The organism is Siphonobacter sp. SORGH_AS_1065 (assembly GCF_030818595.1).
Taxonomy (GTDB): Bacteria; Bacteroidota; Bacteroidia; order Cytophagales; family Spirosomataceae; genus Siphonobacter.
The window spans coordinates 1,540,172-1,597,842 of the sequence record NZ_JAUTAM010000004.1; the positions used below are offsets into that span (position 1 = coordinate 1,540,172).

Annotated in this window: 50 protein-coding genes (2 of these 50 running past the window's edge); 28 read left to right on the forward strand and 22 right to left on the reverse strand. The window is 44.1% G+C overall.

What is annotated here, in order from left to right:
• Positions 1-1,318 carry the 5' portion of an L-glutamate gamma-semialdehyde dehydrogenase gene (pruA, locus tag QE390_RS07005; RefSeq protein ID WP_307141605.1) on the reverse strand. It extends 314 nt beyond the left edge of the window, so only the first 1,318 of its 1,632 coding nucleotides appear in the window; the start codon lies at positions 1,316-1,318; its stop codon lies beyond the left edge, outside the window.
• Positions 1,319-1,665: 347 nt separating this feature from the next.
• Here pruA and QE390_RS07010 point away from each other — a divergent pair, with 347 nt between their 5' ends.
• The 4 genes from QE390_RS07010 to QE390_RS07025 all read left to right on the forward strand — a co-directional run bounded on the left by QE390_RS07010 (position 1,666) and on the right by QE390_RS07025 (position 4,134).
• Positions 1,666-2,289, forward strand: coding sequence for a sigma-70 family RNA polymerase sigma factor (locus QE390_RS07010; protein WP_106637467.1), 624 nt, complete (start codon positions 1,666-1,668; stop codon positions 2,287-2,289).
• Between the two features lie 262 nt (positions 2,290-2,551).
• The gene (locus tag QE390_RS07015) at positions 2,552-2,842 is read left to right on the forward strand and encodes a phosphohydrolase (protein WP_157830386.1); all 291 of its coding nucleotides are present in this window, start codon (positions 2,552-2,554) and stop codon (positions 2,840-2,842) included.
• Positions 2,843-2,991: 149 nt separating this feature from the next.
• Positions 2,992-3,564: a guanylate kinase gene (gene gmk / locus QE390_RS07020; RefSeq protein WP_106637465.1), complete on the forward strand. Its 573-nt coding sequence runs from the start codon at positions 2,992-2,994 to the stop codon at positions 3,562-3,564.
• 75 nt (positions 3,565-3,639) lie between these two features.
• Positions 3,640-4,134 (forward strand): hypothetical protein, encoded by a 495-nt coding sequence (locus QE390_RS07025; protein ID WP_307141606.1) that lies wholly within the window; start codon positions 3,640-3,642, stop codon positions 4,132-4,134.
• A 305-nt stretch (positions 4,135-4,439) separates the two neighbouring features.
• Here the strand turns inward: QE390_RS07025 and QE390_RS07030 are convergent, their stop codons facing one another.
• Both QE390_RS07030 and QE390_RS07035 read right to left on the reverse strand, forming a co-directional pair.
• On the reverse strand, positions 4,440-5,495 hold the full coding sequence (locus tag QE390_RS07030) for a UDP-glucose--hexose-1-phosphate uridylyltransferase (RefSeq protein ID WP_307141607.1): 1,056 nt from the start codon (positions 5,493-5,495) through the stop codon (positions 4,440-4,442).
• 29 nt (positions 5,496-5,524) lie between these two features.
• A complete protein-coding gene (locus tag QE390_RS07035; protein WP_307141608.1) occupies positions 5,525-6,703 on the reverse strand; it encodes a galactokinase in 1,179 nt (392 codons plus the stop codon).
• Positions 6,704-6,878: 175 nt separating this feature from the next.
• On the opposite strand from QE390_RS07035, the gene QE390_RS07040 reads away from it, so the two are divergent.
• Together QE390_RS07040 and QE390_RS07045 are read left to right on the forward strand one after the other, a co-directional pair.
• Positions 6,879-7,889 (forward strand): LacI family DNA-binding transcriptional regulator, encoded by a 1,011-nt coding sequence (locus QE390_RS07040; RefSeq protein WP_307141609.1) that lies wholly within the window; start codon positions 6,879-6,881, stop codon positions 7,887-7,889.
• Between the two features lie 106 nt (positions 7,890-7,995).
• Positions 7,996-8,493 carry a GAF domain-containing protein gene (locus QE390_RS07045; protein ID WP_307141610.1) on the forward strand — a complete coding sequence of 166 codons (498 nt, stop codon included), beginning with the start codon at positions 7,996-7,998 and terminating at the stop codon, positions 8,491-8,493.
• Positions 8,494-9,044: 551 nt separating this feature from the next.
• On the opposite strand, the gene QE390_RS07050 is transcribed toward QE390_RS07045, so the two are convergent.
• A complete protein-coding gene (locus tag QE390_RS07050; protein WP_106637459.1) occupies positions 9,045-9,494 on the reverse strand; it encodes a hypothetical protein in 450 nt (149 codons plus the stop codon).
• Positions 9,495-9,498: 4 nt separating this feature from the next.
• Complete coding sequence (upp, locus tag QE390_RS07055; protein ID WP_106637458.1) at positions 9,499-10,143, reverse strand: uracil phosphoribosyltransferase; 645 nt, start codon at positions 10,141-10,143, stop codon at positions 9,499-9,501.
• Positions 10,144-10,246: 103 nt separating this feature from the next.
• On the opposite strand from upp, the gene QE390_RS07060 reads away from it, so the two are divergent.
• From QE390_RS07060 to QE390_RS07090, 7 genes are all read left to right on the forward strand, one after another.
• On the forward strand, positions 10,247-11,959 hold the full coding sequence (locus QE390_RS07060) for a capsule assembly Wzi family protein (protein WP_307141611.1): 1,713 nt from the start codon (positions 10,247-10,249) through the stop codon (positions 11,957-11,959).
• A gap of 362 nt (positions 11,960-12,321) precedes the next feature.
• Positions 12,322-13,758, forward strand: a complete 1,437-nt coding sequence (locus QE390_RS07065; protein ID WP_106637456.1) for an MOP flippase family protein — start codon at positions 12,322-12,324, stop codon at positions 13,756-13,758.
• A gap of 37 nt (positions 13,759-13,795) precedes the next feature.
• Entirely contained in the window at positions 13,796-14,905 is a 1,110-nt protein-coding gene (locus QE390_RS07070; protein WP_307141612.1) for an acyltransferase, read from the forward strand.
• 23 nt (positions 14,906-14,928) lie between these two features.
• Positions 14,929-15,726 (forward strand): glycosyltransferase, encoded by a 798-nt coding sequence (locus QE390_RS07075; protein ID WP_307141613.1) that lies wholly within the window; start codon positions 14,929-14,931, stop codon positions 15,724-15,726.
• Between the two features lie 24 nt (positions 15,727-15,750).
• Positions 15,751-16,515, forward strand: coding sequence for a glycosyltransferase (locus tag QE390_RS07080; protein ID WP_307141615.1), 765 nt, complete (start codon positions 15,751-15,753; stop codon positions 16,513-16,515).
• A 60-nt stretch (positions 16,516-16,575) separates the two neighbouring features.
• A complete protein-coding gene (locus QE390_RS07085) occupies positions 16,576-17,769 on the forward strand; it encodes a glycosyltransferase (protein ID WP_307141616.1) in 1,194 nt (397 codons plus the stop codon).
• A gap of 7 nt (positions 17,770-17,776) precedes the next feature.
• Positions 17,777-18,424 carry a DapH/DapD/GlmU-related protein gene (locus tag QE390_RS07090; protein ID WP_307141617.1) on the forward strand — a complete coding sequence of 216 codons (648 nt, stop codon included), beginning with the start codon at positions 17,777-17,779 and terminating at the stop codon, positions 18,422-18,424.
• On the opposite strand, the gene QE390_RS07095 is transcribed toward QE390_RS07090, so the two are convergent.
• Complete coding sequence (locus tag QE390_RS07095) at positions 18,387-19,583, reverse strand: glycosyltransferase (protein ID WP_307141618.1); 1,197 nt, start codon at positions 19,581-19,583, stop codon at positions 18,387-18,389. The genes QE390_RS07090 and QE390_RS07095 overlap by 38 nt on opposite strands.
• Before the next feature lie 756 nt (positions 19,584-20,339).
• Here QE390_RS07095 and QE390_RS07100 point away from each other — a divergent pair.
• From QE390_RS07100 to QE390_RS07130, 7 genes are all read left to right on the forward strand, one after another.
• Positions 20,340-20,729: a response regulator transcription factor gene (locus QE390_RS07100; protein ID WP_106637449.1), complete on the forward strand. Its 390-nt coding sequence runs from the start codon at positions 20,340-20,342 to the stop codon at positions 20,727-20,729.
• Between the two features lie 66 nt (positions 20,730-20,795).
• Positions 20,796-21,977, forward strand: coding sequence for a sugar transferase (locus tag QE390_RS07105; RefSeq protein WP_307141619.1), 1,182 nt, complete (start codon positions 20,796-20,798; stop codon positions 21,975-21,977).
• Between the two features lie 81 nt (positions 21,978-22,058).
• Positions 22,059-22,775 (forward strand): TolC family protein, encoded by a 717-nt coding sequence (locus QE390_RS07110; RefSeq protein ID WP_106637447.1) that lies wholly within the window; start codon positions 22,059-22,061, stop codon positions 22,773-22,775.
• 73 nt (positions 22,776-22,848) lie between these two features.
• Positions 22,849-24,999, forward strand: a complete 2,151-nt coding sequence (locus QE390_RS07115) for an exopolysaccharide transport family protein (RefSeq protein WP_307141620.1) — start codon at positions 22,849-22,851, stop codon at positions 24,997-24,999.
• Between the two features lie 12 nt (positions 25,000-25,011).
• The gene (locus QE390_RS07120; protein WP_307141621.1) at positions 25,012-26,178 is read left to right on the forward strand and encodes a glycosyltransferase; all 1,167 of its coding nucleotides are present in this window, start codon (positions 25,012-25,014) and stop codon (positions 26,176-26,178) included.
• A gap of 9 nt (positions 26,179-26,187) precedes the next feature.
• Positions 26,188-26,337: a hypothetical protein gene (locus QE390_RS07125; protein WP_198555269.1), complete on the forward strand. Its 150-nt coding sequence runs from the start codon at positions 26,188-26,190 to the stop codon at positions 26,335-26,337.
• Positions 26,338-27,843 carry an O-antigen ligase gene (locus tag QE390_RS07130; RefSeq protein ID WP_307141622.1) on the forward strand — a complete coding sequence of 502 codons (1,506 nt, stop codon included), beginning with the start codon at positions 26,338-26,340 and terminating at the stop codon, positions 27,841-27,843.
• 2 nt (positions 27,844-27,845) lie between these two features.
• Here the strand turns inward: QE390_RS07130 and QE390_RS07135 are convergent, their stop codons facing one another.
• Entirely contained in the window at positions 27,846-28,757 is a 912-nt protein-coding gene (locus tag QE390_RS07135; RefSeq protein WP_307141623.1) for a glycosyltransferase family 2 protein, read from the reverse strand.
• A 61-nt stretch (positions 28,758-28,818) separates the two neighbouring features.
• On the reverse strand, positions 28,819-29,655 hold the full coding sequence (locus QE390_RS07140; protein ID WP_106637444.1) for a glycosyltransferase family 2 protein: 837 nt from the start codon (positions 29,653-29,655) through the stop codon (positions 28,819-28,821).
• A gap of 227 nt (positions 29,656-29,882) precedes the next feature.
• On the opposite strand from QE390_RS07140, the gene QE390_RS07145 reads away from it, so the two are divergent.
• The gene (locus QE390_RS07145; RefSeq protein ID WP_307141624.1) at positions 29,883-33,317 is read left to right on the forward strand and encodes a carbohydrate-binding protein; all 3,435 of its coding nucleotides are present in this window, start codon (positions 29,883-29,885) and stop codon (positions 33,315-33,317) included.
• A 55-nt stretch (positions 33,318-33,372) separates the two neighbouring features.
• Here QE390_RS07145 and QE390_RS07150 read toward each other — a convergent pair whose 3' ends face one another.
• Complete coding sequence (locus QE390_RS07150; protein WP_307141625.1) at positions 33,373-34,560, reverse strand: glycosyltransferase family 2 protein; 1,188 nt, start codon at positions 34,558-34,560, stop codon at positions 33,373-33,375.
• Positions 34,561-34,755: 195 nt separating this feature from the next.
• Here QE390_RS07150 and QE390_RS07155 point away from each other — a divergent pair, with 195 nt between their 5' ends.
• The 3 genes from QE390_RS07155 (at position 34,756) to QE390_RS07165 (ending at position 37,150) form a co-directional block, all read left to right on the forward strand.
• On the forward strand, positions 34,756-35,004 hold the full coding sequence (locus QE390_RS07155; protein ID WP_157830385.1) for a hypothetical protein: 249 nt from the start codon (positions 34,756-34,758) through the stop codon (positions 35,002-35,004).
• A gap of 145 nt (positions 35,005-35,149) precedes the next feature.
• Positions 35,150-36,220, forward strand: a complete 1,071-nt coding sequence (locus QE390_RS07160; protein ID WP_106637440.1) for an NAD-dependent epimerase/dehydratase family protein — start codon at positions 35,150-35,152, stop codon at positions 36,218-36,220.
• A 165-nt stretch (positions 36,221-36,385) separates the two neighbouring features.
• A complete protein-coding gene (locus QE390_RS07165; RefSeq protein WP_106637439.1) occupies positions 36,386-37,150 on the forward strand; it encodes a glycosyltransferase family 2 protein in 765 nt (254 codons plus the stop codon).
• A gap of 111 nt (positions 37,151-37,261) precedes the next feature.
• Here QE390_RS07165 and QE390_RS07170 read toward each other — a convergent pair whose 3' ends face one another.
• The 5 genes from QE390_RS07170 to QE390_RS07190 all read right to left on the reverse strand — a co-directional run bounded on the left by QE390_RS07170 (position 37,262) and on the right by QE390_RS07190 (position 42,866).
• Positions 37,262-38,917 carry a glycosyltransferase family 39 protein gene (locus QE390_RS07170; RefSeq protein WP_307141626.1) on the reverse strand — a complete coding sequence of 552 codons (1,656 nt, stop codon included), beginning with the start codon at positions 38,915-38,917 and terminating at the stop codon, positions 37,262-37,264.
• A 136-nt stretch (positions 38,918-39,053) separates the two neighbouring features.
• Entirely contained in the window at positions 39,054-40,196 is a 1,143-nt protein-coding gene (locus QE390_RS07175) for a nitrilase-related carbon-nitrogen hydrolase (protein ID WP_307141627.1), read from the reverse strand.
• Positions 40,197-40,367: 171 nt separating this feature from the next.
• Positions 40,368-41,300: a type II CAAX prenyl endopeptidase Rce1 family protein gene (locus tag QE390_RS07180; protein ID WP_307141628.1), complete on the reverse strand. Its 933-nt coding sequence runs from the start codon at positions 41,298-41,300 to the stop codon at positions 40,368-40,370.
• A gap of 74 nt (positions 41,301-41,374) precedes the next feature.
• Entirely contained in the window at positions 41,375-41,602 is a 228-nt protein-coding gene (gene rpmB, locus QE390_RS07185) for a 50S ribosomal protein L28 (protein ID WP_106637435.1), read from the reverse strand.
• A gap of 175 nt (positions 41,603-41,777) precedes the next feature.
• Positions 41,778-42,866, reverse strand: coding sequence for a mechanosensitive ion channel family protein (locus QE390_RS07190; protein ID WP_232793756.1), 1,089 nt, complete (start codon positions 42,864-42,866; stop codon positions 41,778-41,780).
• 253 nt (positions 42,867-43,119) lie between these two features.
• Here QE390_RS07190 and QE390_RS07195 point away from each other — a divergent pair, with 253 nt between their 5' ends.
• Positions 43,120-44,787 (forward strand): glycosyltransferase family 39 protein, encoded by a 1,668-nt coding sequence (locus QE390_RS07195; protein ID WP_307141629.1) that lies wholly within the window; start codon positions 43,120-43,122, stop codon positions 44,785-44,787.
• Positions 44,788-44,845: 58 nt separating this feature from the next.
• On the opposite strand, the gene QE390_RS07200 is transcribed toward QE390_RS07195, so the two are convergent.
• The 3 genes from QE390_RS07200 to ileS all read right to left on the reverse strand — a co-directional run bounded on the left by QE390_RS07200 (position 44,846) and on the right by ileS (position 49,141).
• Positions 44,846-45,046 (reverse strand): helix-turn-helix transcriptional regulator, encoded by a 201-nt coding sequence (locus QE390_RS07200; protein WP_106637433.1) that lies wholly within the window; start codon positions 45,044-45,046, stop codon positions 44,846-44,848.
• A gap of 19 nt (positions 45,047-45,065) precedes the next feature.
• A complete protein-coding gene (locus tag QE390_RS07205; protein WP_307141630.1) occupies positions 45,066-45,578 on the reverse strand; it encodes a hypothetical protein in 513 nt (170 codons plus the stop codon).
• Positions 45,579-45,739: 161 nt separating this feature from the next.
• A complete protein-coding gene (gene ileS, locus QE390_RS07210; RefSeq protein WP_307141631.1) occupies positions 45,740-49,141 on the reverse strand; it encodes an isoleucine--tRNA ligase in 3,402 nt (1,133 codons plus the stop codon).
• 462 nt (positions 49,142-49,603) lie between these two features.
• Here ileS and QE390_RS07215 point away from each other — a divergent pair, with 462 nt between their 5' ends.
• The gene (locus QE390_RS07215) at positions 49,604-50,371 is read left to right on the forward strand and encodes an acyltransferase (protein WP_307141632.1); all 768 of its coding nucleotides are present in this window, start codon (positions 49,604-49,606) and stop codon (positions 50,369-50,371) included.
• Between the two features lie 439 nt (positions 50,372-50,810).
• Here QE390_RS07215 and QE390_RS07220 read toward each other — a convergent pair whose 3' ends face one another.
• From QE390_RS07220 to recG, 3 genes are all read right to left on the reverse strand, one after another.
• The gene (locus QE390_RS07220) at positions 50,811-51,140 is read right to left on the reverse strand and encodes a type II toxin-antitoxin system RelE/ParE family toxin (RefSeq protein WP_307141633.1); all 330 of its coding nucleotides are present in this window, start codon (positions 51,138-51,140) and stop codon (positions 50,811-50,813) included.
• Positions 51,130-51,330: a hypothetical protein gene (locus tag QE390_RS07225; protein WP_307141634.1), complete on the reverse strand. Its 201-nt coding sequence runs from the start codon at positions 51,328-51,330 to the stop codon at positions 51,130-51,132. Before QE390_RS07225 ends, QE390_RS07220 begins: the two co-directional genes overlap by 11 nt.
• Before the next feature lie 73 nt (positions 51,331-51,403).
• On the reverse strand, positions 51,404-53,506 hold the full coding sequence (gene recG, locus QE390_RS07230) for an ATP-dependent DNA helicase RecG (protein WP_307141635.1): 2,103 nt from the start codon (positions 53,504-53,506) through the stop codon (positions 51,404-51,406).
• 275 nt (positions 53,507-53,781) lie between these two features.
• On the opposite strand from recG, the gene QE390_RS07235 reads away from it, so the two are divergent.
• The gene (locus tag QE390_RS07235; RefSeq protein WP_307141636.1) at positions 53,782-56,163 is read left to right on the forward strand and encodes a gliding motility-associated C-terminal domain-containing protein; all 2,382 of its coding nucleotides are present in this window, start codon (positions 53,782-53,784) and stop codon (positions 56,161-56,163) included.
• Between the two features lie 10 nt (positions 56,164-56,173).
• Positions 56,174-56,953, forward strand: a complete 780-nt coding sequence (locus tag QE390_RS07240) for an amidohydrolase (protein ID WP_307141637.1) — start codon at positions 56,174-56,176, stop codon at positions 56,951-56,953.
• A 189-nt stretch (positions 56,954-57,142) separates the two neighbouring features.
• On the opposite strand, the gene gatC is transcribed toward QE390_RS07240, so the two are convergent.
• Both gatC and QE390_RS07250 read right to left on the reverse strand, forming a co-directional pair.
• On the reverse strand, positions 57,143-57,430 hold the full coding sequence (gatC, locus tag QE390_RS07245) for an Asp-tRNA(Asn)/Glu-tRNA(Gln) amidotransferase subunit GatC (RefSeq protein ID WP_307141638.1): 288 nt from the start codon (positions 57,428-57,430) through the stop codon (positions 57,143-57,145).
• Positions 57,431-57,500: 70 nt separating this feature from the next.
• Positions 57,501-57,671, reverse strand: partial view of a 1-acyl-sn-glycerol-3-phosphate acyltransferase gene (locus tag QE390_RS07250; protein WP_307141639.1) — the end only. 615 nt of this gene lie beyond the right edge of the window; 171 of the gene's 786 nt are visible here — the last part of the coding sequence; its start codon lies beyond the right edge, outside the window; it ends in the stop codon at positions 57,501-57,503.

Below are 57,671 nucleotides of genomic sequence, written 5' to 3' on the forward strand. Positions count from 1 at the left end.
CAGCTTCGTATAAATAAATCGTCAGAACAGGTCCGAAAATTTCCTGCTCCATTGTTTCTGAATGCGGATCGTTCGTCAGGATGATGGTAGGATCTACAAACCAGCCTTTTGAGTCATCATACGTTCCACCCCAGATAATTTCGTTCGCAGGATTTTCTTTAGCCCGATCAATAAAACCCGTGATTTTCTGGAAAGCACGCTGGTCAATCACTGCGTTTACAAAGTTGGAGAAGTCTTCTGTTCCACCCACCTTGAACGTTTCGAGCATAGCTTTCATTTCCGCCCAAACGGAGTCCCAGAGGCTTACCGGAATATACGCCCGTGAAGCAGCTGAGCATTTCTGGCCCTGAAATTCGAAAGCAGCCCGTAATAAATTAGCGGCATACGCTTTAACATCGGCTGATTCGTGAGCGATCATGAAATCCTTACCGCCCGTTTCACCCACAATGCGGGGATAGTAACGGTAGTTATCCATGTTCGAGCCAATGTTTTTCCAGATGCTTTTGAACACCGCCGTGCTACCCGTAAAGTGGATACCGGCAAATTCTGGATGACTAAATACTAAATCACCAATCATCGGACCATCCCCCTGAATCAGGTTAATTACGCCGGCGGGAACACCCGCTTCTTTCAGCACCTGCATCAGTACGTAGGCTGAATACATTTGCGTGGGAGCAGGTTTCCAAACAACTACGTTACCCATCATCGCTGCCGATACGGGCAGGTTGCCTGAGATAGCCGTGAAGTTAAAGGGAGTTAAGGCGTATACGAAACCTTCCAGTGGACGATATTCTACCTTGTTCCAGATCGTCGCGTCGGGCGAAATGGGTTGATTGCGGTAAATTTCTGTTGCGAAGGCAACGTTGAAACGCAGGAAGTCTACCCATTCACAAGCCGCGTCGATTTCCGCCTGAAACGCGTTTTTCGACTGACCCAGCATGGTAGATGCGTTTAATAAATAGCGGTACTTAGTAGCAGAAAGCTCAGCCGCTTTCAGGAAAATAGACAAGCGATGTTCCCAGGATAATACCGACCAAGCATGACGGGCTTCGAGAGCCACCTCAATTGCCTCCGTTACGTGCTGAGGATCGCATTCGTAGAAATGACCCAACACGTACTGATGATCGTGTGGAGACGTCATGGCTACTTTTTTATCCGTACGAATTTCCTGATTCCCAATGTAAAGAGGCATATCAATCTGCTTCGACCGTAGTTCAGCCAGCGTATCTTTCAGTTTCTGACGCTCGGGAGAACCGGGAGCATAGCCATAAATGGGTTCGTTTTTAGGAATCGGGACGTTATAAATTCCGTTGGACATAAGGATTTATAGATGAAGTTTATTTTAGAACTGGCGTTTGACAATTGATTATTAAATAAGTCTGATCTACACTACGTTAACCAACCCTTTATGCAGTCAAATAATTCAATATCTTTGCGAAGGTACGGCTTTTCTATGGAATCTGATGGGAAAGACCGGGCCCTTCCTTCCCCAAAAGTAGCACTCATACCTGCTGCTGATTCCCTCATAGGGAATTCCTTCAGGGTTCAGGCATAGTTTTCTAGTGTGTTAATCTTTATTATCAGCCATTTTGTCAGCAGAACCCCGATGGCAGGCTTTTGTACCGTAATAATATTTTAGCTTTAGCCCGAAAAATAAGCACAGCCATGACAGCCGACGAATATATCGCCGTCCGGCAATATACAGAGACCGAAAAGTACAACATCTTCGACGGAGAGCTTATGCCGCACATCCAGTCGATGTATAACTTTGCCTTTCGGTTAACTCAAGATGAGGACGACGCCAATGACCTGGTTCAGGATACCTATCTGAAAGCGTTTCGGTTCATTAACTCTTTTGAGCGAGGAACCAACGCAAAAGCCTGGCTTTTCCGGATCCTGAAAAACAGTTTTATTAACGATTATCGCCGCAAGTCAAAGGAGCCTAGTAAGGTTGACTACCAGGAGGTAGAAACCTATTATGATTCCGAAGAAATGGCTGGTACCAGCCAGACTACTGACTTACGGGCTGAAACTGTCCAGGAGTTATTGGGAGATGAAGTGACCAATGCCCTGAACGCATTACCTGTCGATTTCCGTACGGTACTGATCCTCTGCGATGTAGAAGGATTTACCTACGAGGAAATGGCGAAAATTCTGGATATTCCTATCGGCACGGTGCGTTCACGTTTGCACCGGGCTCGGATGTTACTCAAAGAAAAGCTGAAAACCTATGCTTCGTCGATGGGTTATGACACGAGTGGAGAGTCGGAAGATGAAGATTCCTTATAAGTTGGAAACTTTTTAGCAGATTAATCTGCTATAGCATGGACTGCCCGCAAGCAGTCCTATTTTTCTGCTTACCAAAGAATCATCGTTTAGATTACTCTCCTTCAGTTTATTAAGAGAAAGAAATATAGTTTTAAAGAATTATCTGTAAATCAGGAACCAAAAAAGTGTAGTGTTGATTGTGGCCTAAGTTTTCCACGTTTACTAGGTGGTGTTTACGCCAACAAAAGCACCCGCTAATTATTTAGATGTTATCATGACTCCCATGACACCCGAATCCAGTTCATCTGCTGAAGCAGAGAAGGTGGTTAAGAAAGAGCACTGTGAGAATCACGCCGAATGCATGAAACTCATTCAGATGGTTTTGGACGGCGAAGCCGGTTCCGAGGAAATTGAACACGTTCGCCAGAATTTGGGCAAATGCTTACCCTGTTCCAACGGTTATAACCTCCAGAAAGCAATCAAGGAGGCCTTACAGTTTCGTGTCGAACACAAACCTGTCCCGCAAAATCTGGCTGATTGTATCAAGAGCAAAATACACGCCCTGGAAAAATAGACCTTTTACGGATAGACTACTTCTCTCACTTTTAAGAAGTTACGTTTTTTATACCTGATTTTAAATCATCTGATTTATTTTTGAGGCTACAATGACCTCGGGGTACGCTCCGAGGTTATTCATTAACAGACCTTAACTAATTCACTGGTTTGAACGGTAAAGCCATTATATTCTGTGCTCCTTCCGGTTCCGGAAAGACGACACTTGTCAAACATTTGCTGGCCTCCCAGCCCGATCAATTCGGCTTTTCTATCTCGGCCTGTACCCGCGACAAACGTGGCCGGGCCGAAGAACACGGAAAAGATTATTATTTCCTGAGCATTGACGAATTCAAACAGAAGATCGACGAAGATGCCTTCGCCGAATGGGAAGAAGTATATCCCGGCGGCTATTATGGCACGCTTAAATCGGAAATTGAACGCGTCTGGGCGGACGGAAAAGTGATTTTATTTGACGTAGACGTAAAAGGCGGACTGAAGCTGAAACAATACTTCGGCGATAGAGCTCTGTCGATTTTCGTGAAAGTACCCTCCATGGAAGTACTCGAACAACGCCTGCGTTCACGCGGTACCGAAACCGAAGACAGCATTTCTAAACGTCTCTATAAAGTGCGTTTCGAGATGTCTTTCCAGGATCAGTTTGACGTTATTCTAATAAACGACGATCTGGAAACCTCCACCACGGAAACTAATCGCCTGGTTTCGGAATTCATAGGAAAGTAGTTGATTGTTGCTAGTTAGTAGTTGTTTAGATTCCCTTTTCAACAACTATCAACAACCAACCCATAACTAAAAAATATGCGAATCGATTTTGATCAGATGCCTGACCATGCCCGGCTCTGGGTATATCAGGCCAACCGTACACTTTCTACTACCGAGCAGGAAGTGATTCAGAGTCAGTTGCAGGCTTCTTTTGAAGAATGGGCCGCTCACGGTCAGCCTTTAACGAACGCCGTCACGGTTCTTCAGGCGAGATTTGTATTATTAGCGGTAGACGAAAAAGCTTACGCCGCCAGCGGTTGCTCAATTGATGCTTCTACAAGAATCATCAGTCAAATTGGTCAGCAGGCGGGCATTGACTTCTTTGATCGTTCCATTGTTTTCAAAACTGAAGACGGCATTGACTCGGTGGATGGTCTAAAAGGAAAGTCCGCCGTAAAAGCCGGAACGATTCAACCCGACACGATTATTTTCAACAATCAGGTAAAAACCGTAGGCGAGTTTCGTGCTAACTGGGAATTACCCGCCGCCGAAAGCTGGATGAAGCGATTCTTTGTTGGCGTAGTTAGTTAAGGGGTTGTTTGTTTTGAGTTTTGGGTTTCGAGTTGATAGAAAAGTTAATCCTCCACTAGCAGCTTTTTCGCTGCTAGTATCTAGCGGGGTTTAATGGTATAACATAGCCCGGCACAAGAGCAGACTTACAAATAATACTAGAAAGCCATCTAAAGCGTGAAGCTTTAGATGGCTTTTTTTAATCGCTATCAACCCTTAACCAACAACGCTATATTATTAGGTGAATAGAAGGGCTACTCTATTGATCCGCTGCCAGCGAAAAAGCTGGCAGCTATCAGTTTTAGCCTTATAACAACTAATAACCATTAACCAACAACTCCACCTTTATAATGCGTTTTTGGTAATTCGCGTAGGCGTTTTGCACTTTGTTCGGGGGTAATGTCCCGTTGAGGATTAGCCAGCATTTCGTAACCCACCATAAATTTCTTTACCGTCGCCGAGCGTAATAAGGGCGGCAGAAATACAAAATGCCAGTGCCATTCGGGGTGAGCTTCACCATCTGTGGGAGCCTGGTGAATACCAGCCGAATACGGGAAAGAAACTTCAAAGAGATTATCATAAAGAATCGTTAGCTCCCGATAAGCCTCCGCTAATCCATCGCGTTCGGCGTCGGTCATATCCAGAATCGAAGCCATCGCCCGACGAGGAATAATCATGGCTTCATAAGGCCAGACGGCCCAAAAGGGAATCAGGGCTACGAAGTGTTCATTTTCGAAAAGAATCCGCTCTTTTTTTACCAATTCCTTTTCCAGATAATCACTCAACAACGTTCTGCCATACTTCTCAAAGTACTTCTTCTGATTAACCTGCTTACGATACGGTTCGTCAGGAATGCTGTATTGAGCCCAGATTTGACCGTGTGGGTGGGGATTTGAACAGCCCATGACAAAACCTTTGTTCTCAAAGATCTGAACGTGGTTAATCTCCGGCTTTGCTCCTAATTCTTCGTATTCCTGACACCAGGCATCTACGACCAGACGAATGTCTTCCGACGCCATTTCTGGAATGGTCAGGTCGTGACGAGGCGAAAAACAGATCACCTTACAAAGACCCGATTCACTCCGAGCCTGAAACAATTCCCCGTCCGAAACTTCCCCATAGGGTGTATCCTGAATCAGGGCTGAGAAGTCATTCGTAAAGACGTATACATTCTTATAATCAGGGTTTTTCTCGCCATTCGAACGCGTATTGGTCGGACATAGGTAACAGGTCGGGTCGTACTCAGGACGTTTGTCTTCGACCGATTTTTCCACCTGTCCCTGCCAGGGGCGTTTGGTACGGTGCGGCGAAACCAGCACCCAACTATCCGTTAAGGGATTATAACGACGATGTGGATGTTCATCAAACTGAAAATCACTCATGATAGAGTTTTGGGTTTAGAGTTAGGATGTTAAGCCTGTTCATTGGTTACTTCAATGCGGGAGGTACCTTTTTTGATGACTACTTTGTGAGTAACCAAATCCAGATTCAGACCCTCTTTATAAGCCTGGGTCATCTCGGTAATAAACTGATCTGCGTCTTCTTTCTTGACGAGGTTAATCGTACATCCTCCGAAGCCGCCACCCATCATACGAGCACCTAATACCGAAGAATTATTCCGCGTTTGATCCACCAGAAAATCCAGTTCTTCACAACTCACGGCGTAATCGTGCTGAAGTCCGTCATGCGTTTCATACATTTTCTGACCGAATGCCTCCAGATCGTTCGCCTGCAAATCCTTACACGCTTCCACCACTCGCTGAATTTCACCAACCATATACTTACAGCGTTTGAAGGTAATGGGATCAAATTCCGCTTCGTGCTCCAGCAGCAATGCCATATCTACATCCCGAAGGCTTTGAATGCTGGGTTTATGAGCCTGTAAAATGGCTACCCCCCGCTCGCACTCCTGCCGACGGGTGTTATATTCCGATGTTCCGAGGGAGTGTTTCACGCCGGTATCGCATAAAACCAGTACGTGCTCTTCCTGCGTGAAAGGGAAGTACTCGTATTCCAGAGAACGACAATCCAACCGAATTACGGAATCGGTTTCTCCCATTAAGGAAGCAAACATATCCATAATCCCACAGTTCAGCCCTACAAACTGATTTTCAGCTCGCTGGCATAACTGCACCAGGGTCATTTTAGGAATCCCCAGCTTGAAGATTTCATTCAGGGCGAAAGCCAGTCCGGCCTCCAGAGCAGCCGAAGACGATACCCCTGCCCCTACCGGAATATTTCCCCCAAAGACCAGATCAAATCCGTTTATCTCATACCCTAGCTTCTGAATCTGATCAATAACACCCTTCAGGTAATACGTCCACTTCTCGTCGGATTTTGTTAGGTTATCCGTCGTAAATGTCTCTTCCCGGTTAAGGTTATAGGCTATGGTTCGGCAAGTTTGATCGGGTCGGGGGCTAATCGCAAAAATCATTTCACGGTCAATGGCGGCGGGTAACACGAAACCCATGTTATAATCCGTGTGTTCGCCAATGAGGTTAATACGTCCCGGAGAACGTACCAGTAAAGCAGGTTCAGAACCAAAAGAATTTTTAAACGTTTCAAGTATCGCCGTCAGAAGAGAGTTCATGCGGATCGTTTGTGATTAGATTTTGCGAATTACTAGTTTCAAAAGAACAAGCTTTTTAGCAGATTTGGAGGAGCTTCAAGGCTTAATTCTTTGCTAACGGAACCTAGTTTGCCCAGCCTGAGGCATTGCAAAGGATTGCACAAGTATTTTATTTTGTGGACTGACAGTGGAAAAGATGCCTAAACACCAAGCGACCATCAAGGAAATTGCCCAACAGTTAGGCGTATCCATATCAACGGTCTCGCGAGCCCTTCAAAATAATCCCCGAATCGGGCTACGTACCCGCGAACGCGTTTGGGAGCTGGCTAAGCAATTGCATTACCGACCCAATCCGGCAGCACTGGTACTTAAGAAGAAACAGACCCACACCATTGGCGTGGTATTACCTTTTTTAAAAGAAGAATTTTTCTCGACGGCCATTACCGCCATCGAGGATGCTTTGCAGGGATATAATGTAGTTATTTCGCAATCGAGAGATAGCCTGGAGCGGGAAAAGGGAGCCCTAACTACTTTCCTGAGTAGCCGGGTTGATGGCGTTATTGCTTCCATTTCAGCTGAAACGCATCATTACCTGCATTTTAAAGAATTGGAAAACTTCGGGATACCAGTCGTGTTTTTTGACCGCGTGCCCCGAAATGTACCAGCTCATAAAATCCGCAGTAACATTACACAGGCGGCGAAGGAGATGGTGGATTTTCTGGCTCATAAAGGACTGGAACGTATTGCCTTACTCAACGGCCCACCCCAACTGGAAGTAGCCGAAGAGCGGCAACGGGGTTACTTACAGGCCATGAAGGAACGAAGCCTGCCCATTCTGCCTCAGCTCATTTGCTCTTCGGATTTATCCAGAGAAGATACGCAGACGAAAGTTCATTACCTGCTCAGTCACGACCCCAAGCCGCAGGCCATTATTACGTTTAACGATTACGTTTCCCTGCATGCCATTGAAAAGGCTCGGGCTGAAGGTATCATTCCCAATCAGGAAGTTTACTTTGCTAGTTTTGCCAATCTACCGATGATGGAATACGTTCATTTTCCGCCCATTGCCTCGGTCGAGCAGTTTGCCTATACCATGGGACAAAAAGCAGCCGAATTATTACTCCAGCTCATTCAGAATCCGGGTGATACGCCTTATCAGGAAATTTGGGTGAAAACGGAATTGGTGGTCCGGGAGTCGGGCGTTTGATTTTTAAGTTTGCCAATGTTGATCGGATATAAAACTTTGAAAGTTTCTTTCCGACTAGCCGTTACCTAGTTTCATTCTTTATTTCATTATTTACTCTATTTCATTAATGGCTGAAAGCTTGTTTATTCCTGAAAATTCTTCTCGCAAAGAGATTTACGATAGCCTGATTCCGCAAATTGAAGCCCTGGTTAGCGGGGAAGACGATTTCATTGCGAACCTTTCCAACATTGCTGCGGCACTGAAACAAACTTTTAATTTTTTCTGGGTAGGTTTTTACCTGCGGAAAAACAACCAACTGGTTCTCGGCCCTTTCCAGGGACCCATTGCCTGTACTCGCATTGATTTCGACAAAGGCGTTTGCGGGCATGCCTATACAACCCAGCAAACGGTTCTCGTACCTGACGTTGACGCTTTTCCAGGCCACATCACCTGTGCCTCAGAATCACGCTCAGAGATTGTACTACCTGCATTTGATGTAAATCAGGAGGTCTTTTTAGTACTGGATGTGGACAGCGATAAGCTCGATGATTTCCACGAAGAGGACCGCGAAGGGCTCGAAAAATTGATGCGGATTATTGAAAAACTCGCCCGAACGAATTATTAGTTTTCCGTTTGCAAGGGTTTAGCGTTTTGTGTTTAGGGTTTAGGGTTAGACAGCGAAAACTCTAATACAAGGTAGCAAGACGTTTTTCCCGCTCTGGCTGGTGTCCTCACCAGCCCTTACTATAGGCGTAGTGGTTGGTGAGGACACCAACCAAGGCGGAGAAATGAAAAAGGTAACCCCATCGGGGTTCAATATGGATAGCCCCGGGTGACAACCCGGGGATTTAGTTTGTCTTCAATCCTCTACCCAGACGCGATGAATCGCGTCTCACTCCCCTGGCTGGTATCCTCACCAGCCATTACTAAAGGCGTAGTGGTTGGTAAGGACACCAACCAGGGCGGAGAATGAAAGAGGTAACCCCATCGGGGTTCAATATGGATAGCCCCGGGTGACAACCCGGGGATTTAGTTTATCTTCAATCTCCCAACTAGACGTAATGAATCGCGTCTCACTCCCCTGGCTGGTATCCTCACCAGCCATTACTAAAGACCTAGTGGTTGGTGAAGACACCAGCCAGGGAGAAAAATAATACCCTAAGACAGGATATTATCTTAGTCCAAAATTAGCTTCCGTAAGTCAGCGAGGTTGTAAATCGCCCAGCAGAAAATTACCGCCCAGAAAACGGCGAACACCAGCATCCAACTCATAATTCGAAGGGGCGAAGCTTTAAACGATACGGCCAATAAAGTTCCTCCAATGGGCGTAAATAGCAGGGGCGTCAGGCAGGCAATGCCGGCTATACCGAACTTGCGGTAAATCGTAACGGCCCGCCGCGATGATTTCGTAAAACGCTTCCGGGGCGTCTTTCTGATTTGCTCCCAGCCAAATCGAATGATTCGCCCTAAGAAAGTAAAAATAATAACGCTGAGCATCATTCCCCCAACCGTGCAGAGAATGGTCTCCGTCAGGGTTAGATTCAACGCCAACCCCGCCAGCGGCCCACCGACAAACTTGAGCATCGAGGCCAGAATAACGGGAATGTATACACTAAAACTCTCCATGATTTTACAGCTTCTCTCCAAAGGCCAGGTCGCCGGCATCGCCCAGGCCGGGAATGATGTAATAATTATGATTCAGTCGCTCGTCCACGTCCCCTACCCACAAACGACATTCGGGCATTCGGGTCTGTACGTGCTTGATTCCTTCCGGCGAGGCAATCACGGCAGCAATGTGCGTGCGGGCAGGAATGCCGTACCGGAGTAATGAGCGATACGACGTTTCCAGTGACTTACCCGTAGCCAGCATGGGATCAACCAGAATAAGCGTCTTACCCGTAATGTCAGGACAGGAAATATATTCCAGCTCCACCGTAAAATCTTCCCCTTCGGTATGATTCCCCCGATAAGCTCCAATAAAGGCATTTTCAGCCCGATCAAAGGCATTTAAAAAGCCCTGATGAAAAGGTAGACTCGCCCGAAGTACAGCCGCCAGAACGGGCTGTTGGGTTAATAAAAAGGTTTTTGTTTGTCCTAGAGGCGTTTGTACCGTAGTTTTCGAGTACGTAAGCGTCTTGGAAATTTCGTAAGCCAATAGCTCACCTAAACGTTCGAGATTCCGCCGAAAACGTAAGGGATCTTTTTGAATGTGAACATCACGCAATTCAGCAATGAAATGATTGGCGATGGAAGATTGCTCGGTCAGGACAAACATGTAAAAATGAATTTCAGAATCTCTTCGTAATTTGCACGGCCTTACGGCTCTTTACAAAGTAAGCAATAAAACGTCAAACCCACAGGGTTCGCGTCTTTCGCCTATGGCAAGATTTATCTTATTCCTTAGTATTTTCGGATTTCAGGCAGCAACCTTGTTTGGACAAAGCGTATTTGCCCCCCTGAATGCCGATTATTACCACCTTGTGGATCGGTATGAAATCAAGAGCGGAAAAAACGCCCCTGGTTATCAGAGTACGGTGAAGCCCTACCTCCGAAAGTACATTATTCAATTGCTCGACTCCCTTAGTGCGGATCAATATCGATTACTTTCCGAAGCCGATAAATTTAATATTCAGTATTTGAGGGAAGATAGCTGGGAATGGTCACAGGCTTCTGGCACAGCCACCAGTGATAAGCCCTTTCTCAAACATCTGTATGAGAAGAAAAATGACCTTTACAGTATTGTCAACGACGACGTAGAGCTGCACATAAATCCCGTTTTTTACGGCCTAGTGGGCGGTGGTCAGGATGTCTACAAGTATTCGTATATTAATACACGGGGGATTGAAATACGCGGTTCCGTTGGTAATAAGCTGGGTTTCTATACCTATTTTACGGAAAACCAGATGCGTCTTCCAGGGTATTTTCAGGAACGTATCCAGAATTTTAATTCCGTCCCCAGCGAAGCTGCCTGGAAGATTTTCCGCAGTAATAACACCGCTCAGTTTCCCTACGAAACCAGTAGCGACTTCTTTACCGCCCGGGGTTATATCACATTCGATCCTATTAAGCAGATTAACCTGCAATTTGGGCACGACAAAGTTTTTATAGGAAATGGGTTCCGCTCCATGATTCTTTCTGATAATAGCGGACCTTATCTATTCCTCAAACTTTCCACAAAAATTGGTCCCTTCCAGTACATCAATCTTTTCAGTGAACTCAATAATCAACAGGATACTTTATTAACCTACGGCACGCTGCCCGCCAAAAAATTCATGGCCATGCACCACCTGGGGCTTAATATTGGTAAGCATCTGAACATTGGCCTTTTTGAAACCATTATTCATAGCCGTGACCGAACGCAGGGTTACTTTGATTTAGGATACCTCAATCCCATTATTTTCTACCGAGCCATTGAAGCTCAGAAATACAGTGCGGATAACTCTCTGCTGGGCTTAGATGCCCGCTATAACTTCCTGAAACAGTTTCAGATTTACGGACAGCTCAACTTAGATGAATTTAACCTTCAAAAGCTTCGGCAACAGAAAGGTTGGTGGGGTAATAAAATCGGGTATCAGATTGGAGCCAAATACATTGATGCCTTCGACATAGAAAACCTTGACGTACAGATTGAACTCAACGGAGCTCGGCCTTATACTTACCAACACGTATCGGATCGGACGAACTATGTTAATTCCAACCAGTCGCTGGCTCACCCTTTTGGAGGTAACTTCCGGGAGTTTGTCTCCACGATTCGTTACCAGCCTCTGCCCCGTCTGAATCTTACCGGAATCTTCGTTGGGGCTCATTATGGACTGGATTTGGTAGGGCGGAATTACGGAGGGAACCCTCTGTTAAGCTACAATAACCGTCCTGCCGACCGCGAATTTGGTAACTTCATTGGACAGGGAGTGGGGACGAATCTCCTGTATGGGGAGCTTGTAGCGAGTTACCAGCTTCGTCATAATGTTTTCCTGGATTTTCGGCAAATTTACCGTAAACAGAATTCCATTCTTGACCAGTTTGATCGTCAGACGGTATTTTCCTCTTTCTCCGTCCGAATTAATACGGCTCAACGTTTGCTGGCGTTCTGACATTCTATTACTTTTGAAAAGCTATTAGAATTGTAAAAATACTTAATCTGGCCGCCATCATGATTAATCTCTATCTAGTCCACCCTTGCCGGACTTTTTTTAGACCCAATCATTATTCCGGGCAGACCATCCGCATGGATCACTCTCATTGGTAAAATGAAAGGCGAATACCCCTGTGCGAACGTATTGATTTACTAACAGTCCAGACAACCCATACGTATAGGTCATTGCGTATCGCGTTTAGATTGTAGGATTACCCGCTATTAGTTACTGCGTACCCCTCATTGCTCTATTTATTCATACCATACCTTCCTTTAATTAATAACTTAAGTTAGAAAATTAAACCCATTACCAGTAGCTAAATGAGTAATAAAAAGAGTGCAATTGAGGGTGGGAAATGGATTACCATTTCAACCGTAGTTTCTACTGTTTTTCAATTTTTACAGGTAACCATTCTGGCCCGGGTGTTAGACCCGGCTGTTTTTGGTGTGGTTAGTGTTAGCACCTTAATTATTAATCTCTTCTATATTTTCAGTAATTTAGGTTTCTCCAATTCTATTATCTACAAGCAGGAGTCTGACCGCAAAGTATTATCCAGTCTTTACTTTGTAGGCTTAATTTTAGGCTTTGTTATTTTCCTGATTGTTTACTTTAGTTCACCTTTAATTGTCGCCTATTATAAAGAGCCTAAGCTTGACCGAGTCATTAAACTGGCTTCTTTATATTTTTTAATTATATACTTTGGTCAAATCTATTTATTCCTTTTACAGAAAGAATTAAAGTTCCGATCTATTGCCATTATGGAAATCGTCGGAGCATTAACGGGCACTACTGTTGCTATTACACTGGCCTATAATGGTTTTGAAGAACTTTCGTTGATTTATGGGCAACTGGCTATGCACATTTTACGAACAGCTCTACAGATCATCTATGGAATGAATCTTTTTAAACCCCAGCTATACCTGAGTTTTTCATCTATTAAAGAACATTTAAAGTTCGGCATTTATAACGTAGGAGACGGACTATTAGGCTTTGTTCAGGGCAATTCAGATAACATTATTGTTGGAGGTTTATTAGGCGTCAAGGCTTTGGGCTTTTATACCATCGCTTATCAACTAGCGGTATTCCCCATTACCAAACTCAATCCCATCATTCTTCAGGTAGCTTATCCTATTCTGGCTAAAATGAAAGACGATGCGGAAGAACTAAAAAAATCATATCTACAGATTCTGGATATGGTTAGTTATTTCAATATTCCATTGTTAGTAGGGTTATACATCACTGCCGATAGTGTAGTACCTTTATTGTACGGTTCTGGCTGGGAAGAAACCATTCCGCTTATTCGTATTTTCGTTTTCGTAAGCATTTTCTTCTGTTTGTCTCACCCTTTATTTACACTGGCTTTTACGAAAGGTAAACCAAACCTTCTGTTCTATATTAATCTGGCTACCCTTATTGTTAAAGTTCCGCTGCTGTATCTATTAGGTAATAAATGGCAGGTAACCGGTATAGCCTTTGCCTTTCTAATAAGTACCATTATTAACCTGATCATCAACTTTTACGTAGTTCATTACCTCATTGGAAATTTCTTTGGCAGTTTCCTTAAAAATATCGCTAAACCACTCAGCTTTGGGTTACTTATGGTAGGGGCTATTAGTTTATATAAATACTTTGTTGGTTCGGAAGGGGTTATTCATACAGTTATTGAAATAATCATTGGAGGGGGTATCTATCTGTTACTAACTTTCAAATATAAAATGTCACTTAAAGAGATACTTGCGTATCGAAAATCTGCCTAAGTATTTCATAGCTGTCCGCCATCTTTATTGAAAATTTATGAAATACAGATTCTCCGTTCTTGATATTTTCAGGGGGTTGTTTGCCAGTTTTGTGGTTCTCTTCCACATGGCATTTTTTACCAATACACCTGTTATTAATAACCCTATCGTCGAAAACTCCGACGTATTTGTTGATTTCTTTTTTGTACTAAGTGGCTTTGTCATTACCTACCGGTATCAGCTAATGTCGACAACGGAGGAGTTCGGAACGTTTATGAAAAAGCGTTTTTTCAGGATCTACCCTCTGCATTTTGTCATGCTCTTTGTCACCTTACTTATGGAGCTGGACAAAGAATATATGTCCCATTACATTCATGTGAATAAGCTTGATAATCCGAATAATAACGTACTTACCTTTTTCACTTCCTTATTTCTGGTCAATTCCATTAAACTATTTAACATCAGTGATGTTAGCTGGAATATTCCCAGTTGGTCTATCAGTGCAGAGGTTATTTCTTATATCGTGTTTGGTTTAGTAATGATTACCATAGCCCGGTTAAGCCTCCAGCGGTACAAGTCCATTATTTATTTGTTGACAGCTTTAGTTGCCTTGGGCCTGCTGGCTTTTATTACTGGAAGTTTCCAGATCAATTATTCTTTTGACTACGGCTTTCTAAGAGGGCTAATTGGCTTTTTTACTGGTGCTTTCTGTTACATGATATTTAGTAAAACGGTATCGAGCTTATCGCATATTAATCCATTACTATTCACTTTTGCGGAAATAGTTATTGTTTTTGCCATATTCATTAGTATCTACTGGGGAGAAACTTTAAAGTACTATGGCTTTGTATATGAGATTATATTTTTATTAGCTATTTATATTTTTTCCTTTGAAAAAGGCAAGTTATCCAGTATCTTAAATTCATCTACACTGTTACATCGTGTAGGTACCTATAGTTACTCTATTTATTTAACTCACGCTGTACTATTAAGTATTTTCAATATCGTATTTATTCGAATTCTTAAATTTTCTCCTGAAGATTATAGCTACCTCTTTATTCTTAATCTCGTTCTCATCTACTATTGTTCTCAATGGACCTATAAGAATATTGAAATTAAGTTTAAAGATGGGTTTTCGGTCTTCAAAACCGCCAAATCTAATTTATAATACGAGTTTTAAATCGTTATTAAATGAAAGACGCATCACTACGACAATTTGAGGATGTTACTTTATTGGTAACGCACTACAACCGAAGCCGTTCGCTTGCCAATCTTTTACAAGGTTTTCAGGATCTTAACTGTAGCTTTGGTGATATTGTCGTTTCGGATGATGGTAGTAAGCCCGAACATCAGGAAGTACTCCGGGAATTGAGCAAGCAATATTCCTTTCGGCTCATTACTACCCCCAAAAACAGAGGTTTAGCTAATAATATTAATAAAGGACAGGATGAGGTTAAAACTCCTTTTACGCTCTACGTACAAGAGGATTTTGTTGCCAAGCCTGATTTCGTCGAGCATTTTCCTGATGCACTGGAATTCATGCGGGAAGATCCCGAACTAGATATTGTTCGCCTGTATGCGTACTTCCCCTACCCCTATATGGTACCCTTTAAAAAGGGCTTTTCAAAAATGATTTTTAGACCTGAGTTTTGGCATGACGATCATTTAAAGTTCTATTATTACAGCGATCACCCTCACTTAAGACGTAGTAATTTTTTTGAAAAATTTGGTCGATATCAGGAAGGAACCAATAGTGATGCTGCTGAGTTTTCGATGTGTTTATCGTTTTTAAAACATCGGGCAAAAGGATTGTTTTATAATGATTTTACCAGCATTTTTGACCAGGTCAATACTTCCTCGGAACCCAGCACTGCTACGTTTCGGTCGGACTGGAAACAACGCCCGAACCCATTCATCTTAGCCTTACGCTGGGGTTATTTAAAGTATCGTTTTCTTAAAAATACACTTCAGTTAATGAGGTTTAAATAAGCACCACATTTTCCTCAGGAGGTCATGGAATATTCTTTTTCAGACGTTACTTTATTGGTGACGCATTACAATAGAAGTCATTCTTTAGAGCACTTATTGAATTCTTTTCAAAAGTTGCAGGTCAGCTTTGGGGGTATTGTCATTTCAGACGACGGAAGTAAGCCCGAGCACCTCTCAACACTTCGTCAGTTACAAAAAGAATTTGCATTCGACCTTATCACCACTGAGAAAAATCGAGGCTTAGGCAATAACATTAACAAGGGACAAGATGCCGTCAAAACACCCTATACCTTGTACGTACAGGAGGATTTTGAACCTACTGATAAATTTCCGGATCGTTTTGTGGACGCTCTCCGCTTCATGAATCAGGATGACACCTTAGATATCGTCCGGTTTTACGCCTATATCCCTTATCCATACATGCGTCCCAAGGGGCATGGTTTTTCAGAAATGATATTCCCCGCCTGGGCTACCAACTATAAGAAAATCTACTATTACAGCGATCATCCCCATTTGCGACGTAGTAATTTCTTGGAGAAGTTTGGCCGTTACCCGGAAGGCATGAAAGGAGATAAAACGGAATATGAAATGTGTATTTCATTTCTAAAAAATAAAGGTAAAGGCCTGTTTTACAATGACTTCCAGTCTCTATTTATTCAGAAAAATTCGGAAGCCGAGCCCAGTACCATGACCCGAAGCTCCATTAGCCAAAGTGAGAATCCTGTCATTAGCCTCGTTCGGGACATTTATCGTCAGTTAAAGTATAATTACGACATTTACATTCGGTAGGGTCCTTGATTATTATCCACCTAAATCAATACTAGCGACCCACTTACTTTTGAGTTAGCTATGAACTTTGTGATCATTGCCCGGCAGCCCTGGGAGGAAAAAAATATGGGAAGTAACATTCGGGATATGGCCAGGGCCTTGGCTCCTAAGCACCGTGTTCTGTTTGTAAACCAGCCTCTTGACTGGGCTGCCTTGTACCGCAGTGATGGTCGCCTTCAGGAACGTAAACAATTTATTGGGCAAAATGGAGGCAAAGCCCTCACAGAAGTAGAGCCTAATCTTTGGGTTTGGTCCCCTACCTGCGTTCTGGGCTCCTTCAACTGGTTACCCGATAATGCCATTTATGACTTTTTTAATCGCTGGAATAGTAAAAAATTAGCCACAGGTATTCGTAAGGTCCTCGCTGATTTGAAATGGGATTCGTTTGTTCTGCTCAATGATAACGATATGATTCAGGGGTTTTACCTAAAAGAATTCCTGGAGCCCGATTCTTACGTGTATTACCTGCGGGATAATTTTCTGGCCGTTAATTACTGGAAAAAGCATGGAGAGCGACTCGAGCCGGCTTTAATGAGTAAAGTGGATATAGTGGCTAGTAACTCGGGTTACTTGGCCAATCAGGCTTCCCGGTACAATCCGCATTCGGTATACATTGGTCAGGGGTGTGATTTAGAGTTGTTTAACCCCAACGAGGTCACTGCAACTCCCACAGACCTGGCTCGTATTCCTCAACCTCGCATTGGCTACGCAGGAGCTTTGACTAGTCTTCGTCTGGATGGAGCCCTCCTTGAAACCATTGCCCGGGAGCGTCCCAACTGGCAGATTGTGCTCATTGGTTCACCCGATGATTCGTTTCCCCGAGCTCAACTTGAAGCTCTGGATAACATCACCTTTTTAGGGTCAAAACCTCCACATGAAATTCCGGCGTATCTGGCTCACATGGATGTTTTAATTAATCCTCAGGTTTTCAACGAAGTCACGATTGGTAACTATCCTCGTAAAATCGATGAATACCTGGCGATGGGTAAGCCCGTGGTAGCAGTGCAAACAGAAACCATGGAACTCTTTAAAGAACACGTCTTTTTAGCTAACTCCCCTCAAACGTTCATTAGCTGTATTGAGCAGGCGTTGTCAGGTCAACACTTATCAACAGCTCCGGAACGTATCGCCTTTGCACTGGATCATACCTGGGAAAATTCTCTTCAGTTAATGATTGACGCTATCCATCAATTTAAAACTGCTTCTGCCCAATAGTCTCATTATGGATATAAAAGCTTACTTAGATACTAACCCGGCTATTAAACAATGGGTGCACTGGTTACTAATTCCCAGGCATGAAGCCCGTCCTCGTCGGTGGGTAAGCTGGTTTTTAAACCCTTTTATTCATAAAAAACACCGTCGTGCTAAGATCAGGTCTTCGGCCCGGATGGATGTATTACCTTTCAAGGCCTTTAGTCTCGGAGCTTACAGCACCATCGAAGATTTCTGCGTGGTTAATAACGGTGTAGGAGATGTCATTATTGGAGACCATTGCACTGTAGGTATTTCTTCAGTAGTTATTGGTCCTGTTCACCTTCACTCAGACGTAATTCTGGCCCAGCACGTGGTGCTTTCAGGTCTGAACCATACGTATGAAGACGTTAAACAACCCATTCATCGCCAACCTGTTACGGTTCAGCCCATTGTTGTTGAAGAAGGTTGCTGGATTGGGGCAAATGCCGTTATAACGGCTGGCGTTACGATTGGCAGGAATTCGGTAGTAGCGGGTGGAAGTGTAGTAACGAAAGATGTTCCTCCGTACTCAGTCGTGGGAGGAAATCCGGCGAAGTTATTAAAACAATATGATTCAGCCAGTGGACAGTGGCAACGGGTTACGAAACCAGCTTCCAGTCCACAATCTGCTCAATAATAGAACGAAATTCTTTAGCCCGGTGAGCCCAGGAGTTTCCACGAGCCATTTCAATTCGTTGTTTAACCTCAACGGGATCCGTACTTTCTAAAGCTTTTTGCAGACTTTTACTAAAAGCTTCGGCAGTAGACTCAATCGAGACGATGTCTTCAAAATCCTTCAGTATTGAAAAGGGTGTCGTTACTACGGGTAAGCCGGCGGCCAGGTATTCGTTGATTTTCAGGGGATAAATCGTATACGTATGTTCATTACACACGAAAGGAATCATCGCAGCATCCCATTCGGATAAAGCCTGTGGTAATTCTTCTGGCCGCTTCGACGGTGTAAAAATGACATTCGAATACCCGGAGAGACGCTCTTTCAGCGTGTCATCATTGACTGGGCCGAGAAACTCAAAGCGATGCTGGGGCATATCCTGCACACATCGTTCTACCAGCTCACCATCTATGCGGTTATCTGCTGTTCCCAAATACCCGATAGTCTTATTCTCAGACTTTGGTTTTTGACTTTTCAAAAGATGAGCCTGATAGAATAAATCGAAATTAGCCCCATTTTTTACACAAAAAGTTCGGGGCTGCTCTTGGGATTTAAACTGTTGAAGAGCCTCGGAAGTCGTTACTACCGCATCTACTGCTTTCAGATACTTTTTTTCGTACCGGGCTCCATGCTTACCCATCCAGGCTTCCGCTGAAATTTCGTCAAAACAATAATAAATGGTCGCAACCTCTCCTAACTTATGTAAAAGTGGTAAGCCCTGCACGGGATTAAAGGCATTGATTATCAGGGGTGATTGCATCCTTAGCTCTTTCATCACTTCCCGAAGACCATTGGTCAGACGCTTGGTATTAATCTGAAGGAACGTGTCATGGTACGAATCACTCATCCAGTTCACAGGAGCCATTACCGGGGGCAGCCATACGTAAAGTTCCCTATTTTCTTCTACTTTAGTTAATACCCCCTTACGGTTGACCAGCTTTTGCATAGGGACATTTCTGCGGCCCGTCACCCCCATCACCATGTCTTTGAGTGTATATTGGTAATCCACATAAAGAACTCGATAATAGTTTGATAACTCGGTTAATAGCTGAACGGCTGAATTTTGAAATTCGCCCTGCCACGGAGTCTGTCCAATACAAATGATACTATCCAACGCTTTCATTGATATTCATAAGATGAGAAATACCCATCTTCATAAGGAGATTATTTCCTAATGTTATCAAAAAACCACTTAGGAATTTTAGGATAAGAACAACATTTATTCCAGGGGGCGGCAAGAATAAAGTTTTATTATTTATCAAAAATAGATAAGATTTAATGAACGTTTTCGATGAACTGCTCAAAACTCTCATCAACTGAACTATTACTGACGTTTAGTACTTTACAAATCGAGTCCAAAAATAATTTAAAGTGGTTAAATATTAAGCATTGAGATATAAAGCATTTTGATTTTAATCTTTACTATTTAAGAATTACATGATGGTACATAAAAAAACCTATAAATAAGTATTAATAATTATAAAATTACCATAAGACAATATCACTATCGAGCCTATCAAGATTTCTAACATACATAATGATGAATGATAAGCTTTTTTTTGTAAAATATAGTATTTTTTTATGTTTTTCAAATAAAATATATAAATACACTAATCTAAAGTAAAAAATCTTTTAAGGTATAAGCACGTAAGTCTGGCATTATAATTTACCTTTAAATATTCTTTGCTGAGAGACGAGATTTATAGAGAAAATATACTCAATAGAATTATTTAGTATACTCTATCTGCTAGACCTAACCGAGTCATTTTGAATCACTTATTTTTCATAGTAAAGGCCTTATGTTCGCAACAAAAGGAATTTACTTAACATGTAATTTTCCGTATTTTCGTTATTACCGTCATTATAACACCGCCAATTTATGAATTCAGTTGAAAACCCGACCGTACTTATTCTGGACGACGAACCCATGACCCGGAAAGTACTTCAACTTGCCCTGAACAAAGATTTCAATACTGTTATTAAAGATGATGGGATGGCTGGTATGTCATGGATCGAAACGGGTGCTCCCGTAGATCTTATTGTGGCAGATCTTAACATGCCTCATTTAAACGGAAAAGAATTTTTAAAAGTCCTCCGTTCAAGTAATATGTATGGACATATTCCCGTCATCATCCTTTCAGGAAGTGAAGAAAGTAATGATCGGATTCAGTGTCTAGAATTAGGGGCTGATGATTTTATGACCAAGCCCTTTAATCCCATGGAAATCACTGCAAAAGTAAAAGCCGTACTTCGTCGCGTCTACAGATAATTTCTACGGGAACCGATGTTCCTTCTCTGCAAAGCCCAAGCATAACGCCATTGAAACGACACCACAATGTCTGTTGTCTCCTCTGTACCTCTGCGTATATTATACGTGGAACAAGATTCAGAAGCTAGTCTGAACTTTATCAAGAAGTTTGGTCAGAATCTGAACATCAATCCATTAGAAGAAACCCATGAGGCTCTAGCGGCCCTTAAGGATCATTATCCGGCTGATGCCGTGATTCTTAGCTACACGCCAGCGGCTCGTACGTTCCTGAAAGAAATTCGTTCCACGCCCTGGCTCCAGTCCCTGCCAGTGTTGGTAACCGTACCCAAGCTAAGTGCAGAACTGGCCCAAGAGGCTCAGCAAGCTGGTGCTAATGACATTTTCCCCTCAGATTTTAGCAAGGGTGATTTGTTATTGCGGCTGCATTATTTTCTGCGTAAAAACCAGCTTAAAGCATTACAACCTAGCGAAACGCCCCGTTTTAATGTAAAAATTCCCTGGTGGAAACGGCTAATTGACATTTCTGCCACGGGTGCTGCTTTGATCTTACTGTCTCCTTTGTTACTAGTCGTCATCCTGCTAATCAGGCTGGACTCCAAAGGACCCATCATTTATAAATCCAAACGCGTAGGTACCGGTTATAAAGTATTTAACCTGCTTAAGTTCCGAACCATGCGAACGGATGCGGATAAAATGGTGAAGGATATGGCCGCCTTCAACATGTACAATAAAGAGGTAGAAAACACGACCTCGACTCAGAATCACAGCTTGTGTGCCGAGTGTAAAGCTTCGGGTTATACGGCCTGCCCTCAGATGCTATACCTTGACAATGAGCACGTTTGTGAAAAGGTATATCTCCAGCGGAAACACAACAAAGCCGCATTCATGAAGTTTGGGAATGATCCCCGTATTACCCGCATTGGGGGTTTCCTCCGTAATACCAGCATCGACGAGTTACCTCAGCTCATCAATATTTTCCGAGGCGATATGTCTCTGGTGGGTAATCGGCCACTACCGCTTTACGAAGCTGAAAAACTGACTTCCGACGAATATATTCTTCGTTTTGCCGGACCGGCTGGACTGACCGGGCTTTGGCAGGTAACTAAACGAGGAAAAGGTAAACAGGATATGTCCGAAGAAGAACGTATGCAACTTGACATTGAGTACGCTCGCAATTTCTCGTTTGCTATGGACATGAAAATTATTTTTAAAACATTTCCGGCCTTATTTCAGTCCGAGAATGTATAATCCTAATAGACTGCCCACTCGTTTCTTATTCAATCATCATCACCCATGGCGAGAGCAGGAAATGCATATATCATCCGTTCTATGATAAAAAAGTTCTTCTTTGTTCTCGCTATCTTTCTTTCCGTTTTTCAACAAACGCGAGCACAAGAATCGCAGAATTCCATGATGCAGGATATCTCTTATCCCTATTTGGAAAAACTGATTGCAGTTGCCCGGGAGAAGTATCCTAAAAGTAAAATGTATAATTCCAGGATCGACGCGGCCAATGCGGTCATTAAGAAAAATCGTCTTTCCTACTTTGACGCTTTATCCTTCACCTACCTCTACAGTCCCAATAACAGCGTAACACTGATTAACCAAAATCCAAGCCAGCCTAGCGGTAGCACCCGCAATTTGTTAAATGGCTATCAATTGGGGCTTGTGGTAAATGCTGGGGCTTTGCTTCAGAAACCAGCTCTTGTGAAGCAGGCCAAAGCCGAGCAGGAAGTAGTCGTGTACGAAAGAGACGCTTTTGATTTGACGCTTAAGGCCGACGTAGAGCAGAGGTATTACATTTATGTTCAACGAAAAGCGATTTTAAGAACGAAAATTCAGGCTTTACTGGATGTAGAAAGCATGCTTAAGGACGTGAAATACAAGTATGAAAAGGGTCAGGAAACGCTGGAAAGCTATAACAAAATGCTATTGATGATTTCAGATCATACCCAGGGTAAAATGACGGCTGAAAGCGAAATGCTGGTGGCTAAAAGTCGCCTCGAAGAGTTAGTAGGAGAAAAACTTGAGAACATAAAACTTTAACTAGCTCAACTTAGCCCTTTGCCCGGTCTGAGTTTTTACAGGCGTTAAAGGTTCCTTAACGATCAATGAATCTATGACTGAATTCGTACAGTTTCTAAAGTTTTTGTATAGCAAGAAACTAATCTTAATACTAGTCCCTCTCGTTACTACTATTGCCAGTTATTTTCTAGTAAAAAAATTACCCGATCAGTATAAATCAGAAGCTCGGATCTCGACGGGTCTGGTGGATAAAACTGATCAGGGGTTTTCCTTACGTACTGACGAACAGCAATCGGAGATCAGCCAGAAGTTTAATAACATCATTCAAAGCATGTTATTGAAAAAGACACTGGATCCCATTGGTTATCAGCTCATCCTGCATGATCTAAAAGCTAAATCGGCAGAAGAATCCTATCGAAAGCCCAGTTCTTTATTAAAAGATTTAAGCCCTCAGCAACGGAGCCGGGCTATTGCTGTTTTTACCCAAAAACTTGCAACCCGGGATGAGCTATCTCCGCAGAAAAAAGAAGAGGTTGAGCTTCAGGACTTACTGGAGTCCATGAAATATGATAATGAGTCATTAACGAAAAAATTTACTGTCTATCGTGTGGGTGACAGTGACTTCATCAAGGTAGAATTTGAAGGCGAAAACCCGTATCTGACTGAGTTTGCAGTAAATGCCCTGTGTAATGAATTTATTACCGCTTTCTCCAATCGTCTTCAGAGTAGTAACACCCGATCCATTGAGTTTTTAGAAGCATTCATGAATGAAAAGATGTCGAATTTAAGTCGGCGTATGAATGAACTTAAAAACTTTAAAATTCAGAATAGGGTATTAAACCTTAACGAACAGGCTCGAAATTTATACGGAGAAATCACTGATTTCGAGACTAAAAAAGAAGTGGCAGTCAAAGATGTGGTGGCTTACACGGCGGCTTTAAAGAACATTGATAATAAGTTTAACCCCGCTGACCGACAGTATCTTGAAAACGCGATGACGGCTATCAATCAAAAAGTCATTGACGTCAAACAGCAGTTACGGGCCGCTAACGATATTTACTATTCAAGCAACTTTGACCCTAAATTCAAGCAACGAGTTGACTCTTTACAAAACCAGTTAAATATACAAATCAGTGCGGCAACGGATAGTTACATCTACAATCCATTAGTAGCCAAAGGAGATTTAATTACCCAGAAATTAAGTCTGGAAATCCAACGGGAAATAGCTCAGAACAGTATTAAATCCTTACAGGATCAACTTGACAAGTTAAATAGCCGTCTGGATTCTATGGTTCCTAATGAGGCTCGGGTTCAGGAATATGAAACAAGTATTGATGTAGCCAGTAAAGAATACATCGAAGCATTGCAACGGTACAATGAAGCAAAAATGCTTTCTCAGTATACGCTTCAGCTTCGCATTCTTGAAAAAGCTTTACCAGGAACAGCAGCCCCTTCGAAAAAAATTATCCTAATTGCTTTATCAGGAATTGTCAGTTTCGTTCTCTGCGTTTTTGTCTTTTTTATTATCTATTACCTGGACAAATCCATTCAGGATCCCTTGTCACTGGCCAATGCCACCGATAGCCCGGTTTTAGGTCGACTCAATGTGCTGACTGATCCGGCTTCGTTGAATCAGTCCTGGCAAAATCAATCGGATCATAAGAACGTCCAGCAGTACAAAGACTTACTTCGAGCCGTTCGTTTTGAACTGGATAATGAACTAAAGGACAAACATATTCTGGCCATTACCAGCCTTACTCAGGGAGAAGGGAAAACGCTGATTACATTGAGCTTATCCCAGGCCTTCTCCATGATCGGGAAAAAAGTATTAGTCATCGATGGTAACTTCCTGAATCCATCCATTAGTCAAAGCTCCGGCTCTACCTTATTTTTGGAAGACTACCTGACGGGACAAACCGCCTTACCTGTGGCAACGGACCCTCATTCCGTTCAGTTTCTGAGTAATAAGGGTTTGGATTATTCATTACTGGAAATTGCCAGCGAAACAACCGTTCAGCAGAAAATGCAGGAGCTTAGCCGTAACTTTGATGTAATCCTCATCGAGACGCCCTCGCTGGAAAGTCTCAACAAAGCCAAGGAATGGATTGCGGTTTCTGATAAAGTGGTGGCCGTATACAAGTCCGGTGAAACCATTACCGCGAAAAAGGCTCCCGCCGTTACGTACTTAACGAGTCTGAAAAATTCCTTTACGGGGTGGATTCTAAATAAAACGACGATCGCTTAACCGCCTAACCCGATGACTGTGTTCTATTATTTATGGGCCATCGTCCAGATTTGCATTGGCTATAACCTGGTATTTCCGCTGGTGCTCTGGGTCATTTATCTTTTAAAAGGGAAACCTACTTTACCGAATCGTTCGACTGCTCCTGAAGCCGATTACGCGATTATTGTAACTGCCTACGAACAGACCACGCTATTGCCTAAAGTAGTAGATTCGTTACTAGCTTTACACTACTCGAATTATCTGATTTATATCGTTGCGGATAAGTGCGATATTAGTAATCTACACTTTCCTGATCCACGGGTTATTTTACTTCGTCCAGAGCAGGTTCTTGCGAGTAATACGCGGTCTCATTTTTATGCCATTCGCCACTTCCGAAGACCGCACGAACGGCTCACGATTATTGATAGTGATAACCTCGTGGACCCTCAATACCTGAATGAACTCAATGTTTACTTCGATCAGGGTTTTCAGGCTGTTCAGGGTATTCGCGAAGCAAAAAACATGAATACCACCCTGGCCTGTCTGGATGCGGGGAGAGACATTTATTACCACTTTTACGACGGAAAAGTACTTTTTGGCGTGGGTTCTTCAGCTACCCTGGCTGGTTCAGGCATGGCTTTTACCGTGCGTTTATACCGGGAATGTCTGGAACATCTCGACGTAAGCGGAGCCGGTTTTGACAAGGTGTTACAATACGCCATCATTAGCCGGGGCTACCGAATTGCGTTCACGGATAAAGCTATTGTTTACGACGAAAAAACGGCTAAATCGGATCAGCTGGTCAAACAACGAGCCCGCTGGATTAACACCTGGTTCAAGTATTTCACCTACGGTTTCAAGCTTATTGGCAAAGGCATTCGCTCGTTTAACTGGAATCAATTTGTATTTGGGTTTATTCTGCTCAGACCACCACTTTTTATATTCCTGGTGCTGTCAGTTATATTCATGCTGGTTAATTTGCTGATTGCTCCTTTAGCTTCCCTAAGCTGGCTGATTAGCTTGATATTATTTGTGGTAGGCTTCCTGCTGGCTTTGGTTAGCTCCGAAACGGATCCCCGGATTTACCGTTCTCTGGTGAATATTCCCAGCTTTATGATGTATCAAATCCTGGCTTTACTGAAAGCAAGGAAAGCCAATAAGTATTCAGTAGCTACTAAACACGAAGGCTCCGAATCTTAACGTGATGTTATGAAGATATATCCAGAACGAACAACGGAGGAGGACTTGCCTGATTCAACGGAAAACCTCACACCTATTCAAATTATTACCCGCAAGGTAGCCATCTGGGTGGCTCTGGCCAGTGTATTTGTCTTTTTCTTTAAACTCCTGTTTTTTTAGGTGAGCGACGTTCCCTATCCCATATCGTCTTCTGAAAGCACCCGCCCCACGCTTCGTTCCTGGCTTCGACAAAAGCTCTGGATTGAAAAGTTCTATAATGTTCCGGGCATTTCCATTTTGCTGGTTTTATCACTGGCAATGGGCTGGCTTACGGTTACCTATGGAATAGTAGCAGGAGCAGGTATTATTGCCACGCTCATTGGTATTCCCTGCGTTTACGCCATTGTGGCCAAGCCCTCTTTTGGCATACTAGTCTTATTGGCTTTTGCGTACCTGCTTTTTTACCTGATGCGATTTGGGCTCAATTTTCCATTGGGTACGTTGATGGATGGCATTCAGCTCATGCTCATTCTGGGCTTTTTCATCTACCAGCGAGCCAAGCCCGACTGGAGTGTTTTTCAGGGCCGTATCAGTACGATGATCTGGGTCTGGATTGCCTTTAATTTTCTGGAAATTGTTAACCCTGCGGCGGAATCCCGTCTGGCCTGGGTGTATACGGTTCGGTCGGTAGCCTTCGTAATGTTGATGTACTTCGTGTTTAAGTATCAAATTCGCACGGTACAACTCGTACGCACTATTCTTAAAATGTGGCTATTATTAGCAGCATACGCCGCTGGCTACGCCTTCAAACAGGAGTATATCGGCTTTTCAGCCGCAGAAGAAGAGTGGTTACATTCCGATCCGAACATCGCCAACCTTTTATTCATCGGAGGGCACTGGCGTAAGTATTCGATTCTTTCCGACCCCGTGGCTTTTTCCTATAACATGGTGATTGCGGCACTCATCTGCGTAGCCCTGATTTCCGGAAATTTAAAAACCTGGAAGAAATACGTGCTAGGAGTATTAATCGTCTTTTATATGGCGGCTATGCTATTTTCCGGAACGCGGGGAGCCTACGTATTAGTACCGGCTGGTCTGGCCATGTTTGGAATCTTAAACTACAGCCCAAGGGTATTACAATTTAGTATTGTTGCGGCCATACTCATGGTCATTCTGATTTTTATTCCTACTTCCAATCAGACGCTTTATCGGTTCCAGTCGGCCTTCAAGCCTTCGGAAGATGCTTCGTTTAATTTACGAAAGGCTAATCAGAAACGTATCCAGCCGTATATTCTCTCCCACCCGATTGGTGGTGGTTTAGGAGCTACGGGCGTATGGGGACAACGCTTCGCTCCGAATTCATACCTGGCTAATTTTCCACCGGACAGCGGTTATGTTCGCGTAGCAGTAGAGATGGGTTGGATTGGCCTGTTCCTTTTCTGTCTACTTATGTTTCAGATCATTCGAACGGGTATTATCAATTATTACGCAATCCGAAATCCGGAGCTGAAAATGTATTGTCTGGCCATGACTCTTTCGGTCTTTGCTCTTAATATTGGCAATTACCCCCAGGAAGCCATCGTCCAGTTTCCTTCGAGCATATACATCTACCTGATGGCCGCCCTGATTGATGTAACCCGGCGACTGGATCAGGAAGAGCAGAAAAAGCTTCTGGCTGCGGCTTAAATCTATACCGCTGAAGTACTGGGTGAGTGCAAATTCCAGGAAACTCCTTTCATAAAGGCTTTGGCATGAGCCATTTTTCCCTGAATAAGATACGTCAGCAAGTGTTTAGGCAATACGGCAAATGCAAAAAATCCGTAAAAAACCATTCGTTGAAACCAGCTTCCGTGCCGACGGATATATAAGATACGGTTACGAGTCAGGTAATAGGTTTTTAAAGGATTGGCTGGACCCACTGAAACCGATTCTTTATGTAAAATGTGCGTGGTTCCGACGTAATAAATCAAAAACCCACCGTCTTTAATTCGTTGTGACCAGTCCAGCTCTTCATAATACAGGAAGAACCGTTCAGCAAATCGGCCTACCTTTTCGATAACTTCCCGCTTGACCAGCATAGCACAGCCGTGGGCAAAATTGGTAACCCCCGACTGATCAAATTTAGCCTCGTCTTTTTCATTCAATCCAATGGGAGTAGCCGTACCAGTATAGGGATTCATGGGATTGTACCCCGCGTATTGAACGATGTCAGGGTAATCAAAAAACTTGATTTTAGGGCAAGTAACTCCAATACGAGGATCCGTTGCGAAAGGCTTGAGCAGATCATCTAATAAGGACGGAGGCATTTCCGTGTCATTATTCACAATGAAGAAATAATCGCCATTAGCCGCTGCCATACCGATGTTATTTCCACCAGTAAACCCCAGGTTTTCTTCACTTCGCACGATGCGGGTACCTGGGTAATCACTCACGTCTAAAACGGTACTCAGCACCTGCTTGGAAGCGTTATCTACAATAACGATTTCGTAATTAGGATACGTGAGGAAACGACTAGATTCCAGAAATTGGCGAGTAACCTCTGCCTGATTGTAATTGATCGTTACAATTGAAACCTTTGGCAGGCTTGCACTTGAACTCATAAATAGCTGGCGGTTTTGTAGAATTGGGCGGATTTTTTAGGCCTTAATGAGTAGTTGATGATTATTTCTGAGCCAACCTTCTGAACTCTACCGCAATACGCTTTTTAAAAGCTTTTAGAACACCTCCATCACGGTTCAATACCCGGTCGTCCGTCCAAACGTGAGCCCCCTTGGTTACGTGCTTAAGTTTGCCTTTATCGAGTAAGGTCATCGCCATCCAGCCATCTTCACATACGCCCTGAGCGGCCACCGTTCCCTGATGCCCGGCATCCACCCGGAACCCACCTACGTCCAGCCCATCACTGCGACGAAACGCAAAGTTAAAACCCAGTACATTGATGTATTCAAAACCCTTCCAGCGGCGAAGTTTGAATCCGGCATGAGAAACGGTTTCATGTAACATTAAAGCCGCTCTCGAATTAACCGCACTAGGCAAAAATGAATACGTCCCGTACGTACAGGAAAATTCAGGCGTCGTCAGAGGTTCTACCAAGCTATCAATCCAGGTAGGTGGGTAAATGCAGTCACAGTCTGCATTAAGCAGGTATTTCCCACGGGCTGCTTCCAAACCCGCCTGCCGGGCATGGCCTATTCCCTGCTGCGTTACGAGAATGGATTTAACCCCACAAGCATCTAGTAAAGCCTGGGTGCGATCCTTAGAATTATTGTTGGCAATAATCAGCTCCGTCCGAAAGCGAGTTTTCTGATTAGCCAGCGAAGATAGCGTATTGAGAATGGTTCGTTCCTCATTATACGCAGGAATAGCAATGGTCACCTCGGGATCTTCAACCTGAAACTTGGAAAGTCGGGTCTTTAGATCGTCAAGGAGTGAAGGGTCGGGTTTTTCGGCAGAGTAGCTAAAACGGTGCTGCAACAACCAGGCAGGAAGTAGATGCATACACAAATATTAAATAAATGAACGACAAAAGAGAAAATAACAAACAAATTATAAAATAAAATGTATTATATTTTGAATTATATTGCATGACATTTGTTAACGATTATCTCTGCTCTATCTATGAATATTCGAATTATTCACCGCGTCAAAAAAATGGCTGAAACGTAGAAAATTTAGAAAGCTTTTAAAAGATTTTCTAGCGACTATTGTCCGCCAACAAAGTTGAGATGAAATCACCCTTACTTCTTGCAGCAGTGCTCTGTGGAGCACTTGGCATTTCCTATGGAGCTTCTTCAGCTCCCTCTCCCCACCTTTACAAGCCTTTACCAGCGAAGATTGAGGCTGAAAATTATGATGCCATGCTAGGCGTGCAGACCGAGACCACCAGTGATGTGGGTGGCGGTTTGAATGTAAGCTGGATCGACGATAATGACTGGATGGATTACCAGGTCAATGTTCCTTCTGCTGGCGTATATGCTTTCAGTTTTCGGGTTGCCAATAGTTATGGGAATGGGAAAATCGAGTTACAAAACGCTTCGGGTAGTGTGCTCTCTACGCTCAGCGTACCCCAAACAGGTGGCTGGCAAGGCTGGACGACCATCAGTACAAGCGTTTCTTTACCCGCTGGTAATCAAACCATTCGAATTTTTGCTAGACAGGGAGCCTGGAATTTTAACTGGTTTGAAGTAAAAGCCTGTAGACCCATCCCCGCTAAGATCGAAGCGGAAGATTATGATGCCATGCTGGGCGTGCAGACAGAAACCACCAGCGATGTGGGTGGCGGTCTTAACGTAGGCCGAATTGACAGTAACGACTGGCTGGATTATAACATCAAAGTACCCTCTGCAGGAAATTATACCCTTAATTTTCGAATAGCCAATAGTTATGGGAATGGGAAATTTGAAGTTCAGAATGGCAATGGAACCGTTTTAAAAACCATAAGTGTACCCCAAACGGGTGGCTGGCAAGTCTGGTCTACTATCAGCACAACGGTAGCCCTACCTGAGGGCAGTCAGAAGCTACGTTTGTTCATCAAACAAGGTGACTGGAATTTCAACTGGTTGGAAATTAAAACAGGTACTTCGAATTCGGTTCTCTCACCGTCCGTTGTTTCCTTCCCTGCCATTCCCGAGAAAAAGGTAGGTGATCAGCCTTTCGTGCTTAATGCTACTAGTAACAACAACGAATCGCCCATTACCTATACCTCGGCAAATCCCGATATTATCTCGGTTTCGAACGCTACTGGTCAATGGAAAGCTAATGTTGTGGCTGCTGGAACGACTTCTATCACGGCTTCGCAGGCCGCAAGTAAGAATTATACAGCAGCGGGAAACGAGACTGTTAATGTTCTTGTAAAAGCTAACCAAACTGCCCCCACTAGTCCTTCGACTACAACTCCTGCTTATGAAGTAGTAGGGACTAAAATCACACTTGATCCCAAACGTTGGTATCAGTTGAATAACGTCAGCAATGGGCTTGAGGGCTTATTTGATGGCATTACGGATGTGGCTGTCAATACAGGTTGGGGAAAAATTCTGAATAACTTTGACGCTTATTATCCTCTTCAGGATGGAGAAAGAATGACGATTCAGAGTATTCGGTTCTACGATGGAGAAGGCTCCTTGAAGGATAATCCGGTAACCATATCCATTATTGATGAGAACTGGAAACGTATCCCCATCGCTACCTTCACGGGAGAACGTTACAATGAGTGGGTAGGCCCTTACCCCGATCGTTATTCTACGTTCACCCTTGATACCCCTATTCCTAATGCCCGTTATCTGGTTCTGAATGCCTGGTATCAATATCCCAACGAAATGGAAATCTACGGAACCTATCAGGCTGCCACTAATCAGCCTACAGCAGCTCCGCAAAAATCCGTGAAGCTGAAGGATATGTTCGGAATCAATGCCTTTGAATGGGATTTTGAAGATGGCCAAAATCCAACGGTCATCAATGAAACGAAGCTCAAGGCCGTTAAAAATTTCTCAGGTATTCGTCATTACATGGACTGGGAAAAACTGGAGTCAACCGAAGGGAAATATACCTTTAACCCAGTACACAGCGGTGGCTGGAATTATGATATCATCTACGAACGCTGCAAGGCCGAGGGTATCGAAGTGTTAGCCTGTCTTAAAACCATCCCAAACTGGATGCAGGAAACCTACCCCGATGATGAACGTGATTCGGAGAACATTCCGCTTCGTTACGGTAAAGACCTGACCAATCCCACTTCCTATATTGAGCAGGCTAAAGTAGGTTTCCAGTACGCAGCCCGTTACGGAAGTAATACCAACGTTGACCCATCTTTAATGAGCGTAAACAGCTCTCAACGCTGGAATAACGACGGCATTAATACGGTAAAAATTGGTCTGAACCTCATCAAGTACATTGAGTGCGAAAACGAACGTGACAAATGGTGGAAAGGTCGCAAAGCTTACCAGACCAGCCGTGAATACGCCGCCAACCTTTCGGCTTTTTACGATGGTCATAAAAACACCATGGGCCCCGGCGTTGGCATTAAAAACGCAGATCCTAATATGAAGGTGGTAGTGGCTGGTTTGGCAGCAGCTTCGGTGGATTACATCAAGGGAATGATTGACTGGTGCAAAGAATACCGGGGTTACAAAGCGGACGGCAGCGTTAACCTTTGCTGGGACGTGATTAATTATCACCTGTATTCGGACGACGGTGCTATGATGCAAAACGGCATGGCTTCCCGTGGAGCCGCCCCCGAAGTAACCCGGGTCCGTCAGATTGCGTCTGATTTTAATACCTTAGCTCATCAGCAATCACAGGGTATGCCCGTTTGGGTAACCGAAACGGGTTATGACCTGAATCAGGGTAGCCCGCTAAAAGCCATTGCCATTGGAAATAAGACGGCTATTCAAACGCAGGCAGACTGGATCTTACGTACCTCCTTACTTTATGCCCGGGCAGGTATTGAAAAAGTGTTCCTGTATCAGATGTACGACGATAATTTCCTTTCGCCAACGCAGTTTGGTTCAATGGGCTTGATTAATACCGATCAGACTCGTAAACCAGCAGCCGATTACATTCATCAGGTTCATGAAAAATTTGGGGAATTCAGTTACCAGTCTACGCTTCAGAATGACCCTATTGTGGATCATTACAAGTATAACAATCAGTCCATGTACATGCTGGTAGTGCCCGACGAAAAAGAACGGACGGCTAGCTATGTGCTCAATCTTAACGGGGCAAGCACTGCGAAGCTTTACAAACCCGTGATCGGTAGCGACTCCATGCAGGTAACAACACTGACAGCTACGGCGGGTAAGGTAACCATTCCGGTTTCTGAAACCCCGGTGTTTGTCGTCCCTGGTCCTACCACTTCAACGGCGGGTCGGGTAGCTGCGGAAGCTGCGGCCCCAGTGTTGAGCTCATCGTTAAGCAGTTTGAAGGTGTTCCCGGTTCCCGCTGTTGACTTTGTGGAGGTTTCGCTGGAAAATGATAACGCTCTTCCGGTGGAATTCTACCTCTATGACTCTGGCTTGGGCCGTAGCATTAAACAACAACTGCATAAGAAAGAAGGCTATAGCTTCCATCAAAAATTGGATGTTTCCTCACTGAATAAAGGTGTTTACTTACTTGAAATTCGGCAGGGGCAGGAACGTGTGATTAAGAAGTTTGTCAAAATGTAACAGAAAAGAAAAGGCTCCGAAGTTCGGAGCCTTTTCTTTTCTACATAAACGGACCTTATTGAGCCCTTCGCACCTTTTCCCAGATTCCCGAAGACAGTCCGTTTTTATAACGGAAATAGCCTAGAATCGCACACCAGTTCATAAAGGAAAAGTAATAGGGCACAAATAATGCCTTAATGCGAAGCTTTCGATTTTCGAAATAGTAACCCAATATAGCCGCCGCGTAAAAACCAACCTGAGCAATGAATAATGCTGGGTAAAACCAGCCTTCAGTCATCAATGCCAGTAACAGGTTGATCAGAAAAATCAGCGGTAAGGCAAAAGGAGCTACCGCCCAACGCATCAGTCGGTGAGAAATGTACTGGAACGAAAGCCAGCCATAGCGGAAAATATTGAGCAAGTGCGGCAAGCGGGCAATGGACTGGAAACCACCCGCTGCAATGCGAACTTTACGTTTTTTCTCGTCTCCAATTGAAAACGAAGGTCGCTCCAGAGCATACGCTTCGGGATCGTAAACTACGCGAAAGCCACGACTGGCGATTCGCAGGGAGATCATAAAATCGTCGAGCAAAGTATCTTTTTCAACGTGCTCATAAAGCTCCGTTCGGATGGCAAATAATTCGCCGGCGGCTCCTACAACACTGTGTAAATCGGTATCGAGTTTTTTCAGAAAAGATTCGTATTTCCAGTACAACCCTTCTCCAGCTCCCGCCGCTGCCTCATTATCAAAGGTCTGAATCCGTTTTTCTCCCGAAACGGCCCCAACTTCCGCATCAGCAAAATGCCGGACAATATTAGGGATAGCATCGGGATTCAGATTGGTATTGGCATCGGTATAAATCACCAGTGGGGAGTGTACTTGCTGCATGGCCAGGTTAATGGCTTCGATTTTTCCCCGCCGCTGGGCCCCCCCCATTACTGAAATTCGCTCGTTACTACCGTATTGTTGCTGTAACCATTCGGTACTGCCATCCGTCGAGCCTTCGGTGACGAAAAGAATTTTTAATAAATGAGCCGGGTAATTCAGGGTTAATGAATTCTGTACTTTCTCAGCCAAGCAATTCATTTCATTATACGCCGGAATCACGAGGGTTACTTCGGGCTGATAGTCGGCGTTAAAGCGACTTTTTTTCTTTCCCCGGATTTTTACCAGAAACCAGAGAAAAATGCCATACCCCAAATAGGTATAAAACACCAGGAAAATCAGCAACCAGAACAGGCTTTCGAGAAAAAGTTGGATCATAATGTTGGCGGACAAACTAAGAGGAGTAAAGATAATTGAGGATGCACTACAGCGAACGATTTTCGAATAATTCTCCCACTTTTTTCAAACTCAAAGTTAATTCATAGGTTTGTTGAACAGGAAAATCCAATAATGTGTTTGTCCTGAATCATTTGCTAGCTATTTTTGCAGCCAGTCCCTGACATCATTCTCCTTATGAAGCGAGTACAAACGATATTATCCGTTCTTATGCTAGGTAGCCTGCTGGCTTCCTGCTCCTATCAAAACGCGAATACCATCGACCAGCCTGACGTTCGTAAGAACAACAAAACTGTTTACGGCGTTTCTCCTGATAGTGCTGCGGCACAGTTGAAACAAAATTGGCCTGATAAAGAAGGTGTTGCTCAGCGTGCCGAAGATATTCGTCTTAAATTATTGTCAGAGAAGGGATCTACTCATAATTAATTCCTTTTTTGAAAACACTTATAGCTGAAAAGCGGTACTTGATATATTCAGTGCCGCTTTTTTTGCATTAAATATTAAATTAGTGTTGGGATTGCTTGATCTTCAATAGTCTGTTTGCTTAAATCATTTTTTAAACCTTTAACACATGAACATTGCTTTAGTAACGGGTTCTGCCGGGTTGATTGGAAGTGAGTCAGTTTCTTTCTTCGCAGATAAATTTGATATGGTTGTCGGTGTTGATAACAACATGCGGCAATATTTTTTTGGAACGGATGGTAACACCGAATGGAACCGAAACCGCATTCAAGAAAAATATTCCAACTACGTTCACCGTACCGCTGATATTCGCTCTGTTGAAGAGCTGGAAGTAATTTTTAAGGAATTTGGTGCAGACATTAAGCTAATTGTACACACGGCTGCTCAACCCAGCCACGACTGGGCTGCCCGCGAGCCTTTCACGGATTTCTCGGTAAACGCTACGGGTACGCTTAATCTACTGGAAATGACTCGTCTGCACTGCCCAGAAGCCGTTTTCATTTTTACTTCTACGAACAAAGTTTACGGAGATAACCCTAACTTCCTTCCCTTAGTAGAAACCGAAACTCGTTGGGAAATCGCGGAAGATCATGCCTATTATGAGAATGGCATCGATGAAAATTTAAGCATTGACCATACCAAACACTCCTTATTTGGAGCTTCAAAAGTAGCGGCTGACGTACTCGTACAGGAATACGGTCGGTATTTTGGTCTGAAAACGGGTATCTTCCGTGGAGGCTGTCTGACAGGACCCAACCACTCGGGAGCACAGTTACACGGGTTCCTATCTTACCTGATGAAATGTGCCATTACGGGTAACTCTTATACCATTTTCGGGTACAAAGGCAAGCAGGTTCGGGATAATATCCACGCTCATGACCTGGTGAATATGTTCTGGCACTTCTATCAGAATCCACGAGCAGGCGAAGTGTACAACGCCGGTGGGGGTCGTTTTGCCAACGTTTCCATGCTGGAGGCCATCAAAGTATGTGAGGAAATCACGGGTAACACCATGAATTATACGTATTCAGACACCAACCGCATCGGTGATCACATCTGGTACGTTTCCGATTTATCGAAATTTAAAGCTCATTATCCCGGCTGGAACTGGACGTACGACATTACGTCGACGCTTTCAGAGATCCACGATGGAATCGCTGAACGTCTGCGTCACGCCTAGTTTGAATTTTTAGAATAACAGAAAAAACGCCGGGCTTTAAAGTCCGGCGTTTCTGTTGTTAAACCCTGAGTTACTCCACTGATTAATATCGAAATAGTGCCAGGAAATTCTATCTTTGCTATTCATTTATCAATTATCGTCCATTCGTCCAATCCTTCCCTTTTTATGAAACTCAGTGTTGTTATTCCAGCTTACAACGAACAAGATTCTATTTCTGAAACCTTGCTGTCATTGTATAAAACATTAGCTCGGGAAGGAATTGAACACGAGATTTTCGTCACTAACGATAATTCAAAAGACAATACCTTACAGGTTTTACAGCAGTTATCCCTGCAAATTCCAACGCTCCATTATGAAACCAATCTGGGCCCCAATGGCTTTGGGTATGCCGTTCGGTATGGTCTGGAGCGTTTTTCGGGCGATTGCGTAGCGGTTATGATGGCTGATATGTCAGACGATCCCGAGGATTTAGTGCGATATTATTATAAAATGCGGGAAACCGATGCTGACGCCGTTTTCGGCTCCCGCTGGATAAAAGGAGGCAAAGTCATTGATTACCCAGCCTTAAAAAAGACGATTAACCGGGTAGCCAATCTGATCATTCGAATGATGATTGGCATTAAGTATAACGATACCACCAACGCTTTTAAACTCTACAAACGTGAAACGATTGAAGGAATTAAACCCTTTCTTTCTCCGCACTTTAACCTCACGGTTGAGCTACCGCTGAAAGCTTACGTTCGGGGGTATTCTTTCGAAATTATTCCCAATTCTTGGACGAACCGGAAATACGGTGAATCGAAGCTTAAAATTAAGGAAATGGGTAGTCGTTATTTCTTCATTCTACTCTACTGCATGATCGAGAAATTCTTTTCCCGCGGTGATTTCATGAAGAAAAAAACAGCTAAAACGACCTCGGTAAGCCGTTAAGTTTTTAGTTTTCTGATAAGTTATAACAGAGAAGGCCGGTGACTAATCATCATCGGCCTTCTCTGTTATACTAAGATTTTTACTGTTATTAGTTAATAATGAACAACACGATTACTTCCTTTTATAAAAGACAAAGCCATTTTCGGAGCCTATTTTTTGCAGTTGTGGCATGGTATCGGTTTCAGCTTCAAAGTAGTTTTTAGTAATGACATATACAGGTTTATCTACCTCAGGACTACGTAAAGCCCAATCATCCTGCCAACTACTTAAGTGGCGACCGGGCTGCTGACGAGCGTAAAAATAGGGAGCATAACTCCGGTAACGATAGGTAACAATGTAACAATCTTCCCCCTGCCGGGCTTCCAGAAAACGGATGGCTGCCGCCTGTGAAATGCCTTCAATTCGGTTAATAAAGAAGCCGAGTGTTAGCGTAATAAAAACTGCTGTTCCCAGAAACAATGTCGTAACGCCTTTGGAGTATTGCTGACGATTAAAGAAGTATAACCCAGCAGCCAGAACCATCGCCAGCACTACGCCAGGTGTGGCTTCCCAGCCCGTCCAGGTAATTTTGGCATCCAGGTTAGCTACGGCGAATGTATCGTTAGCAATTTTCGATTGAATCCAGTCAATGTGATTAGAAAGGATGGGTAAAGCGATGGTTAACAGCACGAAAATGCCACCCGAAAGCACCAGACTTACCTTCATCCAGGTACTGAACTTCACACGTCCTTCCCACATTCGTTGCAACGTTAGGGCTGCTAGGTACGTCAAAGGGAAGTAACACATCGAAGAATAATGCACGATCTTCGATTTGACTATTGTAAACAGGATCAACACCACCCAAAACAGAATTACCATCCACTTCTGATAATCCCGCTGATAATCGGTTTCTCCGGGCTGACTTCGGAAGCTCAGGGCTCGCAGAGCAAACGTACTGGCGGGAAAACAGCCAAAAAATAGAATGACGAAGTGATACCCCGGAAAACCACCGTGACCAGCGTCGGGGGTAGAGAACAAGCGGTAACTGTATTTAATGAACTCCTGAAGATACCAGAATCCATTTTTGTAGGTTTCAATGCCGTACCACATGGCCGTTACCACCGACGTCATTAATGCAAAAATGATGAATTGTAAAGGGCTGATGTAGAACTTAAAGCCGTTCAGAACGAAGTATACGCCCAACGTCAGTGAAACGATAATGAATGCGACGGGGCCTTTGGTAAGCATACCAATGCCGAGTAAGAATCCGCCCAGCAATAAATAAAACCACTGTCCTTTAGGTAATCGAATACTAAAGCGGTCTTTTTTCCAGCGGAAGAAGATCACTCCGTTTAAGCCCAGGAAAATCCAGAGGTTAAACCACGGATCGATAATCCCGGAGCGAAAATATAAATGCGGCAGAATAGAACCGAAGTAACAAGCTACCCACAGCAGGCCAAAACGGCGGTTGAAAAGCTGCTCGCCCAGATGGTATAATAAAATCAGCGTAACGATTCCACAAATGGCATTAGGCAAACGAGCGGCAAACTCTCCTACCCCAAAGACGTTCATGGCTAGGGCCTGAAGCCAGAAAAAGAAGGGTGGTTTTTCCCAGAAAGGCTGAAAATCAATGTGTACACGTAGGTAATCCTTGAGAACAATCATCTCCCGGGCAGCTTCGGCGAAGTTGATTTCATCCCAGTCGAACAAATGGACATTCCCTAAAAAAGGGATGAAAAACACACCTGCCACGAGAGCAATGAGAATTGAAGTGGTAATACGATTCATACGGAAGGATATCCCTGAACGGGATAGCTGTTACCTTGCTGAGTTTAAGATCGGTCAGTACGTACCTGGACTAAACCGCAAAAGTAGGCTTCCCCGAGGGTTTTCCAGAATGAATCCGTGCTTATTTACGCTGGCTTTATAACCACAAACAGGACAAACTAGCCCCCTGGGTGTTTTTTCCTTCGTAGAACGTCGTATCCTGCACCATTAGTGTCTCCCCATCTGAACCTAGGTTCCAGAGTTCGCCGTGCAGAAAGACTCCCATACCGCTTTTGATATTCGCCTCTTTATTGGCTCTGCCAACGAAGCTGTATTTCTGCCAGGCCTCCTCTTCGGTGATTTTCGAAACATCGTCCCGGGCATCGGCGGGCGTCAGGTACTCTTTATAACCCGACCAGGGAACCCGGAAAAAGTTATTCATGGTAATGATCGCAGGAACGGCCACTATGGCTGGTTTTTTTCCGCGAATGGTAGTATAAGCTTCTGAAAACCAGGAATCCTGATTGATTAATACCGCCAAATTTCCGGCAGGTGTTTCAGTAACAGATAAGTCAGTGATTTTTCCGGGTGTAATAAACTTACGCTCCGTTTCACTTAAATGTGTTTTGCGAACCAATCCCCCTAGCGAGCCATCGGGTAAAAACACCCCCGAAACGTTGTACAGCGAACCTTGCTCTTCAAACATCAATTTCTCCTCGCGAATAGAAGGTTCAGGCAAGGGAATCGTTCCGGCAACAATGGTTACATCATAGGTGCTGGCCAGATGTGAAAAAGTCTGCTGATAAATCGTAGCCATGTCCATCGCTTTCATGGATAACAAGGCATAACTGGCCTGATCCTTAATGCCCGGTGGAGCCTGCATCCGTGACGATAGAAACGAGAAATAATTACTGTATTTGAGCGTTTTCATGGCCTCATCAAGGCGAGACGTCGTGTATACTTCGCGTTTTTCACCGGCCACGACTAACCATAATCCGATATTTTCGGGTAAGATCACAATGCTTTTGCGATTCAGCCAGCCTTTGCGGCGAGCTTCAGCAAAATAGCCATTGAGCTTTTGGAAAAAGGCCTCTTCGCTGGAATAATCAACGGCTAACATGTAAGGTTGAATTCCAATCAGGTTTCCCCGACCTGAATCGCGGCCTACTTCTGCAAACGATCGATACTGCACGTCTGCGGGGGGCAGGGCAATGTGCCGATTTTTATTCGACCAGATGACATAAGTGGCCCAGGCCACCATACTTACTCCGGCTATGATCAGTGTACTTTTTTTCAACATATAACTTCGTTGAATTCTATCGTTAAGGAGCTCTGTTACTATAAGTTGACAATCAGACAATAAAACTCACTGAAGTTTAAAGATCTTTTTTAATTACCAAAATTATCCCTGATTCTGTGGATTATTTGTCGATAATCATCAAGTCAAAATTCTTTTCATCCTCAATTATACCTACCAAAGCTTTTGTAGAAAAGCTCCCATTTCCATCAGCCAGGCTACACCTAGGTGAATGGCAATTCCTCCCCAGATCGTACGGCTTTCGTAAGCCAGAATTCCCAGAATGTACCCACCGAAAACGGACCCAATGGTTTCGCCAAGCGGTTTACCAAAATGAATGCAGGCATACACCGCAACCATTGGTAACACGGCTCCGCGTCCCAGAACCTGGGCCATTCCAATAATCAGAAACCCACGGATGAGTAATTCTGTCGAAATAAAGTCAAAACCGTAACAGCATTCAAAAATAAGAGCAGTTACCCAATTAGGTAGCTTCAACGCTTCGGCCGCTCCCCATCCTTTATAAACGGGATAGGTTTGCAGAAAACTCGGTTGAAAAGAAGCCCAACCAATTAATGGAACCATAAGGAGTAACATTAACCCGTACATTTTCAAGCTGGCTCCATCGGGCCGAAAACCGTAAAAGTAAGAAGATTGCCGATCCACCCAACGGTAGAAAATATAAAGGGGTAACCAAATGGTCAGGGCTGAACTCAGGTTAGAAAAGCAGTAATGAGCAAAACTATAGATATGCTCAAAAACCGGAAACTCTGTAAGCTGTTGGTAACCCGTATAATCCTGCCACCAGGCCAGAATAAACAGGCCAAATACACTGAAAAGCCAGAATTTTGGGGTTTTTAGAATCGTCTGCTTTCCGTGCGAAAACAGCCAGAAAGCCGCTACGCTTAGGTAGACCGTCGCATCAAGCACAAAAAACAAAACCAGACGAATCCAGCTACCGCGATAACTATCGATAATACTATCTTCCAGATCAATCGTATAGTTCAGCGTAATCCAGGCGGCCATGTAGAGGGCCGTTACCCCATATAACGAGGGTTTGAAGTCTTCCCGGATAAAATCAGTCAGATAGGTAATCAGTTTTCGCATGGGTTTGTCATTCTCAAACGAAAAAAAGGCCTTGACACGAAAATGCCAAGGCCTTTTTTCTTCTAATTAATAAATTAGAATTGAGCTCCTACTTCTTTCAGAACGGCTTCAATGCCTTTCTTATTGATCGTGCGGATTGCTTGCGTAGAAAGTTTGATCTGAACCCACTCACCTGTAGAAGGGATGAAGAATTTCTTCGTCTGCAGGTTTGGATAGAACTTACGCTTCGTTTTGTTGTTGGCATGCGAGACGTTGAAACCCGTCTGCGTTTTCTTGCCCGTGATTTGACAAACCCGTGCCATAGTAATACAATTTTATGAGTTATCGATGTACCGGGAACCGGCTTAATTTCTTGAGAATCAGCTTTATTCAAGCAGTTCTGTAAAACGAGTCGCAAAGATAACTTTTTATTGGGAATCAGCAAAATACACTTTTGATATTTCAGGTAAAATGCTGAAATAATCGTTACTTTTTATTCTACTGCATCCGGGCGGATGAATCTGTATCTTTTTCCATCCCGGAAATATAGAGATACTGCGTGGGTAAGGCAAAGGCAAGGCCGCGTTTCTGAAGCTCTTCATAAATACGGATATTCACCCGTTGGTGTACATTCATATAAACCGTATAATCGGCATCAAGCACAAAATAAACAATCTCATATTCAAGGCCATAGCTTCCATAATTCATGAAATGAGCCCGGTCAAACCGAACAGGACTTTGCTCCTCCACTACCTGTTTTAGCAGGGCCGATACTTCGGCCAGTCGCTCCACTGGCGTTTTATAATCCAGTTGAATTTTGAAAACCACCCGCCGCTGTTGCATATTCTTATAATTGTGAATACGCGAGCCCGTTAAGTCACTGTTGGCAAAAACCAGCATCTCGCCAGAAAGACTTTTGATACGCGTGGTTTTCAGCCCGATGTAATCCACCACGCCCATTTTGGTATCAATGATGATGAAGTCACCCACTTCAAACGGACGGTCAAAGAAAATCACGAAGTAATTAAAGACGTCGCCAAGAATATTCTGAGCTGCCAGAGCGATAGCAATACCCCCAATCCCCAGACCGGCAATGATCGTTGAGACGTTATACCCCAGGTTATCGATGAGAAAGACAATGCCAAGTATCCAGATGATACTATTAATGATGAGCATTAAGCCGCCCATTTGCTTGACTTTTTCCTCCCCCTGAGCCTGTCGACGCAAATTTGCCTGAAGAAGTAACAAAATGGCCGATGAAAGAATCCGAATGACGAGAATGGTAATAATAATCGTCGTGGCAATGGTAACGATTTTATCTACTTTTCGGGAAAGCCGGAGAAAATCCAGAGCGAAATAAATCACCGCAAAGTTCAGAGCTGGTATCCCGAAACGATCCATACTATCGACGAGGTAATCGTCAAAATAGCTCTTGGTACGGCTGGTCAGAATCTTCAGTTTGGCAATAATGTACTTTTTGAAAAGCCTTACCAGCAGCAGACCTAGCATGATTATCCCCAGGGTAATGAGGTAATCCTGAACGGTGTTTCGCCAATAAACTTTTTGCAGGAAATCCAGATTAATCATACGTTGAAATGTCGTTTCTGAAGTAAATAGAGCCTTGGGTTTGAGTTAAGATTCGCACCCATTACAACCTTTGCGTGATTCAGGTTGAGTAAAACAAGCGAAAATATCCCGAAAGATACCGTGCCAGTTCCCGTAAAATTGGCTCTGGCTAAATCCCTTTTCCAAGATTTTAGAGGTCGATTATCCTGAAACCCGGCTTGGGGTCTTACTTTTGAAGCTCATTTCTTTTCTCAGATTTTTTACTTTCAGTCGTATGACCGCTGGCCTTCGTTCGCCGCTGGAGCCAACCCTTCAACGTCATTTTAGCTGGTTACTTGTTCTCGGGATTATTCTGAATGCCCTCGGCCTTTTCACGCCCATCCTGGAAACGGACGGAACGCTTTACGCTACCATTGCTAAAAACATGGCTCAGGCCAACGATTTCATTAACCTGACCCTTGAAGGCGACGACTGGCTCGACAAGCCCCACTTTCCATTCTGGGTTACGGCCATTAGTTATAAAATTTTCGGGTATACCTCTTTTGCCTATAAACTGCCGCCTTTCCTCTTTTGGCTGGCTGGTGCTTACTACACCTATCAACTTGCCCGGTTACTTTATTCCACTACCGTGGCTCAGTTAGCCGTACTTTTTTACCTGACTGCCGAGCATCTACTAATCTCCAACGTCGATGTACGGGCGGAACCTTACCTAACAGGAATGGGCATTGCCAGCGTTTATTTCTTTTACAAAGCCTATCGGAATCACACGCTCTGGCCTATTCTCTGGGGTTCGCTCTGGACAGCGGCAGCCATTATGACTAAAGGGCTTTTCGTGATTATTATTATCGGAGCTGGTTTTGCGATTGAATGGGTTGTCAAAGGCGACTGGAAGCAATTCATCTCACCCAAATGGTATCTGGCAATTTTCCTGACTGCTCTTTTTTCAATGCCAGAGCTTTACACCTTATATGTGCAGTTTGACTTACATCCAGAGAAGGTAGTTTTTGGGAAAACGGGCGTTTCAGGGCTTTACTTTTTCTTCTGGGAAAGTCAATTTGGGCGGTTTATGAATACGGGTCCCATCAAAGGCAGTGGCGATCCGCTGTTTTATACCCACACGCTCCTCTGGGCTTTTCTGCCTTGGTCGGCCTTATTATATACCGCTATCTTCACGCGGTTATTTAATAAAAACGGCTGGAAAGATCGTGAATACGTGGTAGTGGGAACATCCGTGTTTTCCTTTATTATCTTCTCGGCTTCTAAATTTCAGTTACCGCATTACCTGAACATCCTGTTTCCCTTCTTTAGTATTCTGACTGCTTTTTATCTAGCTCAGATCACCAACGAAACGACGACAAAACGGGTCATTTACTTTCAGTACTTCGTTGCTATCATCCTTTTTTTGAGCACCTTGTTAGGAATTTACCTCATTAATATCAATCATGCTTTAGTGGTAGGAATCGTTGTGGCTGTTGTCGCAGGAGGTCTATTATATTTCTTTCCGGCCAAAAGCATTACCAACGTCGTCGTGTTATGCTTTATGGCTTCGGTGCTGATGAACGGAATTTACAGTGCAGTGTTATACCCCGACATTATTCGGTATCAGTCTGGGAACACAGCGGCGGATTATATTAATGAACACCCAGAAATAAAGGGCGTTACCGTCATTCGTAATAATCCCATCAATTTTGCTCTGGAGTTTTACGCGAACGTGCCCCATACGGCAACGATACTGGAAGAGTTACCTTCAATTCCCGCTGAAACCCCACTCTTCATCGAAACTTCATACCTTGATCTATTACGTGAACGAGGCTATGAAGTAACCATTCTGAAACGCTTTCCACATTACCACATCAGTAAGCTAACCATGAAGTTTATTAACACGAAAACCCGTCCGGCGGAGCTACAGGAAACCGCATTGGTTGCAGTAGTGAAGAAGTAAACCTACGATGATGTGCACAAAAGCCAGCCCGACAAGCTTGTCGAGCTGGCTTTTTCAGTTAATCACCTTCTTCGAGTTCAAAAATACTCTCAAGCGGTTTACCGAAATACTGGGCTATTTTGAGAGCCAGCACCGTAGAAGGCACGTATTTATTCGCTTCAATGGCATTAATTGTTTGGCGGGACACCTGCACGGCTTCCGCCAGCGTAGCCTGTGTAATGTCTTTAATCGCTCGCTCTACGCGAATGGTATTTTTCATGCGTGTTTCCTCTTTTGTCTCAAATCATGGGCGTCACTCGTTTTCCTTTAAAAAGAGAAGGCTGAATGTATAAAACCCAGTTAAAGCGGACGATGAAAATGATCAACGTCGTAAAGACATTGTAGATCAAAACGTCGAGGTATTTAAAACTATATACCATCAAGGTTGCCAGAATAATAAAAACAGTATTTAATAGCACACCCCATTGCAATGATTCAAGGCGTACCTGAGCCACCCATTCATCTTCGACTTTTTCTTTTGAAAAAGCCACAAATAGTAAACCTAGCGTAAGACCAATGGTAATGATTTCGTCCAGAATATTGTTGCTAACGAAATTTTGAATGTCTAAATCTTCATCATCGATTATCACCAGCCACTTAGGAATTTTAACTTCAAAATAGCTTGCGTAGGGTTCAAATTGCTCCATAAAATTGGAGCGGCTCACATAAATGATACCTAAAATCAGAAATGGAATGGCTAACCACCAGCCCAGTGGCTTGCACCAGTGAGGAAAAAGGAAACGAGTTTTCATTGCATTAGATAGTTGTTAAATAGGAAAGTTATTTTTACCAAATGTAAAATAAACTTTACTTAATGGAAAAATATTTTGTCAACTATTTTTTGCTATAAACAAAAACGCTGGCAAGACTATAGCCTTGCCAGCGTTTTCATAACTATTGATTACTGAATCAATTAGCTTACCACTTCCACCTTCACATTCAATTCTACCTCGTCCAGATCAACTGTGACGGCATCTGTTAGGGTTTCAAGTACATTTAGACTCAGAGCCTGTACTTCCGTACAGATGTATTCACGATTGGCTTCCAGGGCTGCTTTTACCAGTTCTTCCGTCGTTGAAACGGAGATGGATATTTTGTCAGCTACTTCGAAACCGCTGTCTTTCCGCAGGTTCTGAATCCGGTTGACAAACTCGCGAGCGATACCTTCGTGGCGTAATTCTTCCGAGATACTTACGTCCAGAGCCACCGTCAAACCATTTTCCTGAGCCGTCAGGAAGCCGGGTAAATCTTCGGTCAGAATTTCTACATCAGCAACCGTGATTTCATGAGCTCCGCCTACCGTCAGCGTTCCAGCTTTTTCGAGTTCGGCAATATCAGCCGTACTCATGGCCTGAATCCCAGCGGCTACTTCTTTCATTTTCGGTCCAAATTTGGGTCCGAGAGCTTTGAAGTTAGGCTTCACTTTTTTGTTCAGTACGCCTGAAGCATCGTCCAGCAGTTCTACTGCCTTCACGTTTACCTCGGCCTTAATCAGCTCTTCTACCCGGGCCAGACGCTGTTTGGTGTACTCGTTAAGTACAGGTACCAGCACCCGCGAAAGCGGCTGACGTACTTTGATTTTATTAACCTTCCGAATCGAGTGAACCAGCGAAGATACCCGCTGAGCCAGCTCCATGGAAGCTTCCAGTTCTGGATCGATGTAGTTATGATTTGACGCCTGTAAGTCCGTCAAGTGAACAGAAGCCACTACCGAATCGCGATTACCAATCGTTAGATTCCGATATAACCAGTCGGAATAGAACGGAGCAATCGGCGACATTAACTGAGCTACTTTCAGCAGACACTCCTGCAACGTTTCGAAGGCAGCTCGTTTATCAGCCGTTAATTCACCTTTCCAGAAACGTCGGCGTGACAGACGAACGTACCAGTTAGACAAGTGATCAGACACAAAATCCTGAATTGCCCTTCCAGCTTTGGTAGGTTCGTAATCAGCGTAAAAACCATCCACATCCTTAATAAGCGAGTTGAGTTTCGAAAGAATCCAGCGATCCATTTCGCTTAACTGCTCGTAAGGCACGCGGTTGGCCTCATCCGCCGTATATCCATCCAGATTCGCGTACAGAGCGAAGAAATTATAGGTATTGGTCAGCGTGCCGAAAAACTTATTACGCACTTCAGTTACGCCACCTTCCAGATTAAACCGCAGGTTATCCCAGGGGTTTGAGTTGGTAATCATGTACCAACGAATCGGATCGGTACCGTATTTGCCTAAAGCTTCAAAGGGATTGATTACGTTACCCTTCCGCTTGGACATTTTCTCGCCGTCTTTGTCCAGTACCAAACCCGTCGAAACAACGTTCTTGAAGGCGACTGAATTATTCAGCATCCCCGAGATTGCGTGCAGAGTAAAGAACCAGCCCCGCGTCTGATCAACTCCTTCGGAGATGAAATCAGCAGGATAGCTCTTTTCAAAAATATCCTGATTTTCAAAGGGATAATGCCACTGAGCATAAGGCATCGCTCCCGAATCAAACCACACATCAATCAGATCGGACTCCCGCTTCATTACTTTACCAGACGCCGAAACGAAGTAGATATCATCGACATAAGGACGGTGTAAATCAAAATCTCCTGTACCCACTTTCGCCAGATAACTTTCGTTGGATGCTTTCTGCTCGGCGGTTAAGGCTGGACTTGCTAATGCGTTCGTTAAAGCCGCTTTCAGCTCTTCAATGGAACCGATGCAAACTTCTTCACCGTCTTCACTACGCCAGATCGGCAGGGGCGTTCCCCAGTAACGACTACGACTTAAGTTCCAGTCCACCAGATTTTCCAGCCAGTTCCCAAAACGACCCGTTCCCGTGCTCTCGGGTTTCCAGTTAATCGTTTTGTTCAAAGCAACGAGTTCGTCTTTTTTAGCCGTTGTTCTGATAAACCAACTATCCAGCGGATAATATAATACGGGTTTATCCGTCCGCCAGCAATGGGGATAGGTGTGGTCAAACTTCTGAACGTTGAAGGCTTTGTTCTCCGTTTTCAGTAAGATCCCGATGCGTTCATCCACTGAAAGGTATTTATCCCGACCCTGCTTTTCACGTTCAGTCTCCTTTTCAGCATCCGATAAGTATTGTTCTTTGACAAACTCTTCGGCGAAGTCCGTTACCTCTTTGACAAAACGACCGCGTTTATCTACCAGAGGAACATCCTTACCCGTTTCGTCCTTTACCATGATCGCCGGGATGCCATTCTGCTGGGCTACCCGGAAATCGTCCGCCCCGAAAGTAGGAGCGGTGTGAACGACACCCGTACCGTCTTCTGTCGTTACGAAATCACCTAAAATTACCCGGAATGCCGGAGTTTCAGGCTGTACGTAAGGCATTAACTGTTCGTATTCAATACCTTCGAGGTGTTCCCCTTTCAGATCCATCAGCACTTTCCAGGGAATTACTTTATCCCCAGCCTGATAAGCGAATAGATCACCCTCTTTTCCTTTTTCAGGAAAATAAGCAGCTACCCGGTCTTTTGCACAAACCACGTTAACTGGCAGGTGCGTATAAGGATTATAAGTCTGAATGAGCTGATAAGTGATGTTCTTCCCAACGGTCAGAGCCGAGTTAGAAGGTAATGTCCAGGGTGTAGTGGTCCAGGCCAGAATATAGATTTCATCACTGTCGGCAGCATCGAATAAATAACCCGATTTACCCGTCAGTTTTACTTTAAACTGAGCCACGATGGAAACATCTTTTACTTCCTTATACGTACCAGGCTGGTTCAGCTCGTGCGAGCTCAGTCCCGTACCCGCCGCAGGCGAGTAAGGCTGGATGGTATATCCTTTGTAAAGTAAACCCTGTTCGTGCAAACGCTTGAGCAGATGCCAGACGCTTTCAATGTATTCGTTGTGGTAAGTCACGTAGGGACTGTCCAGATCAACCCAATAACCCATTTTTTCGGTCAGGTCATTCCATTGATCGGTATACCGCATGACGGTTTCCCGGCATTTACGGTTGTATTCCTCTACGCTGATTTTCTTACCAATATCTTCTTTCGTAATACCCAGCTCTTTTTCTACCTGTAATTCAATGGGTAGCCCGTGCGTATCCCAGCCACCTTTGCGTTTTACCTGACGCCCTTTCAGCGTTTGGTAACGGCAGAAAATATCTTTAATGGACCGAGCCATTACGTGGTGGATACCCGGCGTACCATTAGCCGACGGTGGTCCTTCGTAAAACGTAAAGCTGGGTTTACCTTCCCGCAGTTCAATGGATTGCTCGAAAATCCGGTTCTCTTTCCAGAACTGCCGGATTTCATCGGCAACGGCGGCATAATCGAGGTTTTTGTATTCGGGGAAATTCATGATGCTATGGTATGGAAACAAAAGACTAGAATCTATAATATCAACAATGACGCCGATGTACTTCGTTCCACGCTTCAGTGGAAGACGATAGATTTACAAAAATAGGACTTTCGGGCGAGAAAAGATAGCAGTAAGCTTCCACGGCCCAGTGGTTTCCGTCTTCCTCTGCCTCTGTGATTTTACTTTTCTGTTAATGAAGCAGCTTTACATCGGATGTTTTCCGAAAGCTTGTTACTTCTGGTTTTCAACGGTATGTATACCTGGTGTTATTCGGGTGAGGCGAGCTTTACAAATCCGCTTCGCCAGTAGTGGTAATAGAAGTAATGGGCAAGCAGGGTTCAAACGTGGTTTAGTAAGGTACGCTAGGACATACCATTTTCTATTAAGATTCCTGGATACCTTTGCCAACCATCGAGGTAACAACCCCACACTAGTGGCCTTATTGTCGAGACAGCGTAGTTTATGCAAATACGAAAGATCATTCCAGAAAACTTAGTTCTGCTGGACAGCTTACGCGGGCTGACTGCTCTTTACGTACTAATTGCTCATGCTCTGTTATTGCTGACGGCGGGAGATGCAGACGGCTTTATGAGTATGCTTTCATCGATTTTTCAGTATGCCCACCAGGCCGTTTTATTTTTTTTTATCTTATCCGGCTTTGTTATTCACTGGAGTACGGACAAGCGGTTTTGTCGGGAAAAAACGTTTGATCTGAAAGCCTATTTATTGCGAAGAATCCGGCGGATCTACCCTCCTTTACTAGCGGCACTGGCCTTTACCTTTTTGCTGGACCAGCTGGGGCTATTTTTAAAATTCCCGATTTACCACTCTCAAACCGCTTACGCTTCCATCAACGCTCTCATCCAGACCGACCATCGCTTACAGACCCTCCTTGGTAATCTGCTTTTTGTACAGAATGTGTACACGCCTACCTGGGGCACCAATGGTCCGTTGTGGTCGCTCACTTACGAGTGGTGGTTCTATATATTGTACATTCCTGTATACGGGCTTTTCCGAAAAAATAAGTCTTTCACTTCTGCATTTATTCTGGTACTTTGGATACTCAATCGAGAGTTTCCTTTTAAGCCTGCTCTCTTTACTATCGTTTTTGATTACTTTATTATCTGGTATTTGGGAGTCCTGCTGGCAGATTATTTGCGTTCGAAAGACTTTAAAGACTCCCTTTGTTGTCTCCTACGTAATCATCCTTTTCACTTTGTCCCTGACTAGGTATTCTGGCAGTGTTGGAAGCGACTTGCTGGTTTCCCTTGGGATAATCCTTTTTCTATACCTCGTGCTTTGTAGTAATGCTTTTGTTGGTTTGGGGAAGGCTCGAAAGCTAGGCGATTTTTCTTATACCCTTTATCTGATTCACGTACCTATTCTCTGTTTTCTATCGGCCGTAGTCATGCATGCACGTCAGGGCTATCTTCCGGCAAATGGACTTTACGTAGCAGCAGGTATTTTGTTTTGTTTAAGCATGGCCTGGCTCTTTCACTTTATTACTGAAAAGCCTTTTACGGCACGAAAGTTTCCCGCTTGATTTTGAGTAGAGGGCGTCTCAGATGCAGGAGAATAACCTCTGAGACTATTTTCGGGGACGGAGAACAGATTCACCGACTGTATAGCCTGCTTTCCAATTTCGACCTAAAAATAAAAAGGACTCATTCTACTCTTTTATATCTAGTAAAAGCTGTTTTAAATAGGTGTCTGTCACTGTTTCCTTATCTGATTTATCATAAATAGAAAGAAGATATACCGATTCTTCCGTAATTTTTACGAAAGTAATTACACGTCCTCCACCACTTTTCCCTTTGCCTTTACTTTTAATAGCTAACCTTATCTTGTAGCAATTCTTAAAGACTTCACTACCCTGAATTGGATTATCCTGTAATGATTTTCCAAGCTCAAAAATATCTAACTTAATTGAAGGGTATTTTTTCAACAGCCTCTTAAACTCTTTCTCAAAAGTAGGCGTTAGGATAATCTTATAACTCATTCAAGAAATCGCTTAATGTTTTCGCAGGTAGTTTTCCTTCCTCTATGATTTGCATTTCTCTATAACCAGCCTTAATGCCTTCTGCAATAGCAAAGGCTTCAAGTTTTTTTTCTACCTCCTGCCAATCCTTTAAAGGAAGTTGCACAGCCGTTACCTTGCCCTTTGCATTGGATACATATTGTACGTTCATAAACTATTTTGTTTTACAGACCATCATAACAATGAATACACTACTGAGTTCAATTACAAAGGTACTATACAGCTTAACTAATTCTCGCCCAGTTACTTTCATTCTCCCGTAAATGATTGAGTTGCTCACGGATGGCCTGGTTTTTCGGTAATACCAGTTCGGCATCTTCGTTTAGGATTTCCTGAGCCGATTCCCGGGCGGCTTTCAGGATTTCGCCGTCTTTTGATAAATCGGCCAGTAATAAATCTACTACACCGCTTTGCTGGGTTCCGGCCATATCGCCAGGACCACGAAGACGCAAATCCGTATCTGCAATGACGAAGCCGTCGTTGGTTTCGGTCATTACTTTCATTCGCGTACGGGTTTCGGTGCTGAGCTTAAGGCCCGTCATCAAAATACAGTAACTCTGATCAGCCCCCCGACCAACCCGGCCCCGAAGCTGGTGCAACTGCGAAAGGCCAAAGCGTTCGGCACTTTCAATAATCATCACTGAGGCATTAGGTACGTTAACCCCTACTTCGATTACGGTCGTGGCAACCATAATCATTGTTTCCCGACTCACGAATCGCTGCATTTCAAAATCCTTGTCCTTCGCGGGCATTTTGCCATGCACGATACTAATCTGATATTCCGGAAAAGCCCGACTGACGCTTTCAAAACCATCCATCAAATCCTTGAAATCCAGCTTTTCGGATTCTTCAATTAATGGATAAACGATATATACCTGCCGACCTTTCTGTAACTCATTTCTTACAAAACCAAACACTTCCAGCCGATGCTGATCGGATTTCCAGCGGGTAACTATTGGCTTTCTTCCGGGAGGTAACTCATCAATTTGCGAAAGATCCAGATCACCGTACAAAGTCATCGCCAACGTCCGGGGAATAGGTGTGGCCGTCATCACCAGAATGTGCGGATATACGACTTCATTTTTCTGCCAGAGTTTGGCCCGCTGAGCTACGCCGAACCGATGCTGTTCGTCAATCACCACTAAACCCAGGTTCTTAAACTGAACGATGTCTTCGAGCAAAGCGTGCGTTCCTACTACAATCTGAATCGAGCCGTCCAGCAAACCCTCGTGTAAGACTCTCCGTTCTTTCTTGGGCGTTGATCCGGTTAATTTACCCATTCCCAGACCCATTGCCTCAGCAAAGGGTAATAAACCCTTAAAATGCTGATCGGCCAGGATTTCCGTAGGAGCCATTAAGCAGGCCTGAGCTCCGTTCTCGATGGCCAGTAACATACAGATGAAAGCAACAATCGTTTTTCCTGACCCTACATCTCCCTGCAACAGACGGTTCATTTGCTTTCCCGAACGCATATCTTCGAAAATCTCCCGAATTACCCGTTTTTGAGCTCCGGTCAGGTCAAAAGGTAAATGAGCATCATAAAACTCCCGAATAAGCTGCGTTCCCGAAAAAATCTGTCCGGGATATTCCGTCCGACGAAGAATTTTCTGTTTTATTAACCGTAACTGATTGTAGAATAACTCTTCAAATTTCAGTCGGCGTTTGGCTTGATGGATGTGTTGCTCATTACCCGGCACATGGATTCCCCACAATGCCTGAATTTTCGAAGCCAACCGATATTTCTCAATCAGAAAGGGCGGTAAGGTTTCCCGGATATGGTGTCCGGCCAGTTCCAGAATCTGTCGCTGCCATTTGGCAATGGCTTTAGCATCAACGTAGCGTTTACGAAGCTTTTCTGTAAGGTTATACACGGGCTGCCAATGCCCCCCTTTTTCGTTTTCAGCCGTCAGCACCTCCATTTCAGGATGAACCATCTGGAATTTCCCGTTAAAGCTCGTCGGCTTGCCGTAGATTACGTACTGTCCATCCCGGTGCAGGGATTTTTCCATGAACGAAATGCCCTGAAACCAGGCCAGCTCCATCGTTCCAGAACCATCGCTAAACTGAGCAACTAACCGGGCTTTATGGCCTTCCCCGATTACCTCCCAGGTACGCAGGCGACCTTTGATCTGAGCCCCGGGTAAATCTTCCCTTAACTCCGAAATCCGATAAAAACGAGTGCGGTCTTCGTAGCGAAATGGGTAGTGCTGTAAAAGATCGCCGAAGGTAAAAATATTCAATTCTGTATTCAGCAAAGCTCCTTTTTGCGGACCTACGCCTTTCAGAAATTCAATCTTGGTATCAAAAAAATTGGTTGTTCGCTCCATAAAGTAATCGTCTTCTTCACCTCTCGTATGTGATGCCTGCTACAGCGGATACGTTTCTTTCTACCTTGTACAAAAATACAATTTGGATCGGCTTTTGGATTCAAAATAGCCAGGCTCCATGGATAAATACTTCCCTAAATAGCCCAGGACACATAAAACTTAGATACTTTGTTACGTTAACTTCATTTCATCGCATTTTCCCGAAATTATTCCCTGTTACAAAATGAAGTATACGCTGATACGTTCTTCTGATACGTTGACTTGAATCCGTGCGTATGAAATACTTTTTTACCTTCCTTTTTGCTTGTTTCCTCCTACTCACCACTCGCCAGGGTCGAGCCAATCACATTGTGGGAGGTAATTTTGAAATGGTAGCTACGGGGACTACGCCGGGAAAATACAATTTGTACGTCAATCTGTTTTTTGACGAAATCGGGGGAAGTAATACGGGCAAAGAAGCTTCATTTGTAGTTTCTATTTTTAGAAAAAGCGATAACCAGCGAATGAATGCGTTTAATGGAAATATACGGCTTTATCAGGAATCCATTACGCCTCTTCAGTATTCCAACCCCAGTTGTGCCGAAGCCCGTGGCTTGAAAACCTCCATTGTTCGGTATGCAGCATCCATTGATTTAGCACCGGCTGATTATGGCGACCCTCAGGGCTATTATATTGCTCTGGAACGCTGCTGCCGCAATACGGCTACTGACAACATTACGGCTCCGGGTCGATCCGGGATGGTTTTTTATATGGAGTTTCCGGCCTTGATTCGAAACGGGCAGCCGTTCCTTAATTCTTCACCCGTTTTCAGAAGCCCTAATGGCGAATACATTTGTGTAAACAAACCTTTCAGCGTCAATTTTGGAGCAACAGATGCCGATGGGGATGAACTTCGTTATTCGCTAATTACGCCTGCTATGGGGTATTCTACGGCATTAAACCCTAATCCTTCACTTCCCCGAGCAAGCCCCTATCCTCCTATTCAATGGGCGGATGGCTTTAATGAAAATCTAGCCATTCCAGGCAATCCGGCTTTACGTGTGGATCCTGCTACAGGCGTTTTAAGTGTCACCGCCAGCCAACGGGGACTTTTCGCCTTTACAGTACAGGTGGATGAATACCGTAACGGACAAAAAATTGGCTCCGTTTTGCGGGATTTTCAGTTATTGGTCGTGGATTGCCCTGATAACACCCTGCCCGATCCGGTAATTACGCTCAGGGATAATCCCAATAACCCTGTTCGAGAACTGCAAGTCTGTGAAGACGGCTTTCTTGAATTAGCCGTACAGCCAGTAGCAGATGCTTCTTATCAGTGGCAGAAAGAGGGCATCAACATTCCCGGAGCTACTACTAACATTTATCAGGCTAATTCACCGGGAGTGTATCAAGTAGTTATTAGCTCTACCACGGTTTGTTCCGCTTCTAAAACCTCCGAACCCGTAACCCTGATTCTAAAAACCGGAGCCGGACCAGACATTTTGGCTAATGTGCCCCTGCCTGCCTGTGAGTCCCAGCAAATCGTGCTATCCACCGCAACGGGTAATTATAGCTATGCCTGGTCAAAAGACGGGCAAACGCTTTCACAGACCAATTCTTCTCTGTCGGTAACGCAATCTGGTTTATATTCCGTTCGTATCCAGAATCTGGATGATTTTTGTACCTATACACCATCGAAACAGGTTGAAATCTATCCTACACCCCAAGCTGAATTTAGTTCGTTACCCAGCTCCAGTCAATTTTGTGCCTCTGATTCTGTAGCTCTTGTGGCAGCTACGGGTACAGGTTACACGTATCAGTGGTTCTTAAATGGTCAGCCCATTAGTGGGGCGACTCAAAATCGTCAAATCGTGAAAGCTTCCGGGCTTTATACGTTCGAAGTTAAAGTGGGTTCCTGCTCAGCTACGTCTACAGCCTTTGATGTTCATCTGAACCCGGAAGCTACGGCAAGTTTGCAACCCATTCCTTCGATATGCCAGAGTAATATGACTCGTCTTACACTGGTAGGAACGCCCGCAGGAGGTATTTTTTCTGGTCCCGGCGTAGTGGGTAACGAATTTGATCCCTCACAAGCAGGCATAGGTTCTTTCCCCATCACTTATACAATTACGAACGCCTATGGATGCAAGGCTATGGCCCAGCAAACTGCCGTTGTTTCTCCTGCTCCACGCTTGATGTTGCCAGAAGAGGTAGGCTTTATTCGGGGAGGATCCATTGTTCTTCAACCCCAATGTGATGACAATCTGTCTTTTGCATGGACGCCGCCCACAGGTTTAAGTTCCAACACTATTAAAAATCCAACAGCTTCGCCCACGCAGAGTACTCGTTATACCCTAAAAGTTACAACCAATACGGGTTGCGAAGTGCAGGATGATATTCTGGTAACGGTGTGGGAACCCATTACTATTCCCAATGGTATTACCCCAAACGGCGATGGCAAGAATGATACCTGGGAAATGCCGGGCATTGAATATTACCCCAATGCCGAAGTACAGATTTTTAATCGCTGGGGTACGGAGTTGTTTTTTTCCAAAGGCTACCGCACTACTTTTGACGGAACCTACCAGGGAAAAAAATTGCCTGTTGCTACTTATTATTACGTCATTAAGCCGAACAATGGTCGCCCAACGATCAGCGGCTCACTAACGATTGTGTATTAATTTCTGTTTTATGACTGCTCCTCTTACCGTTACGCTCGTTCAGGCGGATTTGCATTGGGAAAACCCCACGGCCAATCGGGCGATGTTTGAAGAAATGCTTTCTGAACTAACCGAACCTACGGACTTGATTGTTTTGCCCGAAATGTTCACCACGGGTTTCACCATGAATCCGGCCCCAGTGGCGGAGGTCATGAACCTGACGACAACTCGCTGGATGAAGCAAATAGCTGCTCAGTATCAGGCGGTGGTAACGGGAAGTTTTATAGTGCAGGAAAATGGGAAGTATTATAACCGTCTGGTCTGGATGCAGCCCGATGGAACGTATGATTATTACGACAAGCGGCACTTGTTCCGTATGGGTAATGAGCACGAAGTCTACACAGCAGGTAATCGACGGATTATTAAGAACTGGAAAGGCTGGAATATCTGCCCGCTGATTTGTTATGATCTGCGATTTCCGGTATGGAGTCGAAATGTGGATAACCAGTATGACGTATTGATTTATACCGCCAATTGGCCCGCCGTTCGGGAATCCGTGTGGAAAAGTCTGTTAACGGCCCGAGCCATTGAAAATCAGTGCTATGTAGTCGGAGTTAACCGCATTGGTGAAGATGGTAACGGTTTGGCTCACTCGGGAGCATCTGGATTAATTAACTCCCGTGGGGAGTGGATAAGTTATCCACAATCCAATGCACTTATCCACACTCACACGATCAACTACGAGGAGTTATCCACATTTCGGGAAAAGTTTCCGGTATCGCTGGATGGTGATAAGTTCCAGATTTTTTGAATGTAAAGACGCGACTTCATCGCGTCTGACCGGGAAATGAAAATCATTTAATATTATACCATCCGCCATGGTTGGTGTCCTCACCAACCATTATGCTTAGTAATGGCTGGTGAAGACACCAGCCATGGCAGGAGTAACCAAACTGCCTCTACCCAGACGCGATGAAGTCGCGTCTCTACAATTGTTCGGTTATTCCAATACTTTTGGTACCCGAAAGTAGTTTTCATCCCGCTTGGGAGCATTCCATAAGCCTTGCTCATGCGTAATGGTTTGCAGAGCTTTATCTTCCCGTAAAGCATTCACTTCCAGTGTCATGTGCGTTAAGGGTTCTACGTTGGAAGTATCTAGCTCATTTAATTGTTCCATCCAGGTTAATACACTGCTTAGGGTATTAGTCAGCTTTTCTTCCTCCTCAGGAATGATGCTTAAACGGGCCAGCTTGGCAATTTTATGAAGGGTATCTTTTTCGACCTGCATGCTAGTGTTTGGGGTTTGGGGTTTAGAGTTTTCAATGTCTTTGCAATAGTCCGTGGTGGCAAAAAATACGCTAAATCACCGTCAGTCGTTTGAATTCATTTTGGTGGGCCTTTGGATTAGCGGTGTATTCGTCCAAGGTTTTTTGGATGATATCAAATACCTGCTGCCGTAAGTTTTCCACATCTGCCTCTGTCATCCCTTTCGTTTCGATGGGTTTATGAATCACCGCTTTCACCGACCC

Bases quoted from the DNA above. Each gene is read 5' to 3' on its own strand.
- ileS (WP_307141631.1), bottom strand. From the start codon at position 49,141: ATGAATTTCCCCGAATACAAAAACCTCGATTATGCCGCCGTTGCCGAT.
- QE390_RS07205 (WP_307141630.1), bottom strand. From the start codon at position 45,578: ATGAAAACTCGTTTCCTTTTTCCTCACTGGTGCAAGCCACTGGGCTGG.
- QE390_RS07175 (WP_307141627.1), bottom strand. From the start codon at position 40,196: ATGTTGAAAAAAAGTACACTGATCATAGCCGGAGTAAGTATGGTGGCC.
- QE390_RS07195 (WP_307141629.1), top strand. From the start codon at position 43,120: ATGACCGCTGGCCTTCGTTCGCCGCTGGAGCCAACCCTTCAACGTCAT.
- QE390_RS07200 (WP_106637433.1), bottom strand. From the start codon at position 45,046: ATGAAAAATACCATTCGCGTAGAGCGAGCGATTAAAGACATTACACAG.
- QE390_RS07040 (WP_307141609.1), top strand. From the start codon at position 6,879: ATGCCTAAACACCAAGCGACCATCAAGGAAATTGCCCAACAGTTAGGC.
- QE390_RS07235 (WP_307141636.1), top strand. From the start codon at position 53,782: ATGAAATACTTTTTTACCTTCCTTTTTGCTTGTTTCCTCCTACTCACC.
- QE390_RS07180 (WP_307141628.1), bottom strand. From the start codon at position 41,300: ATGCGAAAACTGATTACCTATCTGACTGATTTTATCCGGGAAGACTTC.
- QE390_RS07080 (WP_307141615.1), top strand. From the start codon at position 15,751: ATGGAATATTCTTTTTCAGACGTTACTTTATTGGTGACGCATTACAAT.
- QE390_RS07120 (WP_307141621.1), top strand. From the start codon at position 25,012: ATGACTGTGTTCTATTATTTATGGGCCATCGTCCAGATTTGCATTGGC.
- QE390_RS07065 (WP_106637456.1), top strand. From the start codon at position 12,322: ATGAGTAATAAAAAGAGTGCAATTGAGGGTGGGAAATGGATTACCATT.
- QE390_RS07010 (WP_106637467.1), top strand. From the start codon at position 1,666: ATGACAGCCGACGAATATATCGCCGTCCGGCAATATACAGAGACCGAA.
- QE390_RS07140 (WP_106637444.1), bottom strand. From the start codon at position 29,655: ATGCATCTACTTCCTGCCTGGTTGTTGCAGCACCGTTTTAGCTACTCT.
- QE390_RS07135 (WP_307141623.1), bottom strand. From the start codon at position 28,757: ATGAGTTCAAGTGCAAGCCTGCCAAAGGTTTCAATTGTAACGATCAAT.
- gatC (WP_307141638.1), bottom strand. From the start codon at position 57,430: ATGCAGGTCGAAAAAGATACCCTTCATAAAATTGCCAAGCTGGCCCGT.
- QE390_RS07215 (WP_307141632.1), top strand. From the start codon at position 49,604: ATGCAAATACGAAAGATCATTCCAGAAAACTTAGTTCTGCTGGACAGC.
- QE390_RS07070 (WP_307141612.1), top strand. From the start codon at position 13,796: ATGAAATACAGATTCTCCGTTCTTGATATTTTCAGGGGGTTGTTTGCC.
- QE390_RS07110 (WP_106637447.1), top strand. From the start codon at position 22,059: ATGATAAAAAAGTTCTTCTTTGTTCTCGCTATCTTTCTTTCCGTTTTT.
- QE390_RS07100 (WP_106637449.1), top strand. From the start codon at position 20,340: ATGAATTCAGTTGAAAACCCGACCGTACTTATTCTGGACGACGAACCC.
- QE390_RS07115 (WP_307141620.1), top strand. From the start codon at position 22,849: ATGACTGAATTCGTACAGTTTCTAAAGTTTTTGTATAGCAAGAAACTA.
- QE390_RS07155 (WP_157830385.1), top strand. From the start codon at position 34,756: ATGAAGCGAGTACAAACGATATTATCCGTTCTTATGCTAGGTAGCCTG.
- QE390_RS07015 (WP_157830386.1), top strand. From the start codon at position 2,552: ATGACACCCGAATCCAGTTCATCTGCTGAAGCAGAGAAGGTGGTTAAG.
- QE390_RS07060 (WP_307141611.1), top strand. From the start codon at position 10,247: ATGGCAAGATTTATCTTATTCCTTAGTATTTTCGGATTTCAGGCAGCA.
- QE390_RS07150 (WP_307141625.1), bottom strand. From the start codon at position 34,560: ATGATCCAACTTTTTCTCGAAAGCCTGTTCTGGTTGCTGATTTTCCTG.
- QE390_RS07045 (WP_307141610.1), top strand. From the start codon at position 7,996: ATGGCTGAAAGCTTGTTTATTCCTGAAAATTCTTCTCGCAAAGAGATT.
- QE390_RS07170 (WP_307141626.1), bottom strand. From the start codon at position 38,917: ATGAATCGTATTACCACTTCAATTCTCATTGCTCTCGTGGCAGGTGTG.
- QE390_RS07090 (WP_307141617.1), top strand. From the start codon at position 17,777: ATGGATATAAAAGCTTACTTAGATACTAACCCGGCTATTAAACAATGG.
- recG (WP_307141635.1), bottom strand. From the start codon at position 53,506: ATGGAGCGAACAACCAATTTTTTTGATACCAAGATTGAATTTCTGAAA.
- QE390_RS07025 (WP_307141606.1), top strand. From the start codon at position 3,640: ATGCGAATCGATTTTGATCAGATGCCTGACCATGCCCGGCTCTGGGTA.
- QE390_RS07050 (WP_106637459.1), bottom strand. From the start codon at position 9,494: ATGGAGAGTTTTAGTGTATACATTCCCGTTATTCTGGCCTCGATGCTC.
- QE390_RS07035 (WP_307141608.1), bottom strand. From the start codon at position 6,703: ATGAACTCTCTTCTGACGGCGATACTTGAAACGTTTAAAAATTCTTTT.
- QE390_RS07125 (WP_198555269.1), top strand. From the start codon at position 26,188: ATGAAGATATATCCAGAACGAACAACGGAGGAGGACTTGCCTGATTCA.
- QE390_RS07075 (WP_307141613.1), top strand. From the start codon at position 14,929: ATGAAAGACGCATCACTACGACAATTTGAGGATGTTACTTTATTGGTA.
- QE390_RS07030 (WP_307141607.1), bottom strand. From the start codon at position 5,495: ATGAGTGATTTTCAGTTTGATGAACATCCACATCGTCGTTATAATCCC.
- QE390_RS07190 (WP_232793756.1), bottom strand. From the start codon at position 42,866: ATGATTAATCTGGATTTCCTGCAAAAAGTTTATTGGCGAAACACCGTT.
- QE390_RS07145 (WP_307141624.1), top strand. From the start codon at position 29,883: ATGAAATCACCCTTACTTCTTGCAGCAGTGCTCTGTGGAGCACTTGGC.
- QE390_RS07165 (WP_106637439.1), top strand. From the start codon at position 36,386: ATGAAACTCAGTGTTGTTATTCCAGCTTACAACGAACAAGATTCTATT.
- QE390_RS07105 (WP_307141619.1), top strand. From the start codon at position 20,796: ATGTCTGTTGTCTCCTCTGTACCTCTGCGTATATTATACGTGGAACAA.
- QE390_RS07225 (WP_307141634.1), bottom strand. From the start codon at position 51,330: ATGAACGTACAATATGTATCCAATGCAAAGGGCAAGGTAACGGCTGTG.
- QE390_RS07240 (WP_307141637.1), top strand. From the start codon at position 56,174: ATGACTGCTCCTCTTACCGTTACGCTCGTTCAGGCGGATTTGCATTGG.
- rpmB (WP_106637435.1), bottom strand. From the start codon at position 41,602: ATGGCACGGGTTTGTCAAATCACGGGCAAGAAAACGCAGACGGGTTTC.
- upp (WP_106637458.1), bottom strand. From the start codon at position 10,143: ATGTTTGTCCTGACCGAGCAATCTTCCATCGCCAATCATTTCATTGCT.
- QE390_RS07085 (WP_307141616.1), top strand. From the start codon at position 16,576: ATGAACTTTGTGATCATTGCCCGGCAGCCCTGGGAGGAAAAAAATATG.
- QE390_RS07220 (WP_307141633.1), bottom strand. From the start codon at position 51,140: ATGAGTTATAAGATTATCCTAACGCCTACTTTTGAGAAAGAGTTTAAG.
- QE390_RS07160 (WP_106637440.1), top strand. From the start codon at position 35,150: ATGAACATTGCTTTAGTAACGGGTTCTGCCGGGTTGATTGGAAGTGAG.
- QE390_RS07095 (WP_307141618.1), bottom strand. From the start codon at position 19,583: ATGAAAGCGTTGGATAGTATCATTTGTATTGGACAGACTCCGTGGCAG.